Raw genomic sequence first — 57,671 nt, 5'->3', positions numbered from 1 at the left:
CGGTGAAAGCTGGTCTTGGCGTGACGGCGCGTCCGGTAGAAATGATGAGTCCGGATCTACGCGTGCTGGGGGCAGTTGACGGATTACCGCCGTTGCCGGACACCGAATACCTGCTGTGCCGTGACCCGGCCTCGAAGAACGATCTGGCGCAGGTTATCTATCAGGCGATGGATACCTGGCAGAATCCGTGGCAGTACAGCCCGATTACCCCTGAAGGGGGAGATGATTCCGTGCTGGTCCAGGGAGACTATGAGTAACGGGTCACAAAAAAAGCATTAAAAAGGGCAAGTGTAAAAAAGAGCCACTGGAGATTAAAAAACATCCAGTGGTTCTTTTTTTGTACTAATATCCTTAACGGGCAGGAGGAAAAAGGTAAAAATCCTCATAAATCAGCGAGTAGACGTTGCGATTAAAAAATGCGTAAAAAAGAAGCGAAATTCGCAGGTCAACCCTCTCATGTTAAAAAACGAGAGAAATTGTTGCTGTTTTTTGAGGTGGATTAACAAAAGCGTGTCACAGATCAAGAAAATACTCCCTTTTAGGGGAAGGCTTTTGGATCAATTCCTGTCAAAATAGGCGCGTTTTTTTCTACTTACTTCACAACGGACACGATTCAACAACACCCCCATTTAGCCTGTGAATCGATCGACACGGTGCTAAAGCGCATTAAATGTTAAGGGTGTTGTTGTCATGTAAATTAATGTGAGGAAACTTTTGTTAAAGTTGACAAAAGGTTATAGAAAGGAGTAAAAAACCCCATCAATTGGCTGTCTAAAACATTTTCTGCAGCGATTGTAAGGTTTTTTTTATTCCTCCCCATGAATCGATGTGGCGTTCATCTGCCGAAAAGAGCAGAGAATTTGGCGCTACTTTTGATGAGTAAGCAATGAGTATGTCAACATCCACTGAAGTCATCGCTCATCACTGGGCATTCGCTATCTTTCTTATTGTTGCCATTGGCCTGTGCTGCCTGATGCTTATCGGCGGTTGGTTTTTAGGCGGTCGCGCACGCGCGAGGTCAAAAAACACCCCGTTTGAATCAGGTATCGACTCGGTCGGCACCGCCCGCTTACGCCTGTCTGCCAAGTTTTATCTGGTAGCCATGTTCTTCGTTATCTTCGACGTTGAAGCGCTGTATCTGTTCGCATGGTCGACCTCTATCCGCGAAAGCGGTTGGGTAGGCTTTGTCGAAGCTGCAATTTTTATTTTTGTGTTACTGGCAGGTCTGGTTTATCTGGTGCGTATTGGCGCGCTGGACTGGACGCCCGCGCGTTCACGCCGCGAGCGTATGAACCCGGAAACGAACAGTATCGCTAATCGTCAACGCTAACCGCGAGGCATTAAGATGGATTATACGCTCACCCGCATAGATCCTAACGGTGAGAACGACCGTTACCCCCTGCAAAAACAGGAGATCGTAACCGACCCCCTGGAACAGGAAGTTAACAAGAACGTGTTCATGGGCAAACTCCATGACATGGTTAACTGGGGTCGCAAAAACTCAATCTGGCCTTATAACTTCGGCCTTTCCTGCTGCTACGTAGAGATGGTGACCTCGTTCACCGCCGTGCATGACGTGGCGCGCTTTGGCGCGGAAGTCCTGCGTGCTTCACCACGTCAGGCTGACTTGATGGTGGTAGCGGGGACCTGCTTTACCAAAATGGCGCCGGTCATTCAGCGTCTTTACGATCAGATGCTGGAGCCGAAATGGGTCATTTCCATGGGCGCATGTGCCAACTCCGGCGGTATGTACGATATTTATTCGGTCGTGCAGGGCGTTGATAAGTTTATCCCTGTGGATGTTTACATCCCGGGTTGCCCGCCGCGTCCGGAAGCGTACATGCAGGCGTTAATGCTGTTGCAGGATTCCATTGGCAAAGAACGTCGTCCGCTCTCCTGGGTGGTTGGCGATCAGGGCGTTTATCGCGCCAACATGCAGTCAGAGCGCGAGCGTAAACGCGGCGAACGCATTGCAGTAACGAATCTGCGTACACCAGACGAGATTTAATTTGCGCCTGTCGGCAGCAGCATTTTACTTCGCCTATCACTACATAAATCGCGCGAAGCTCTGTCGACAGTCACCACGGACCATTTGCAATGGTGAACAATATGACCGACTTAACCGCGCAAGAAGCCGCATGGCAGACCCGGGATCACCTTGATGACCCGGTCATCGGCGAACTGCGCAACCGTTTTGGGCCGGATGCCTTTACCGTTCAGGCGACTCGCACCGGGGTACCCGTTGTTTGGGTCAAGCGTGAACAATTACTGGAAGTGGGCGATTTCTTAAAGAGATTGCCGAAACCTTACGTCATGCTGTTTGACTTACACGGCATGGACGAACGTCTGCGCACACACCGCGAAGGGTTACCCGCCGCGGATTTTTCCGTTTTCTACCACCTGATTTCCATTGAACGCAATCGCGATATCATGCTCAAGGTGGCCTTGTCTGAAAACGACCTGCGTGTACCGACCTTCACCAAACTGTTCCCGAACGCTAACTGGTATGAGCGTGAAACCTGGGACATGTTTGGTATTGAATTTGACGGACACCCGCACCTGACGCGTCTGTTGATGCCGCCAACCTGGAAAGGCCATCCGCTGCGTAAAGACTACCCGGCGCGTGCTACCGAATTCGATCCGTTTGAGCTGACCAAAGCGAAGCAGGATCTGGAAATGGAAGCGCTGACCTTCAAACCGGAAGACTGGGGCATGCAGCGTGGTACCGAAAACGAGGACTTTATGTTCCTCAACCTCGGCCCGAACCACCCGTCTTCACACGGTGCATTCCGTATTGTTCTTCAGCTTGATGGCGAAGAGATTGTCGACTGTGTGCCTGACATCGGTTACCACCACCGTGGTGCTGAAAAGATGGGCGAACGTCAGTCCTGGCATAGCTACATTCCGTATACCGACCGTATCGAATACCTCGGCGGCTGCGTCAACGAGATGCCGTACGTGCTGGCAGTGGAAAAACTGGCGGGCATTACCGTACCGGATCGCGTTAACGTTATCCGCGTGATGCTCTCCGAGCTGTTCCGCATTAACAGCCATCTGCTGTATATCTCGACGTTTATCCAGGACGTCGGCGCCATGACGCCGGTCTTCTTTGCCTTTACCGACCGTCAGAAAATCTACGACATCGTAGAAGCGGTCACCGGCTACCGTATGCACCCGGCCTGGTTCCGTATTGGCGGCGTGGCGCATGACCTGCCGCGCGGCTGGGACAAACTGCTGCGTGAATTCCTCGACTGGATGCCGAAGCGTCTGGCGTCTTACGAGAAAGCCGCACTGCAAAACACCATTCTGAAAGGGCGTTCGCAGGGCGTTGCCGCTTACGGTAAGAAAGAAGCGCTGGACTGGGGCTGCACCGGTGCGGCGCTGCGTGCGACCGGTATTGATTTCGACGTGCGTAAAGCACGCCCTTACTCTGGCTACGAAAACTTTGACTTTGAAGTGCCGGTTGGCGGCGGGGTTTCCGACTGCTACACCCGCGTGATGCTGAAAGTGGAAGAGCTGCGCCAGAGTCTGCGCATCCTTGAGCAGTGCCTCAACAACATGCCGGAAGGCCCGTTCAAAGCGGATCACCCGTTGACGACGCCGCCGCCGAAAGAGCGCACGCTGCAACATATCGAAACCCTGATCACCCACTTCCTGCAAGTGTCGTGGGGCCCGGTTATGCCGGCGAATGAGTCCTTCCAGATGGTGGAAGCGACCAAGGGTATCAACAGTTACTACCTGACCAGCGATGGCAGCACCATGAGTTATCGTACCCGTATTCGTACCCCGAGCTACGCGCATTTGCAGCAGATCCCGGTGGCAGTACGTGGCAGCCTGGTGTCCGACCTGATCGTCCATCTGGGTAGTATCGATTTTGTTATGTCAGATGTGGACCGCTAATTATGCACGAGAATCAACAACCACAAACCGAGGCTTTTGAGCTGAGTGCGGCAGAGCGTGAAGCCATTGAGCACGAGAAGCACCACTACGAAGACCCGCGTGCGGCGTCCATTGAAGCGCTGAAAATCGTTCAGAAGCAGCGTGGCTGGGTGCCGGACGGTGCGATCCACGCGATCGCCGATGTGCTGGGGATCCCGGCAAGCGATGTCGAAGGTGTTGCGACGTTTTACAGTCAGATCTTCCGCCAGCCGGTGGGTCGCCACGTGATCCGCTATTGCGACAGCGTGGTGTGCCATATCAACGGTTACCAGGGGATTCAGGCTGCGCTGGAGAAAAAGCTCAACATCAAGCCGGGGCAGACGACCTTCGACGGTCGCTTTACGCTGCTGCCGACCTGTTGCCTTGGGAACTGCGACAAAGGGCCGAACATGATGATCGATGAGGATACTCACGCTCACCTGACCCCGGAAGGCATTCCTGAACTGCTGGAGCGGTATAAATGAAAGACATTATCCGTACTCCCGAAACGCATCCGCTGACCTGGCGTCTGCGTGATGATAAACAGCCCGTGTGGCTGGACGAATACCGTAGCAAGAACGGCTACGAAGGTGCGCGTAAGGCGCTGACTGGTCTGTCCCCGGACGAAATCGTCAATCAGGTCAAAGACGCTGGCCTGAAAGGGCGCGGCGGCGCAGGCTTTTCCACCGGTCTGAAGTGGAGCCTGATGCCAAAAGACGAATCCATGAACATCCGCTACCTGCTGTGTAACGCGGATGAAATGGAGCCGGGCACCTATAAAGACCGTTTGCTGATGGAACAGCTGCCGCATCTGCTGGTGGAAGGCATGCTGATCTCCGCGTTTGCGCTAAAAGCGTACCGGGGTTACATCTTCCTGCGCGGTGAATACATTGAAGCCGCCGTGCATCTGCGCCGTGCGATTGCGGAAGCGACCGAAGCCGGTCTGCTCGGCAAAAACATTATGGGCACCGGTTTTGATTTCGAACTGTTTGTTCACACCGGGGCAGGGCGCTACATCTGCGGTGAAGAAACGGCGCTGATCAACTCCCTTGAAGGCCGTCGCGCTAACCCGCGTTCGAAGCCGCCGTTCCCGGCGACCTCCGGCGCATGGGGTAAACCGACCTGCGTCAACAACGTGGAAACGCTGTGTAACGTTCCGGCGATCCTCGCCAACGGCGTGGAGTGGTACCAGAACATTTCGAAGAGCAAAGATGCTGGCACCAAGCTGATGGGCTTCTCGGGTCGCGTGAAGAATCCGGGACTGTGGGAACTGCCGTTCGGTACCACTGCACGTGAGATCCTCGAAGATTACGCGGGCGGCATGCGCGATGGACTGAAGTTCAAAGCCTGGCAGCCTGGCGGCGCGGGAACTGACTTCCTGACCGAAGCGCACCTCGATCTGCCAATGGAATTTGAGAGCATTGGTAAAGCAGGCAGCCGTCTGGGTACCGCACTGGCAATGGCGGTTGACCATGAGATAGGTATGGTGCCGCTGGTGCGTAACCTGGAAGAGTTCTTTGCTCGTGAATCCTGCGGATGGTGTACGCCATGTCGTGACGGCCTGCCGTGGAGCGTCAAAATTCTGCGTGCGCTGGAGCGTGGCGAAGGCCAGCCTGGGGATATCGAGACACTTGAGCAACTGTGTCGTTTCCTCGGCCCGGGTAAAACCTTCTGTGCACACGCACCGGGCGCGGTTGAGCCGCTACAGAGCGCCATTAAATATTTCCGCGAAGAATTCGAAGCTGGCATTAAGCAGTCGTTCAGCAATACCCACGCGATTGGTGGTATTCAGCCGAACCTGCTGAAAGAGCGCTGGTGATTACAGGCCTCTGAGCCTGTATCGCGATATGAATTTCGATTAACGCTTAGTCTCTGACTAAGCCAACTGGAAGCATGCTGACTATGGCTACGATTCATGTAGACGGCAAAGAATATGAGGTCAACGGAGCGGACAACCTGCTGGAAGCTTGTCTGTCTCTCGGCCTTGATATTCCGTACTTTTGCTGGCATCCGGCGCTGGGAAGCGTTGGTGCTTGCCGCCAGTGTGCGGTGAAGCAATACCAAAACGCGGAAGACACGCGTGGTCGCCTGGTGATGTCTTGTATGACACCGGCAACCGAAGGCACGTTTATTTCGATTGACGACGAAGAAGCGAAACAGTTCCGCGAAAGCGTGGTGGAGTGGTTGATGACCAACCACCCGCACGACTGTCCGGTCTGTGAAGAGGGCGGTAACTGCCACCTTCAGGATATGACCGTGATGACCGGCCACAGTTTCCGTCGCTATCGTTTCACCAAACGTACTCACCGCAACCAGGACCTGGGGCCGTTCATCTCTCATGAAATGAACCGCTGCATCGCCTGTTATCGCTGTGTGCGTTACTACAAAGATTATGCAGACGGTCAGGATCTGGGCGTGTATGGCGCGCACGATAACGTCTACTTCGGACGTCCGGAAGACGGTACCCTGGAGAGTGAATTCTCCGGTAACCTGGTGGAAATCTGCCCGACCGGCGTATTCACCGATAAAACGCATTCCGAACGCTATAACCGTAAATGGGACATGCAATTTGCGCCGAGCATCTGCCAACAATGTTCCATCGGCTGTAACATCAGCCCGGGTGAGCGTTACGGCGAACTGCGTCGTATCGAAAACCGTTATAACGGGACCGTTAACCACTACTTCCTCTGCGACCGCGGTCGTTTTGGCTATGGTTACGTGAACCTGAAAGACCGTCCGCGTCAGCCAGTACAGCGTCGTGGCGATGACCTGATCACCCTCAACGCCGAACAGGCAATGCAGGGCGCGGCAGATATTCTGCGTCAGTCGAAGAAAGTGATTGGCATCGGCTCACCGCGCGCCAGCGTTGAGAGCAACTTCGCGTTGCGTGAACTGGTCGGGGCGGAAAACTTCTATACCGGGATTGCACAATCCGAGCAGGAACGTCTGCAACTGGCACTGAAGGTGCTGCGTGAAGGCGGTGTGCATACCCCTGCGCTGCGTGATATTGAATCTTACGATGCGGTACTGGTGCTGGGCGAAGACATCACTCAGACCGGCGCTCGCGTTGCACTGGCCGTGCGTCAGGCGGTGAAAGGCAAGGCACGCGAAATGGCGGCAGCCCAGAAAGTGGCTGACTGGCAGATTGCGGCGATCCTCAACATCGGCCAACGCGCGAAGCACCCGCTGTTCGTGACCAATGTGGATAACACCCGTCTGGATGATATCGCGGCCTGGACCTACCGTGCGCCGGTTGAAGATCAGGCGCGTTTAGGCTTCGCGATTGCCCATGCGCTGGACAACAATGCGCCAGCCGTTGACGGCATCAGCAGCGACCTGCAAAACAAAATCGACGTGATCGTCCAGGCGCTGGCCGGGGCGAAAAAACCGCTGATCATTTCCGGTACTAACGCCGGTAGCGCAGAAGTGATTCAGGCGGCTGCCAACGTGGCGAAAGCGCTGAAAGGTCGCGGTGCGGACGTCGGCATCACGATGATTACCCGTTCGGTTAACAGTATGGGCCTGGGCATTATGGGCGGTGGTTCGCTCGACGATGCGCTGACCGAACTGGAAACCGGCCGTGCTGACGCGGTGGTCGTGCTGGAAAACGATCTGCATCGTCATGCGTCGGCAACGCGCGTGAATGCTGCGCTGGCAAAAGCGCCGCTGGTGATGGTGGTTGACCATCAGCGTACGGCGATCATGGAAAACGCCCATCTGGTGCTTTCCGCCGCCAGCTTTGCCGAAAGCGACGGCACGGTCATCAACAACGAAGGCCGTGCTCAGCGTTTCTTCCAGGTTTACGATCCGGCGTACTACGACAGCAATACCATCATGCTGGAAAGCTGGCGCTGGTTGCATTCACTGCACAGCACCGTACAGAACCGCGAAGTGGACTGGACGCAGCTTGACCACGTGATCGACGCGGTCGTCGCCGCGATGCCTGAACTGGCCGGTATTAAAGATGCTGCGCCGGATGCCACCTTCCGCATTCGTGGACAAAAACTGGCGCGTGAGCCGCACCGTTACAGTGGTCGTACGGCGATGCGCGCGAACATCAGCGTTCATGAACCGCGTCAGCCGCAGGACAAAGACACGATGTTTGCCTTCTCAATGGAAGGGAACAACCAGCCGTCTGCGCCGCGTTCACAGATTCCATTTGCCTGGGCGCCGGGCTGGAACTCTCCACAGGCGTGGAACAAGTTCCAGGATGAAGTGGGCGGGAAACTGCGCCATGGCGATCCGGGTGTGCGTCTGATTGAAGCCTCAGAGGGCAGTCTGGATTACTTCGCGACGGTTCCTGCAAGCTTCCAGGCCCAGGACGGTCAGTGGCGTATCGCGCCGTACTACCATTTGTTTGGTAGCGATGAACTGTCTCAGCGTGCGCCGGTCTTCCAGAGCCGCATGCCGCAACCGTACATCAAACTCAACCCGGCCGATGCCGCGAAGTTGGGCGTGAATGCCGGTACCCGCGTCTCCTTTAGCTACGATGGCAATACGGTCACGCTGCCGGTTGAAATCGCCGAAGGGCTGACGGCAGGGCAGGTTGGCTTGCCGATGGGCATGCCGGGCATTGCCCCTGTTCTGGCGGGTGCGCGTCTTGAGGATCTGCAGGAGGCACAACAATGAGTTGGATTACACCGGATCTGATCGAAATCCTGCTGACCATCCTCAAAGCGGTGGTGATTCTGCTGGTGGTGGTCACCTGCGGGGCATTCATGAGCTTTGGCGAACGTCGTCTGCTGGGTCTGTTCCAGAACCGTTACGGACCGAACCGTGTAGGCTGGGGCGGTTCGCTCCAGCTGGTTGCGGACATGATCAAGATGTTCTTTAAAGAAGACTGGATCCCGAAATTCTCGGATCGCGTCATCTTTACCCTTGCGCCAATGATCGCCTTTACCTCGCTGCTGCTGGCGTTTGCCATCGTGCCGGTGAGTCCGGGTTGGGTGGTCGCGGATCTGAACATCGGGATCTTGTTCTTCCTGATGATGGCGGGTCTGGCGGTGTATGCGGTGCTGTTCGCCGGTTGGTCGAGCAACAACAAATACTCGCTGTTGGGTGCGATGCGTGCGTCTGCGCAGACGCTCAGCTACGAAGTGTTCCTCGGGCTTTCCCTGATGGGCGTGGTGGCGCAGGCCGGTTCCTTTAACATGACCGACATCGTCAACAGCCAGGCTGATATCTGGAACGTTATTCCGCAGTTCTTTGGTTTTGTCACCTTCGCTATCGCGGGCGTGGCGGTGTGTCACCGTCATCCGTTTGACCAGCCGGAAGCCGAGCAGGAACTGGCCGATGGTTACCACATTGAATACTCCGGGATGAAATTCGGTCTGTTCTTTGTGGGCGAGTACATCGGTATCGTCACCATTTCTGCGCTGATGGTTACCCTGTTCTTTGGTGGCTGGCAGGGCCCGTTCTTACCGCCATTCATCTGGTTCGCGATTAAAACCGCGTTCTTCATGATGATGTTCATTTTGATTCGTGCGTCGTTACCGCGTCCTCGTTATGACCAGGTAATGTCCTTCGGCTGGAAAATCTGCCTGCCGCTGACGCTCATCAATTTGCTGGTAACGGCGGCTGTCATTCTCTGGCAGGCGCAATAAGGGGCACAAAGACCATGACCTTAAAAGAATTGTTAGTAGGCTTCGGCACCCAGGTACGCAGTATCTGGATGATCGGCCTGCATGCGTTCGCGAAACGCGAAACGCAGATGTACCCGGAAGAGCCGGTCTATCTACCGCCCCGTTTTCGTGGTCGCATTGTGCTGACGCGCGACCCGGACGGCGAGGAGCGCTGCGTTGCCTGTAACCTGTGTGCGGTAGCGTGTCCGGTAGGCTGTATCTCTCTGCAAAAAGCAGAGACCAAAGATGGTCGCTGGTATCCGGAGTTTTTCCGCATTAACTTCTCACGCTGCATTTTCTGCGGTCTGTGCGAAGAAGCCTGTCCAACAACCGCGATTCAGCTTACGCCAGATTTCGAACTGGGTGAGTACAAGCGCCAGGATCTGGTTTACGAGAAAGAGGATCTGCTGATCTCCGGTCCGGGCAAATACCCGGAATATAACTTCTACCGGATGGCAGGTATGGCAATCGACGGCAAAGATAAGGGCGAAGCAGAGAACGAAGCCAAGCCTATCGACGTCAAGAGCCTGTTACCGTAAGGAGAGGGGCAATGGAGTTCGCTTTTTATATCTGTGGCCTGGTCGCCATTCTCGCAACCTTGCGGGTGATCACCCATACCAATCCGGTGCACGCACTGCTGTACCTGATTATTTCGCTGCTGGCGATTTCCGGGGTGTTCTTCTCGCTGGGCGCTTACTTCGCGGGTGCGCTGGAAATCATCGTTTACGCGGGCGCCATTATGGTGCTGTTCGTGTTTGTGGTGATGATGCTCAACCTGGGCGGTTCTGAAATCGAACAGGAACGTCAGTGGCTGAAGCCGCAGGTGTGGATTGGCCCGGCAATTCTGTCGGCTATCATGCTGGTGGTGATTGTTTACGCCATTCTGGGGGTTAACGATCAGGGTATCGACGGTACACCAATCAGCGCGAAAGCGGTAGGTATTACCCTGTTCGGGCCTTACGTACTGGCGGTTGAACTGGCATCCATGCTGCTGCTGGCAGGTCTGGTTGTTGCCTTCCACGTTGGACGCGAAGAGCGTTCAGGTGAAGTGCTGAGCAACCGTAAAGACGACAGCGCGAAAAGAAAAACGGAGGAGCACGCATGATCCCCTTACAACATGGACTGATCCTCGCTGCGATTTTATTCGTTCTGGGTTTAACCGGTCTGGTTATCCGCCGCAATCTGCTGTTTATGCTGATTGGCCTGGAAATCATGATCAACGCTTCCGCGCTGGCCTTTGTGGTTGCCGGTAGCTACTGGGGCCAGACCGATGGTCAGGTGATGTATATTCTCGCCATCAGCCTTGCGGCTGCCGAAGCGAGTATAGGGCTTGCGCTGTTGCTGCAACTTCATCGCCGTCGCCAGAACCTGAACATCGATTCAGTAAGTGAGATGCGTGGATGAACATGCTTGCCTTAACCATCATTCTGCCATTGATTGGCTTTGTCCTGCTGGCGTTCTCTCGCGGACGCTGGTCAGAAAATCTCTCCGCAACAGTGGGCGTAGGCTCCATTGGTCTGGCGGCGCTGGTCACTGCCTTTGTCGGGATGGACTTCTTCGCCAACGGCAAGCAGGCGTTCAGCCAGCCGCTGTGGACGTGGATGTCTGTCGGTAACTTCAACATTGGTTTCAACCTGGTACTGGACGGCCTGTCGCTGACCATGCTGTCGGTTGTCACTGGTGTCGGTTTCCTGATCCACATGTTCGCCTCCTGGTACATGCGCGGTGAAGAGGGCTACTCCCGCTTCTTCGCTTACACGAACCTGTTTATCGCCAGCATGGTTGTTCTGGTGCTGTCCGATAACCTGCTGTTGATGTACCTCGGCTGGGAAGGCGTGGGCCTGTGCTCTTACCTGCTGATCGGTTTCTATTACACCGATCCAAAGAATGGCGCTGCGGCGATGAAAGCGTTCGTCGTGACCCGTGTGGGTGACGTGTTCCTCGCGTTCGCACTGTTCATTCTGTACAACGAGCTGGGTACCCTGAACTTCCGTGAAATGGTTGAACTGGCGCCAGCACACTTCGCCGCAGGCAACAATATGTTGACGTGGGCGACGCTAATGCTGCTGGGTGGTGCTGTGGGTAAATCGGCACAGTTGCCGTTGCAAACATGGCTGGCTGACGCGATGGCGGGCCCGACGCCTGTCTCCGCGCTGATCCACGCCGCAACGATGGTAACCGCTGGTGTTTACCTGATTGCCCGTACGCATGGCCTGTTCCTGATGACCCCGGAAGTTCTGCATCTGGTCGGTATCGTGGGTGCGGTGACGCTGGTGATGGCAGGTTTTGCCGCACTGGTGCAAACCGACATCAAGCGCGTACTCGCTTATTCCACCATGAGCCAGATCGGCTACATGTTCCTGGCGCTGGGCGTTCAGGCATGGGATGCGGCGATTTTCCACCTGATGACGCACGCCTTCTTTAAAGCGCTGCTGTTCCTGGCGTCCGGTTCCGTCATTCTGGCCTGCCATCACGAACAGAACATCTTCAAGATGGGTGGCCTGCGTAAGTCCATTCCGCTGGTTTATCTCTGCTTCCTGGTGGGCGGTGCGGCGCTGTCGGCGCTGCCGCTGATTACCGCAGGCTTCTTCAGTAAGGATGAGATTCTGGCAGGCGCGATGGCGAATGGTCATATCAATCTGATGGTGGCAGGACTGGTCGGTGCGTTCATGACCTCCCTGTATACCTTCCGTATGATTTTCATCGTGTTCCACGGTAAAGAACAAATTCATGCTCATGCAGGGAAGGGGATTACTCACCACCTGCCGTTGATTGTCCTGATGATCCTGTCCACCTTCGTAGGCGCGCTGATTGTGCCGCCGCTGCAGGGTGTACTGCCACAGACAACTGAACTTGAGCATGGCCGCGTGATGACCCTGGAAATGACTTCTGGCGTGGTAGCGATTGCGGGCATCCTGATTGCCGCATGGTTGTGGCTGGGTAAACGTACTCTGGTGACCTCGATTGCCAACAGTGCGCCGGGTCGTCTGCTGGGCACCTGGTGGTATAACGCCTGGGGCTTCGACTGGCTGTACGACAAAGTGTTCGTTAAGCCGTTCCTTGGCGTCGCCTGGCTGCTTAAACGCGATCCGCTCAATGCCCTGATGAACGTGCCAGCCATCCTTTCCCGCTTTGCAGGTAAAGGCCTGCTGTTCAGCGAGAACGGTTATCTGCGCTGGTATGTCGCATCAATGAGCATTGGCGCCGTAGTGGTGCTGGCACTGCTGATGGTACTGCGTTGAGTTTGCGGGCTGGATGAACGACTGCCGGATGGCGCTACGCTTATCCGGCCTACACGCTCAAAGAGAATTTTTAGAAAATTCGTTGAAAATCAGGTCCAACTGGACAGGCGTTATCGGCGAAGTCAGAGTGAGCACCGCCTGTGTACCGCAACCGGAGCGTACTGAGGTATGTGAGGATTGCGAGCACTGTCGGGGTTCGCTATGACGAGTGAGATAGCCTGAACCGGACTTAAACAAGGAACAAAGATCACCATGTTATTACCTTGGTTGATATTAATCCCCTTTATCGGTGGCTTCCTGTGCTGGCAGACCGAACGCTTTGGCGTGAAGGTGCCGCGCTGGATCGCGCTGATCACCATGGGACTGACGCTCGCGCTTGGCCTGCAACTGTGGCTACAGGGCGGTTATTCGCTGACGCAGTCTGCTGGCATTCCGCAGTGGCAGTCTGAATTTGTCCTGCCGTGGATCCCGCGCTTTGGCATCTCGATTCACCTGGCAATCGACGGTTTGTCGCTGCTGATGGTGGTGCTGACCGGTCTGCTTGGCGTTCTGGCGGTGTTGTGTTCCTGGCGAGAAATCGAAAAATACCAGGGCTTCTTCCACCTGAACCTGATGTGGATCCTGGGCGGCGTGATCGGTGTGTTCCTTGCCATCGACATGTTCCTGTTCTTCTTCTTCTGGGAAATGATGCTGGTGCCGATGTACTTCCTGATCGCGCTGTGGGGCCACAAGGCGTCCGACGGTAAAACGCGTATCACGGCGGCAACCAAGTTCTTCATTTACACCCAGGCGAGCGGTCTGGTGATGCTGATTGCCATCCTGGCGCTGGTGTTCGTTCACCATAATGCGACCGGCGTGTGGACCTTCAACTATGAAGACCTGCTGAAAACGCCGATGTCGCATGGCGTCGAATATCTGCTGATGCTGGGCTTCTTCATCGCGTTTGCGGTGAAAATGCCGGTGGTTCCACTGCACGGCTGGCTGCCAGATGCGCACTCCCAGGCACCGACCGCGGGTTCTGTTGACCTCGCCGGTATTTTGCTGAAAACCGCCGCTTACGGTCTGCTGCGTTTCTCTCTGCCGCTGTTCCCGAACGCGTCAGCGGAGTTCGCGCCTATCGCGATGTGGCTGGGCGTTATCGGTATCTTCTACGGTGCATGGATGGCGTTCACGCAGTACGACATTAAACGTCTGATCGCCTACACCTCGGTTTCACACATGGGTTTCGTGCTGATTGCCATCTACACCGGCAGCCAGCTGGCGTACCAGGGGGCGGTGATTCAGATGATTGCGCACGGCCTGTCCGCTGCGGGTCTGTTCATTCTGTGTGGTCAACTGTACGAACGTCTGCACACCCGCGACATGCGTATGATGGGCGGCCTGTGGGGCAAAATGAAATGGTTACCGGCGCTGTCGATGTTCTTCGCCGTGGCGACGCTGGGTATGCCTGGCACCGGTAACTTCGTTGGCGAATTCATGATCCTGTTTGGCAGCTACCAGGTGGTTCCGGTCATCACCGTGATTTCGACCTTTGGTCTGGTGTTTGCCTCTGTTTACTCGCTGGCGATGCTACATCGCGCTTACTTCGGTAAAGCGAAGAGCCAGATTGCGCAACAAGAGCTGCCAGGGATGTCGCTGCGTGAGCTGTTTATCATCCTGTTGCTGGTCGTGCTTCTGGTACTGCTTGGCTTCTATCCGCAGCCGATTCTGGATACCTCGCATTCTGCGATGAGCAACATCCAGCAGTGGTTTGTTAATTCCGTTACTACTACAAGGCCGTAAATCGCCATGACAATAACTCCACAACACCTGATTGCGCTGCTACCGCTGCTGATCGTCGGCTTGACGGTGGTGGTTGTGATGCTCTCCATTGCGTGGCGACGCAATCACTTCCTCAATGCCACGCTGTCGGTCATTGGGCTTAACGCCGCGCTGGTTTCGCTCTGGTTTGTTGGCCAGGCTGGCGCGATGGACGTGACCCCGCTGATGCGGGTTGACGGTTTCGCAATGCTCTACACCGGACTGGTTCTGCTGGCGAGTCTGGCGACCTGTACTTTTGCCTACCCGTGGCTGGAAGGCTATGACGATAACCGGGAAGAGTTCTACCTGCTGGTGTTGATTGCCGCGCTGGGTGGCATTCTGCTGGCGAACGCCAATCATCTGGCGGCGCTGTTCCTTGGTATCGAACTGATCTCCCTGCCGCTGTTTGGTCTGGTGGGCTATGCCTTCCGTCAGAAACGTTCGCTGGAAGCCAGTATCAAATACACCATCCTGTCTGCTGCCGCCTCGTCATTCCTGCTGTTTGGTATGGCGCTGGTGTACGCGCAGTCTGGCAACCTGTCGTTTGTTGCGCTCGGTAAGAGCCTCGGCGACGGTATGTTGAACGAGCCGCTGCTGCTGGCGGGCTTCGGGATGATGATTGTTGGTCTGGGCTTTAAACTCTCTCTGGTTCCGTTCCACCTGTGGACGCCAGACGTATACCAGGGCGCACCGGCTCCGGTTTCCACCTTCCTGGCGACGGCGAGCAAAATCGCTATCTTCGGCGTGGTGATGCGTCTGTTCCTGTACGCGCCGGTTGGCGACAGTGAAGCGGTTCGCGTGGTGCTTGGCGTGATCGCCTTTGCTTCCATCATCTTCGGTAACCTGATGGCGCTGAGCCAGACTAACATCAAGCGTCTGCTGGGTTATTCGTCTATCTCTCACCTCGGCTACCTGTTAGTGGCGCTGATTGCTCTGCAGAGCGGCGAGATGTCCATGGAAGCGGTCGGCGTTTACCTTGCCGGTTACCTGTTCAGCAGCCTCGGCGCGTTCGGCGTGGTCAGCCTGATGTCCAGTCCGTACCGTGGTCCGGATGCCGATTCTCTGTTCTCCTACCGTGGGCTGTTCTGGCATCGTCCGATCCTCGCGGCAGTGATGACGGTAATGATGCTGTCTCTGGCGGGTATCCCGATGACGCTGGGCTTTATCGGTAAATTCTACGTGCTGGCAGTCGGTGTGCAGGCGAACCTATGGTGGCTGGTTGCTGCTGTGGTGGTTGGTTCCGCGATTGGTTTGTATTACTACCTGCGTGTTGCCGTGAGTCTGTACCTGAGCGCGCCGCAGCAGCTTAACCGCGATGCGCCGTCTAACTGGCAGTACAGCGCAGGCGGTATTGTGGTACTGATCTCCGCACTGCTGGTGCTGGTGCTGGGTATCTACCCGCAGCCGCTGATCAGTATTGTGCAGTTAGCCGCACCGCTGATGTAAGCGACAAGCAAAAACGAAAAACCCGCCGAGGCGGGTTTTTTTATGGATGAAGAATCTTCAGGCAATCAACTGACGACTGACCAGCGGGCCGCTGATGTTTTGCGCCGCGCGGTCCATCACTTCCTGAATAACGGATGACAGTTCATTCACTTCAAACTTCGCCACGTAGCCATCGGCTTTCACTTTGCGGACGTGATCTTCATTGGCACTACCGGAAAGAGAAGAGTGGATCACCACCGGAATTTTCTTCAGCCGCTCGTCGGTTTTGATTTTTCGGGTCAGGGTGAAACCATCCATCTCCGGCATTTCCAGATCGGTTAACACCAGTGCGATCTTCTCGCTAATCGCTTTGCCTTCCGCTTCCGCTTCCTGCGCCAGTTGCTGAATTTTGTCCCAGGCATCTTTACCGGTGACGTGCATTTGATGGGGAATGTCCATGGCCGTCAGACCTTTCTCCAGCATCGCACGGGCCACGCGGGAGTCTTCCGCGACAATAGCCACGGCACCGGGGGTGATGTTGAACTTATTGGTTTTCAGTTCCGTTGCGCGCAGGTCGTGATTCGATGGCACGATGTCATACAGAATCTGTTCTACGTCGAGCACCAGCGCCAGGTTGTTGGTCTCTTTGTCTTCATCCAGACAGGCGATACTGGTGATGTAGCGGCCGTTCACCGCTTTCTCTGCGGTGTGTACCTGCTTCCAGTCCAGGCGCATGATGTTTTCGACCGACTCGACGGCGAAGGCCTGCACGCTACGGGCATATTCGGTGATTAACAGAATGTTGAGTCCATTCTCCGGCTTGCAGCCAGCTACGGCGGGGAGGTCAATAACCGGAATCACCTGATCGCGAATATTGACCATTCCCAGCAATGGCGCCTTCATCCCTGCCGGACGAGTAAAGGCAGGCATAGGTACAATTTCGCGCAACTTGAACACGTTAATGCCAAACAGCTCAGATTTCTGTTCGTGCAGGGAGTTTCCCAGACGAAACAGCAGCAGTTCAAAGCGGTTGGACAGGGTCAGATTCGCCCTGTCATCGATATCTTTCTGGAAATTGTCCATGCTGTCCTCAGTGTGAATACTGCGTTTTTACTGTTATCGGCACTGAGAGCAAAAAATGGAGCCCTAAACCGTGAAAATGGCGAAATCGTCGGCAAGTTCAGTGGAAGGGAAGATAGCCTGACACTCTGCCAGCAGTCGCTGGCAACCTGCGGCGTCATAGCGCGAACTGACGTGCGTTATGATGAGCTTTCCGACTGCAGCCTCCCGTGCCAGCAGTGCCGCCTGGCGGGTGGAACTGTGTCCACGGCTGTTGGCCTTTTCTTCCATTGACGTATCCAGCGTGGTTTCGTGAATCATCACGTCGACCCCTTTCGCCAGATCAAGCGCGGATGCGCAGGGCGCGGTATCGCCAAAAATCGCGACCGTTTTACCGGGCGTCGCTGGGGCAAGAAAATCGGCCCCGCGTATCACGCTGCCGTCTTCCAGGGTGACCGTTTTGCCTGCTTTCAGATCCTGAAACCAGGGACCGGCCTTCACCCCAGCGGCTTTCAGCGCTTTGGCGTTGAGCGCGCCGGGTTTATCATGCTCCTCAACGCGGTAACCGTAACATTCCAGCGGGTGTTCAAGCGGGTAAGCCGTTACTTTTCGCAGCCCGTCATCAAGAATTTCCCCGGCGGTGATTTCGACGATTTCCAGCGGATAGTCAGTCCATGAGCCGCTCAGACGCAGCGCGGTTTCAGTAAACTCACGCAGCCCCTTCGGCCCGTAAAGCGTTAGCGGCTGAGCATTGCCCGCCATCGAACGACTGCACAGTAAACCCGGCAAACCGAACAGATGATCGCCGTGCAGATGGCTGATGAAAATCCGTTCAATTTTGCCGGGATGATATGCCGTGCTCAACATCTGATGTTGCGTACCTTCACCACAGTCAAACAGCCATAGCGCGGGCTGCGTCGGGTGTTGATGATGTAGCAAAATGGCTGTCACGTTGCGCGTACGCGTGGGCACGCCAGCTGAGGTACCCAGAAAGAGAAATTCCATTATTTCATTACACTTTTGAAAAATAATCTGGCTAGTATAAATCGTTTACGGAAAAGGAGCGCACGATGATTACCTGGCAAGACCTGCATCATTCGGAATTAACCGTCCCACAGCTCTATGCGCTGTTAAAACTGCGCTGTGCGGTGTTTGTTGTGGAGCAGAACTGTCCCTATCTCGACGTAGACGGTGACGATCTGGTGGGTGAGAACCGCCATATCCTGGGCTGGCATGACGGCGAGCTGGTGGCGTATGCGAGGATTCTGAAAAGCACTGAAGATCTGGAGCCCGTCGTGATTGGACGGGTGATCGTCAGTGAAGCGTTACGCGGTGAAAAGCTGGGCCAAAATTTGATGGCGCAGACGCTGGCGTCTTGTCAGCGACACTGGCCGGAGAAGTCGCTGTATCTGGGCGCACAGGCGCATTTGCAGGCATTCTATGCACGATTTGGTTTTGCTCCGGTCACCGAAGTCTATGAGGAAGATGGCATCCCACATGTGGGGATGGCGCGCGAAGCGATTCGGGCGGGATCCTGAGTCGTTGTCTATAGTTAGGGGCAGGTTTACTAACATGGAGAACGAGAATGTCTTATCAATTTGGTGATTCGCGTATTGATGACGACCTGACGTTGCTGAGTGAAACGCTGGAAGAGGTGCTGCGTTCCTCAGGGGATCCCGCCGATCAGAAATACATTGAGCTGAAAGCGCGGGCTGAAAAGGCGCTGGATGAGGTCAAAAATCGCGTAAGTCAGGCTTCAGATAGCTATTATTATCGTGCCAGACAGGCCGTTTATCGTGCAGATGATTATGTGCACGAAAAACCCTGGCAGGGGATTGGCGTTGGCGCGGCGGTCGGACTGGTGCTCGGCTTACTGTTGGCACGACGCTAATCTGCAAGCGAGATCGCATTGACTCCCTAAACTGGGGTACTGCTTTTTTTGTGCAGTACCCCGTATAATGTGAGGTTTTTAACAGGGAGAGGTCCGCGTGCATTCACTCACTACTGCGCTGGAAGGTCTGACGCGTCTTTTGTCGCAGGCAATCCCGGCGGCACCAGGCATTCGGGTTCTCGATGTTCCTTTTCCCCTTAATGACGCTTTCGATGCGTTAAGCTGGCTGGCAAGTCAGTCCATTTATCCGCAATTTTACTGGCAGCAGCGCAACGGTGATGAAGAGGCCGCCGTGCTGGGCGTCGTTGCGCCATTTTCTTCTCTCGATGAGGCACAATGCTTTCTTCGCCAACATCCGCAGCAAACCGACCTGCGTATCTGGGGACTGAATGCGTTTGATCCAGAGCAGGGTAACCTGGTGTTACCGCGTCTTGAGTGGCGGCGCTGTGCGGGCGTGGCTGTGCTGCGTCTGCATTTGTGGAGTGATGTTTCTCTGCGCGAGGATGCTGACCGGGCGCTGACCTTTCTCGCCTCGCTGGCGAGTGTAAAACCGCTGCCGACATTACGTCTGAGCAAAACCGCTGAACAGCACTGGCCCGAAAAAGCAGGCTGGATCACCCTGATTGAGCAGGCCACGCAGACGATTGCCGAAGGTGAACTGGATAAAGTGGTGCTGGCGCGCGCCAGCGATCTGCACTTTTCTCGCCCGGTGAATGCCGCTGCTGTGATGGCTTCAAGTCGCCGTTTGAACCTGAACTGCTACCATTTTTATATGGCTTTTTCTGCGCAGAGTGCGTTCCTGGGTTCGTCTCCGGAACGTCTCTGGCGACGTCGCGATACCGCGCTCCGTACCGAGGCGCTCGCCGGGACGGTAGCGAATCACCCGGATGATTATAAGGCCTGGCAACTGGGCGAATGGCTGATGAAGGACGACAAAAATCAGCGCGAAAATATGCTGGTGGTCGAGGATATCTGTCAGCGCCTGCAGGACTACACGCATACACTGGACGTTTTGCCGCCGCAGGTGCTGCGGTTGCGAAAAGTGCAGCATTTGCGACGCTGCATCTGGACGGCGCTGAATCAGGCGGATGACACGCTCTGTTTACTGCAGTTGCAGCCCACGGCAGCCGTGGCCGGGATCCCACGCGAACGGGCACGGGCATTTATTCAGCAGCGTGAACCTTTTGCGCGGGAATGGTACGCCGGGTCGGCGGGCTATCTGTCATTACAGCAAAGCGAATTTTGTGTTTCGCTGCGGTCGGCGAAAATCAGCGGTAACGTGGTTCGGCTGTATGCCGGTGCGGGTATTGTTCGTGGGTCAGACCCTGAGCAGGAGTGGCAGGAAATCGATAATAAAGCCGCTGGTCTGCGATCTTTGTTACAGATGGATGGATAATGAGTTACATATTCCCGACTCATATCAATAATCCCTTTTTTCCGTTCTTTATACTGAGTCGCAATATTGATACCGGACAATCTCATGTCAGTAAGCGCATTTAACCGACGCTGGGCGGCGGTCATTCTGGAAGCATTAACTCGCCATGGCGTCAGGCATGTTTGCATTGCCCCTGGCTCTCGTTCCACGCCGCTCACTCTGGCGGCGGCGGAAAATTCGGCTTTTATTCACCACACGCATTTTGATGAGCGTGGTCTTGGTCATCTGGCGCTGGGACTGGCGAAGGTGAGTAAACAGCCTGTTGCCGTGATCGTGACCTCCGGTACGGCGGTCGCTAACCTCTATCCGGCGCTGATTGAAGCGGGGCTGACCGGTGAAAAACTGATCCTTCTGACGGCCGATCGTCCTCCTGAACTGATTGACTGCGGCGCGAATCAGGCGATTCGTCAGGCGGGCATGTTTGCGTCACACCCGTCACAAACGCTTTCGCTTCCGCGCCCGACGCAGGACATTCCGGCCCGTTGGCTGGTGTCGACTATCGATAATGCGCTGGCCTCGCTGCATGCCGGCGCGGTCCATATCAACTGTCCGTTTGCCGAGCCGTTATATGGCGAGATGGACGAAACCGGTCTGGCCTGGCAACAGCGTCTCGGTGACTGGTGGCAGGATGACAAACCCTGGCTGCGCGAAGCGCGTCGGCTGGAGAGCGACAAACAGCGCGACTGGTTCTTCTGGCGGCAAAAACGCGGCGTTGTTGTTGCCGGGCGAATGGGTGCAGAAGAGGGCAAGAAAGTTGCGCAATGGGCGCAGACGTTGGGCTGGCCGCTGATTGGCGATGTGCTGTCGCAAACCGGACAGCCGCTTCCCTGTGCCGACCTCTGGCTCGGCAATCCGAAGGCGGTGACGGAACTGCAGCAGGCACAGATTGTAGTGCAGCTGGGCAGCAGTCTGACCGGAAAACGTTTACTGCAATGGCAGGCAAACTGTGAGCCGGAGGAGTACTGGATTGTCGATAATATCGAAGGGCGGCTGGATCCGGCGCATCATCGCGGTCGTCGTCTGGTGGCAAAAATCGGCGACTGGCTGGAACTGCATCCTGCGGAAAAACGGCAACCGTGGTGTGTAGACATTCCGTGTCTGGCGGAGCAGGCCTGGCAGGCCGTGGCGGCGCGGCGTGATACTTTTGGCGAGGCGCAACTGGCGCATCGCATTCGCGACTATCTGCCCGAGCAGGGGCAGCTTTTTGTCGGCAACAGCCTGGTGGTGCGCCTGATTGACGCGCTGTCGCAGCTTCCGGCAGGTTACCCGGTATACAGCAATCGCGGCGCAAGTGGTATTGATGGTCTGTTATCGACCGCTGCGGGCGTGCAGCGCGCCAGCGCGAAATCGACGCTGGCGATCGTGGGCGATTTATCGGCGTTGTACGATCTCAATGCGTTAGCCCTGTTACGGCAGGTCTCCGCGCCGTTCGTACTGATAGTGGTGAACAATAACGGCGGGCAGATTTTCTCGCTGCTGCCCACGCCGCAGAGCGAACGTGAACGCTTTTACCTGATGCCGCAAAATGTTCATTTTGAACACGCGGCTGCAATGTTTAACCTCAAGTATCATCGTCCGGAAAGCTGGGATGAACTGGAGGCGGCGCTGGCTGGCGCGTGGCGTATGCCTGCGACCACGGTGATTGAACTGGTGGTCAACGACACCGACGGCGCGCAGACGCTACAACAGCTGCTGGCGCAGGTGAGCCAATTATGATCCTGCACGCGCAGGCAAAAGCCGCGCAGTCAGACTCACCCTGGCTGGTTTTCCTGCACGGTTTTTCCGGCGATAGCCAGGAATGGCAACCGATCGGCGAGCGGCTTTCCGGCTTTTCACGCTTGTACATCGATCTGCCTGGTCACGGTGGATCGGCGGAGATCCGCGTCAGCGGATTTACCGATGTGATCAGCTTGCTGCGTAATACTCTCCTTAGTTACAACATACTGAAATACTGGCTGGTGGGATATTCCCTCGGCGGCAGAGTGGCGATGATCGCGGCCTGTCAGGAAATGCCGGGGCTTTGCGGCCTGGTGGTTGAAGGCGGGCATCCGGGACTGCAAAGCGACGCCGAACGCGACACGCGCCGGGATTCTGACCATCACTGGGCGGAACGTTTTCGCCATGACGCGCTGACTGAGGTGTTTACTGACTGGTATCAGCAGCCGGTTTTTGCTTCGCTGAACGCGCGGCAACGAGAAGCGCTGGTCGCGCTGCGTAGTCAGAATAACGGCGAAACGCTGGCGGCAATGCTGGAAGCCACTTCGCTGGCGGTCCAGCCTGATTTACGCGCTGCGCTCACCGCGCGCGCCTTTCCGTTTTATTATTTATGTGGTGAACGTGACAGCAAATTCTGCGCCCTGGCGACGGAATTAGCGGCGACCCGCCATGTGATTCGTAACGCCGGACACAATGCGCACCGGGAAAATCCCGCAGGCGTGGTGGACTGTCTGGCTCAGATTCTGCGTCTCTGACTAAAGGACACACTATGATCTATCCTGATGAAACAATGCTTTACGCACCGGTAGAATGGCACGATTGCTCCGAAGGCTACACCGATATTCGCTATGAGAAATCGACCGACGGTATCGCAAAAATCACCATTAATCGTCCACAGGTGCGCAACGCATTCCGTCCTCTGACCGTCAAAGAGATGATTCAGGCGATGGCTGATGCCCGTTACGACGATAACGTGGGCGTGATTATTCTGACTGGCGCAGGCGATAAAGCCTTTTGTGCCGGCGGCGACCAGAAGGTTCGCGGCGACTACGGCGGCTATCAGGATGACTCCGGCGTGCATCACCTGAACGTGCTGGATTTCCAGCGCCAGATCCGTACCTGTCCGAAGCCGGTCGTGGCGATGGTGGCGGGTTATTCCATTGGCGGTGGTCACGTGCTGCATATGATGTGCGACCTGACGATTGCGGCGGAAAATGCCATCTTCGGGCAGACCGGCCCGAAAGTCGGCTCCTTTGACGGCGGCTGGGGGGCGTCTTACATGGCGCGGATCGTGGGGCAGAAGAAAGCGCGTGAAATCTGGTTCCTGTGCCGTCAGTACGATGCCAAACAGGCGCTGGATATGGGGCTGGTGAACACCGTTGTCCCATTGGCTGAACTCGAAAAAGAAACCGTGCGCTGGTGTCGTGAAATGCTGCAAAACAGCCCGATGGCGCTGCGTTGCCTGAAAGCGGCGCTGAACGCCGACTGTGATGGTCAGGCCGGTTTGCAGGAGCTGGCGGGTAACGCCACCATGCTGTTCTACATGACGGAAGAAGGTCAGGAAGGCCGTAACGCCTTCAACCAGAAACGTCAGCCTGATTTCAGCAAATTCAAACGGAATCCGTAATGCGTAGCGCGCAGGTATACCGCTGGCAGATCCCCATGGACGCGGGGGTGGTTCTGCGCGACAGGCGGTTAAAAACGCGTGACGGGCTGTATGTTCGCCTGCACGACGGCGAGCGTCAGGGATGGGGAGAGCTCTCCCCACTGCCGGGATTCAGTCAGGAAACCCAGGAAGAGGCGCAGGTTGCGCTGCTGGCCTGGGTTGACGGCTGGCTGCAGGGAGAAGATGCATTGCCTGACATGCCTTCTGTGGCCTTTGGCGTCAGTTGTGCGCTGGCGGAAATAGCCGGAACGCTGCCTGAAGCCGCAGACTATCGGGCGGCGCCGCTGTGTACCGGAGACCCGGACGATCTGGTGCTGCAACTGGCGGATATGCCCGGCGAAAAAGTCGCGAAGGTGAAGGTCGGACTGTACGAAGCGGTTCGCGACGGCATGGTGGTCAACCTGCTGCTGGAGGCGATCCCGGAATTGCGGCTGCGGCTGGATGCCAACCGCGCCTGGACGCCGTTGAAGGCGCAGCAGTTCGCGAAGTACGTGAACCCGGACTACCGTAACCGCATCGCCTTCCTCGAAGAACCGTGCAAAACGCGCGACGACTCGCGAGCCTTTGCCCGTGAAACCGGGATTGCTATCGCCTGGGACGAAAGCCTGCGTGAGGCGGATTTTGTCTTTGAAGCAGAAGAGGGCGTACGTGCAGTGGTGATCAAACCGACGCTGACCGGGTCGCTGGAAAAAGTGCGTGAGCAGGTACAGGCCGCGCATACACTGGGGCTGACGGCGGTGATCAGTTCATCCATCGAGTCGAGCCTGGGTCTGACCCAACTGGCGCGCATTGCCGCGTGGCTGACGCCAGACACCATTCCGGGACTGGATACGCTGAGCCTGATGCAGGCGCAGCAGATTCGTCGCTGGCCGGGAAGTCCATTACCACTGATTGACGAATCAGCCCTGGAACGCCTGCGATGACCTTTCCTGACTGGCCGTGGCGATACTGGCGGCAGGTTCAGGGAGACGCGCCAGCCATACGCCTGAATGATGAGGTGCTAAGCTGGCGCACGCTCTGTACGCGTATTGATGCCCTGGCGAGCGGTTTTGCCGCACAGGGGGTTACCGAAGGCTGCGGCGTTATGCTGCGCGCCTGGAATCATCCGCAGACACTGCTGGCATGGCTGGCGCTGTTGCAGTGCGGTGCACGGATCCTGCCGGTCAACCCGCAGCTTCCTCACGCCTTACTGGCAACATTGCTGCCCGATCTCACGCTGCAGTTTGCGCTGGACCTGGAGGGAGAAAACCGCTTTCCCTTTCTGATCCCGCTGAACTGCCTGAACGCGAACGGGCAGCATGCCGTCGACTGGCAGCCGCAGCGTCTGTGTTCCATGACGCTGACCTCCGGTTCGACCGGTCTACCGAAAGCGGCAGTTCATACCTGTCAGGCGCATATTGCCAGTGCTGACGGTGTGCTGTCGCTGATGCCGCTGGCAACAGAGGACGACTGGCTGCTCTCTCTGCCGTTGTTTCATGTCTCCGGACAGGGGATTCTGTGGCGCTGGTTAGTGGCCGGGGCGCGGATGACGGTACGGGAAAAACAGCCGCTGGAACAGATGCTGGCCGGATGCACCCATGCTTCGCTGGTGCCAACGCAACTCTGGCGACTGCTGGTGAACCAGACGCCGGTGGCGCTGAAAGCCGTTTTGCTGGGTGGCGCGGCGATTCCGGTGGCGTTAACCGAGCAGGCGCACGCGCAGGGCATTCGCTGCTGGTGCGGATACGGCCTGACGGAATTTGCCTCAACGGTATGTGCAAAAGAGGCGGACGGTCTGGCTGATGTCGGTATGCCTTTACCGGGACGAGAAGTCAGAATCGTAAATGATGAAGTCTGGCTGCGGGCGGCCAGTATGGCGGAAGGCTACTGGCGAGACGGTAAACTGGTTTCGCTGGTTAACGATGAAGGCTGGTTTGCCACACGCGATCGCGGCGTGCTGAATGACGGAAAACTGACCATCGCCGGACGTCTGGATAATCTCTTTTTTAGCGGCGGAGAGGGGATACAACCCGAAGAGGTGGAACGGGTCATTGTTACGCATCCTCACGTGCTGCAGGCGTTTATCGTGCCGATCGAGGACGCCGAATTTGGTCATCGACCGGTGGCGGTGGTGGAATGTGACGCAGACGTCGCAGAGACAGAACTTAACGAATGGGTGAAAGACAAACTGGCACGTTTCCAGCAGCCGGTACATTGGCTTTCTCTGCCTGCCGAACTGAAAAATGGGGGGATCAAGATATCCCGGCGTGCCGTCGTTGATTGGGTGAATGAAACATTAGGAAAACATTAATTTCACTTCGCAGTTTTACCAATTGATGCCCATTGCCACTTTGTTTATCTGCTACTGTGTAACGTAATGTAAAAGTTCCCGATACGTAAAGGTACGCAATGGAGTGGCAGGTGAAGAAGTCGTGCTATGACAAAAGGTCAGGGAAGCATGCATTAGTGTTAAGTGATGCCGGCGGTTCACTGAAAATGATCGCTGAAGTCCAGTCTGACATTGTGGTGAATGCCGGTGATATCCTTTCCCCGCAGAAGGATGCGCTGTATTCCGTCAACCGTGACAGCGGGCGGACGGTGAAGATTCTGGATGCCAGAAATTATACCTGCGACGAGTGGGAGCGCCTGAAGACGTTGTTGGGGAACAAATAAACGTCAGCGCGTTTTCCGCGGTGCGGGCAGAAAAATGAACATCAGTCCGGCCATGATACACAGTACACCCAGCAGTGCTTTCAGAGAAAACGTGCCCTGCCAGCCGGGTAAGATTATCGACGCCACCCACACCAGCACATAACTCAGGCTGAGCAGCGCGTAAGCCTTGCTCAGCGCGAGGTGATGCAGCGCGTTATGCCAGCAGAAAACCGACAGCAGATAGCCCACTAAACTGGTGAATAGCACGAGCGTACCGGTATGGAGGGAGAACAGCACCGGGATAAACGTCTGCCACTGTGTCATCGGCGGCAGGTTTGCCATCGCAAAGCTCAGGCCCAGTTGCGCGACGGATGTGATGATCACGCTGCACAGTCCCCAGAGTAATCCCATTACGCCGCACTCCCCAGAATAAAAATACCGCTGATGATCAAGACGATGCCCAGCCAGTGACGAAGCGCCACCGGTTCACGCCAGATTTTCCATGCCAGCAATGTGACCCAGACAAAGTTGAGACTGAGCATCGGGTAAGCGATACCCACGGGAATGTTCTGCAATACCAACAACCACAGGATCATCGCCAGGCCAAGGCAGGCGAGCGCCAGCCCCAGCCACAGGGCAACATGGCGTCTTCGCGCGCGGGTCGGCACGCGGAGCGTTGCCTGTTTCTGGCATAATTGCCCCGCAACGCTGAGCAGGCTGGCGAGTACTAATACCAGCCAGATCATTTGGGACGATACTGAATCAGCACCAGACGCCCCTGATTATCGATACTGTCAGCAGGGGGAATGGCAAGGCGGTTGATGTCTTCATCCTTCGCGATAGTGAGCACGAGCGTAATGATCCCCTCCTGGCGGTGCTGGCTGAGCCAGTCCGCAAAATCGCCGTAGCGAATGAACCGGCCTTTAGCATCGGGATAGTTAAGGCCATATTTCAACTCGCCGGTTTGCCCGTACATTAAAATGTCGTCGCGTTTCAGGCTCCAGGCCAGCCCGGCGGCGACGCCTACGCTGTCGGTAAGAATGTAGCGGCTTGGCGCCAGGTTTTCCCGGGTCATCTCGACAAAAAACTGTGGCTGTTTGGATTCCATGACCCGATCGGGCACGGAAAAACCAAACAACAGCGCCAGCGCCACGGGACACAGCGCGGCATAAATCCAGCTCTTTTCGGTGTTAGTCAGCGTATACCAGCCGAAAAAAGTCCACAGAGCAAACATCCCCAGCGTGCAGAAAACCTTATACACCTCAATGTGCATCCAGACCGGCGATTTCAGCGGTCCCCACGGCGAGACAACCAGCGTAGCGATAATCCCGATGACGCCGAACAGAATATTGATCCAGCCGTTGATGCGCAGCGCGGCAAAGCCCTTTTCCGCTGCGTTCAATCCGTATCTCGCCATCAGTATGGCGAGCGGGGCGAAACAGGACAGAATATAGGTCGGTAATTTGCCTTTCGCGATGCTGAAAAACACCAGCGGCATTACGATCCAACCGAGCAGATAGAATGCGCTGCGCGATTCATCTCGCGTCTGCCAGCCGGTCTTTAAGGCTCCGGGAAGCAGCGCAAGCCACGGCAGGCTTCCGGCGATCAGCACCGGCAGATAGTACCAAAACGGCGCTTTGTGCTGGGCGTCATCCATCGCGAAACGCTGGATGTGTTCGACCCAGAAAAAGTAGTGCCAGAAATCGGGTTCACGTTGGGCGATTGCCAGTCCCCACGGCAGAATGACGACGACACAACTGATGACCGCTAATCCGCCAAAGAGGAACAGATCTTTCCAGCGTTTCTGCGCGGCGACCCACGGCAGAACGCTGAGCACCGGTACCGCAAGCGCCAGAAAACCCTTGGTCATTACGCCCATCCCGCAGGTGACGCCCAGCAGCAGGAACCCTGCACTTTTCCCTTGCCAGGTGGTGGCCTGCATCGCCTGCCAGAAGCAGCACAGTCCCGCCATTAGCCAGAGCGCAATCAGCGGATCGAGCACTGCATAGGTGCCAATCCCGTAGACAATAAACAACGACAGGAAGATGATGGCCGACAGCAGGGCGGTACGCGTATCGCGCCATAGGCGCATGGCAAGCCATGCCACCAGCACGGCGGTGACCAGCGTCGCAAAAATGGCGCCCGCACGAACGCCGAAATTGTTCGTACCAAACAATCCCTGCCCGATGCTGTTGATCCAGTACCCGGCAATGGGTTTTTCAAAGTAACGGACGCCAAGAAAATGAGGAACAAGCCAGTCGCCGGAGGCCAGCATTTCACGACTGATCTCGGCATAGCGCGTTTCATCAGGTTGCCACAACAGACGCAGGTTGATGGGGATGATGTACCAGAACGCGATTAGCGCGGCCAGTATCTGATAATAACGGGTGTTTTTCATCGTATGACACTCATTGCTTGCTGGCAGCCTAACCATCCTTCTCTTCCCGCGATGTAACCGCGAATAATCTCTCCCGGCGGCAAGGTGTTGCGATCCTCAGGCAGGAGATCGCCAAGTGGGCAGAAGGTGATGCCCGCATCGGCCGCACGCTGGAGCAGTTCCTCAAACTGGCTGTGCCAGGCACCGCCTTCGACTTCGGCATGAATGGTATACACCGGCGTACCGGTATCCCGCTGTATTCGGGAGAGGATCCAGTCGTTGAAATCCTCTGCCTGAACCTCACGACCCACCGCTTCATCCCACGTGGGCAACGTGACCGGAATTTGTGGCGTAGCGAACGCATCAGCCCCGAGAACCGGACGGAACGGCGCCCAGCCGCGGCAGTCGCTGTTGTATCGCAGAGGAAATGCCTCTTTGGCGAGCACCACACGCTGGTCAGCGCGCCAGCCCGCGACGGCTGAACAGGTCACGGGCTGGCCGGTGATCGCCTCCAGGGCGGTGATTCCGTGTGAAATATCGGCGATCAGTTGCTGTTCGCTCCACTGAGGACTCCGGGACTGCCAGGCGTGGTGATCCCAGGCGTGCAGACCCGTTTCATGCTGGCGTGCCGCTTCACGGATAATCTCGGCGTTTGCGCGACCGATTTCTTTTCCCGGCCAGGCGGTACCGGCCAGCAAAATATCCCAGCCGTAAAGAGACGCGGCGTTTGAGCGCAGCATTTTCCACAGAAACTGCGGTTTAATCAGGCGCCAGAGATGGCGCCCCATGTTGTCAGGCCCAACGCTAAAGAAAAAACTTGCCCGAATGTGGTATCGGCTCAATGACGCTAACAGGCGCGGCACGCCTTCGCGGGTGCCGCGGAAGGTATCGACATCAATACGCAAGCCGACTTTTGTCATGATGAATGTTCCGTGAGATCTACACTGCGCAGGAAGAAATCCAGCGTCTCGTCAACCGTTTCGCGCATATCGATGGTAGGCTCCCAGTCCAGGCAACGTTTTGCATTACGGATGTTGGGCTTACGGTGCTCCACATCCTGATAGCCTTTGCCATAATAGCTGCTGCTTTCAACCACCCGTAACCCGGCAAACGGTGGAAAATGATGGCGCAGTGGATGTTTGTCGAAACTCTCCAGCAGCATTTCCGCCAGTTCCTTGATGCTGGCTTCGTTTTCTGGGTTGCCGATGTTGATGATTTCACCGTCGCAGCGACCCCCCGCATTTTCAATGATCCGGTACAGCGCTTCGATGCCGTCGCGGATATCCGTAAAGCAGCGTTTCTGTTTTCCGCCTTCGATAAGCTTAATCGGCGAGCCTTCCACCAGGTTAAGGATCAACTGTGTGATGGCGCGTGAGCTGCCAATTCGCGCAGAATTCAGGCTGTCGAGTCGCGGCCCCATCCAGTTGAAGGGGCGAAAGAGGGTAAAGCGGAGCCCGTCTTTTTCGCCATAGGCCCAAATGACACGGTCGAGAAGCTGTTTGGACACCGAGTAAATCCAGCGGGGTTTATTGACCGGCCCGACAATCAGATTCGAGCTGTCTTCATCAAACACTTTGTCGGTACACATCCCGTACACTTCAGAAGTCGAGGGGAAAATGATCCGCTTACGGTATTTCACGCAGTAGCGAATGATTTTCAGGTTTTCTTCAAAATCCAGTTCAAAGACGCGCAGTGGGTTGCGGGTATATTCAATTGGCGTGGCAATGGCCACCAGCGGCAGCACCACGTCGCATTTCTTAACGTGATATTCGATCCATTCAGAGTGAATGCTGATGTCGCCTTCCACAAAATGAAAACGCGGGTGGTTGAGGAAGCGGCCAATCGCATCGCTGCCGATATCCAGACCATAGATTTCGTAGTGGTCTTCGCGCAGCAGGCGTTCGGTAAGATGGTTGCCAATAAAACCATTCACGCCGAGGATCAGCACGCGGGTACGGCGCTTGCTGGCAGCCAGCGATGGGCTGTTTAGACGGGAGCCTGCAACCAGGCCGAGTACCTGCGCTAACTGTTCACCCTGCATGGTGATGCCGTTACCCGCCTGTCCGGTCATTACCTCCAGTGCGCCTTCGGAACAGGCGATCAGCAGGGGCGCGACGGAAATCACGGTACCCGGTTGCGCGGTCTGGGGCTGTGAGTGGATGCGGGATGACCAGATGGTGAATTTTTGCGTGCCGGAATAGCTGAACGCGCCCGGCCAGGGGGCCGCGACCGCCCGCACCATGTTATGCAGCGTCGTTGCCGGTCGGTTCCACGTCAGGAAACTGTCTTCAGGCGTGCGACGACCAAAGTACGTTGCGTCGCTCTCGTTTTGCAAAACGTCACGCGTCTCTCTGCGTTTGATAGCGGGTAGTGCCTGTTCCAGCACCTGTCGGGCGGTCTGGCAAAGCTTATGATGTAGCGTAAGGGCCGTATCGTCAGGCGAAATAGCGACACGCTGTTGCCCGATAATGGCGCCTGCATCGGCGCGGTTGACCATGCGATGCAGCGTCACGCCGGTTTCGCTTTCGCCATTCACCAACACCCAGTTCAACGGGGCGCGACCGCGATACTTTGGCAGGAGTGAACCGTGCAGGTTGAATGCACCAGCCGGAGCCTGTTCCAGAATTGCATCGCTGAGCAGATGACGGTAATAGAAAGAGAAAATAACGTCAGGAGCGAGTTGGCTGATACGCTCAGCCCAGATTGGATGGTTCACGTCATCCGGGGCGTAGACCGGGATCCCCGCCTCAGCGGCCAGGCGAGAAACGGAGCCAAAAAACGTGTTTTCTCCTGGATTATCCGCATGTGTAAAAATGGCGGCAATGTCATAGCCGGCGTCGAGCACGGCCTGAACGCCCAGACAGCCCATATCGTGATACGCGAAGACAACGGCTTTCATTATTGATTTTCCTTTGTAGAGAGCGGGCTTTCCGGACGAATAACTTGCTGGACGAAATAGCGGGGGCGGGCGCGAACATCGTTGTAAATTCGACCGATATATTCACCGAGTAATCCCATGCCGATGAACTGCGCGCCGATAAAGGTAAACAGAACGGCAAACAGCATGAATACCCCTTCAGCCGCCCATTGTGGCCCCAGCGTCAGGCGGAGAATGACGAGGAGTATCGACAGAGTAAATCCGGTAACGGCAATGACGCTGCCGAGCAGGCTCAACATGCGCAAAGGCGTCGTCGTCAGGCAGGTCACCAGGTCGTACATCAGGTTAATCAGCCGCATAAAGCTGTATTTGGAATCACCAAATTCACGTTCCGCGTGATGAACGGGGATCTCCGTGGCGCGCCGGGCAAAAATATTCGCCAGAATCGGGATAAATGTGCTGCGCTCATGACAATGCAACATGGCATCGATAATGTGCCGGCGATAGGCGCGAAGCATGCAGCCGTAGTCGCCCATGGCTTTGCCCGTGGTGCGCTGAATCAGATGGTTGATCATCTTCGAGGCGGTTTTACGGAACAGACTGTCCTGACGATTCTGGCGTACGGTGCCAACGACGTCATACCCTTCATCGGCTTTTGCCACCAGACGCGGGATCTCTTCCGGCGGGTTTTGCAGATCGGCATCGAGCGTAATGATCAGGTCGCCAGTAACGTGACTGAATCCCGCCATGATGGCGGAATGCTGCCCGTAGTTGCGATTGAGTAAAATCGAAACGATGTGGCTGCCTTCAGCTTCTGATGCGTCGATCAACAACCGGGCAGAATGGTCGCTGCTACCGTCATCAATCAACAGGATTTCATAGTCTTTTCCCAGACTCTCGCAGGCCGCAGTGGTTCGCCTGAACAGTTCCGGCAGGCTTTCCTGTTCGTTATAGACAGGGATCACCACCGACACTTTCGTAATCGGAAGAGCTTCAAACATGGTTATTTACCTGCAATCTGGCGAAGTGCGGTGATGACACGAGCGGTATCCGCCGGAGTCATATCAGGAAACAGCGGTAGCGAGCAGATACGTGCGCTGTTCCATTCGGTATGGGGGAGCGACAGGGTGTTAAAGCGCTCGCGGTAATATTTCTGCGTGTGCGCCGCGCGAAAATGCAAACCGGTCCCGATTCCCTGGGCTTTGAGCGCCTCCATCAGCGCGTCACGACTGATGCCACAGCGCTCTTCGTCGGTACGAATAATAAACAGATGCCATGCATGGACGTGGGGCCATGACGGCAGGCTCAGCGGTTGAAACGGCAGATCGGCCAGCGCTTGTTGGTACGCGTGGGCGATAGTTGCCCGGCGACGGTTTAGTGTCTCTAGTTTGTCTAACTGAACCAGCGCCATCGCTGCGTTAATATCGGTTAGATTGTATTTGTAACCTGGTGTCAGTACCTCGGCCTGAGGCGCGCGACCCCAGGTCTGGCGATCGTAGGCATCCACGCCGAGTCCGTGGAATTTCAGGGCGCGTAACTGCCGGGCGAGTGGCTCATCATCGGTGACGATCAGTCCTCCCTCTGCGCAGGTGACATTCTTGATGGCGTGAAAGGAGAAAATCGCGGTACCTCGTGCGCCGACGTGACGACCCTGATAATAAGTCCCGACCGCGTGGGCGGCATCTTCGATAACCGCAATGCCGTGACGTTCCGCAAGGGCGTAAATGGCATCCAGATCGGCCGGTGCGCCGGCGTAATGGACGGGAATAATGGCTTTCGTGCGCGGCGTTATGGCGGCTTCAATGTGCTCAGCGGTGACCATCAGCGTGTCGCGGTCGACATCCACCAACACTGGGGTGGCGCCCAATAGCACAATCATGTTCAGGGTGGAAACCCAGGTCATTGACGGGGTGATGACTTCATCACCGGCACCGATTCCCAGCGCCATGAGGGCGATATGCATACCTGCCGTGGCGGAGCTGACAGCAATAGCGTGGTGGTTTCCCGTCAGCTGGCAGAAGGCCTCTTCCAGTTGCTGATTTTTCGGGCCGGTCGTAATCCATCCGGAATCAAGAACCGCTTTGATTGCGGCAAGTTCTTCCGTACCTATCGCCGGGCGAGAGAAAGGCAGAAAATCAGACATTATATTTCCTTTAGCCATTTGGATACTGCGATCCTCTTATTTATTAAGTCATAAACAGGAGGCTAAATGAGGATTATCCAGTTAAAGCCAAATAATAGTGGCTGAATATTAATTTAACCTTAAGAACTTAACGTTAAGAAAATATATCCGTTTTTCTCTATATTGCATTTGCATTGGCCAGGGTTTTCAGGCATTTTGCCCACTTAAATGATCATGCCTTTGATTAAGCAGTACGCCGTAAAGTGATATTTCTGTTCGCCGGTAACGGGTGGAGTTTATTGTGTTTATCGTGTCCCAGTATTTCATTAAATCCAAAAAATATACGGTTATCCTGTTATCAGCGCTGGTGATAATGGTAGGGCTGGGCAGTCATTTCGCCTGGAGTAGTAACGGATTGCCGCGAATCGATTCCCGTACCCTGGCGGTACTGGCAAAACAGCATCCGGTGGTGGTGTTGTTTCGTCATGCCGAGCGCTGCGACAGATCAGACAATCTCTGCCTGTCGGATAAAACCGGCATTACCGAGCATGGCGCGAAGCAAGCCCGTGCGTTGGGCGCCGCGTTTGGTAAAGAGATAAAAGACTACGATTTGTATGCCAGCGATACGGTACGCACCATTCAGTCAGCGACCTGGTTTTCTGCGGATAAAAAACTGACGGTAGATAAAGGCATGCATGCCTGTGGGCGGGGGACTTATCAGGCCATTGAGCGTTTAGCCAATAAGTCGGAAAATAAAGATGTGGTAATTTTTACCCACAATCATTGTTTGACATATCTGGCAAAAAATATGCGGGGTGTAAAATTGACCCCGGATTATCTGGACGGCCTGGTGATGCATGTCGATAAGGGAAAATTATTCCTTGATGGCAAACTGGTATCACTCTAACCCCTATTATGAATAAAAAATGACAGCCGTAATGGCTGTCATCAAATATTACAATAACCCTTTCAGTGTTAAGGTTTTCACCGTCGCAACGTTCAGATCGTATTTCGCTAAATCTTCCGGCTTGACCCAGGCAAACGCCTGAAACTCGTCATTGATATGTACCTCACGATTGGCAGCGATGCAGTCGAAAATCAGGTAAATCATATAAATCTCTTCCTGACGGCCATCGGGGTAGGTTTTGGTACGGATATCATCGCTGAAGGTCCAGGGTTTGATATCAGTCAGAACCAACTCAGTACCCAGTTCTTCGTGAATCTCACGGCGCAGGGCCTCTTCAATGCGTTCCCCTGGTTCAACGCCACCACCAGACAGTGCCCATTGGCCCGGGAAAACGCCCCGGTCGTCGGCCATCTGGCACAGGAGATAACTTCCAGCATTCTGTATTAAGGGGCAAACAATAGTCCTTTGACGCACGGTAATGTTCCTTGAAGCAGAGGGAGTGTTAGCAGGGAAAAGTTTATCCCCTGGCAACAGGGGAGAAAATGTTTATTTTCTATTCATATGAGAAATGTACTTTGATGGATTGCTATGAATAAAAAATAGTATCCTGGCGCTTTTCCGGACGGTAAAGAGGGTTAACGGGACTCTTCTTGCCTCTGAACAGTATTATTTAGTTACAAAATGCTGCACGATCGCTTTTTTAGCTCATTGATTCCTTTAGCGCTGGCAGTACAATCCTGCGGCTTTGGGGAACTTTACGTATTTTCTTGCTGGAAAGGGTAAAAATGAAAAAAAGCGTATTATTTGGCATAGCGGGAATGCTGTTCGTTTCCGCCTCTGCGAGTGCAATGAGCATCAGCGGACAGGCGGGTAAGGAATATACCAACGTTGGCGTCGGCTTTGGCACCGAGTCCACGGGACTGGCGCTGAGCGGTAACTGGATGCATAGCGATGACGACGGTGACGTCGCGGGTCTGGGGCTGGGGCTAAATCTACCGCTCGGCCCGCTGATGGCGACGGTGGGCGGCAAAGGGGTCTATACCAACCCGAACGACAGTGATGAAGGCTATGCTGCTGCGGTTGGCGGTGGATTACAGTGGCCAATAGGCGACAGTTTCCGCCTGTTCGGCGAGTACTACTACTCACCGGACTCGTTATCCAGCGGCATCCAGAGCTATGAAGAGGCGAATGCCGGCGCGCGTCTGACGATCATGCGTCCGCTCAGCATCGAAGCGGGTTATCGCTACCTCAACCTGGCGGGTAAAGACGGCAATCGTGATAACGCCATTGCGGACGGCCCGTATGTTGGGGTCAATGCCAGCTTCTAATTTTGGTGGCGCGGTCTTCTGCCGCGCCACTTTTGTTACCTTCCTGATATTTCTCTACCACGCCACTTCCCCCTTTGCGTTATAGTGTTTTCATCATAAAAGCAGGAGAACACGATGTTAAACGTGGAGATGTTATCCACCGGGGATGAAGTGTTGCACGGGCAAATCGTCGACACGAATGCAGCCTGGCTGGCCGATTTTTTCTTTAATCAGGGATTGCCCTTAACCCGTCGTAATACGGTGGGCGATAACCTCGATTGCCTGGTCGCCATTCTGCGCGAGCGGAGTCAGCATGCTGACGTACTGATCGTCAACGGTGGACTGGGGCCGACCAGTGATGATCTCAGCGCGCTTGCTGCGGCGACGGCGAAAGGAGAAGGGCTGGTTCTGCACGAAGCCTGGCTTGCCGAGATGGAACGATTCTTCCGCGAGCGCGGCAGAGTGATGGCGCCCAGCAACCGCAAACAGGCGGAACTGCCCGCCAGCGCTGAATTCATCAATAATCCTGTCGGCACCGCCTGTGGTTTCGCGGTACAGCTTAATCGCTGTCTGATGTTCTTTACGCCGGGTGTACCGTCAGAATTTAAGGTGATGGTAGAACATGAGATCCTGCCGCGTCTGCGCGAGCGCTTCTCTCTCACTGAACCGCCGCTGTGTCTGCGTCTGACCACCTTTGGTCGTTCGGAAAGCGATCTGGCGCAAAGCCTCGACTCGCTTTCATTACCAGAAGGGGTGACGCTGGGTTACCGTTCTTCGATGCCGATTATCGAACTGAAATTAACCGGACCGTATGCCCAGCGCGAAGCGATGCGCAGTCTGTGGCATGAGGTCAAACGCGTTGCTGGCCAAAGCCTGATTTTTGAAGGTACCGAGGGACTTCCGTTGCAAATCGCCCGCGAGTTGCAGAAAAGGCAGCTCAGCCTGACGCTGAGCGAGCAGTTCACCGGCGGGTTGGTGGCACTGCAGCTCTCCCGCGTGGGCGCGCCGCTGCTGGCCAGTGAAGTGGTGCCTTCGCAGGAAGAGACGCTGGCGCAGACTGCGCACTGGACGACAGAACGGCGCGATAACCACTACGCCGGACTGGCGCTGGCGATCTCCGGGCTGGAAAACGATCACCTGAATTTTGCGCTGGCGACCCCCGACGGGACGTTTGCCCTGCGCGTGCATTTCAGCGTGACCCGTCACAGTCTGCTGGTCCGTCAGGAGGTCTGTGCGATGATGGCGCTAAACATGTTACGTCGCTGGTTCAACAAGCAGGATATTGCCAGCGAACACGGCTGGATTGAGGTGGTTGAATCCCTGACGCTGTAGTCTTTACCTCGCCCGAAGGCATTGCGCTTTTCGGGCTGATTCTTTTTTTGTCCAACCCATTGTACTCCCCACGAAAAAATCCGTGCGCCACCTCACATTCCTGCACGTAATTTCTCCATTCTGCTGGAAGAAAGGCGCGACATGACGCGCTTCACAAATTTACCTGGCGCGACCGATCACACTGATTCCAGTATCTCAGACTGGAGTCCAGTATGTTGGAATCAAGCAAAGTCCCGGCGCTCACCCGCGCCATCGATATTCTCAATCTGATTGCGCGGATTGGCCCCTGTAGCGCCGCCACGATTATCGAAACGCTGGGTATTCCCAAAAGCACGGCGTACCTGCTGTTGAGTGAACTGAAGCGTCAGCGGTTTATCAGTGTCGATCACCAGGAGAACTTTTGTCTGTGGACCAAACTGGTAGAACTCTCCGGCCATGCGCTCAGCAAAATGGATCTGCGTGAACTGGCGCGACCACGCCTGACGCAACTGATGGATGAAACGGGGCTGCTCTGCCATTTGGGGATCATTGACCATGAAAGCGCGTATTACATCCTGAAGGTGGAATCGTCTTCGACCATCAGCGTGCGCTCCCATGAAGGGAAAAGCCTTTCGTTGTATCGCTCTGGTATTGGTAAGTGCCTGTTGGCCTGGCAGCCCGCCGCCGTGCGTAACGCCATTATTGAACAGCTGGTGTGGGAGCAGGCGACCCCCACCACGATCACCCAACCTCAGCAACTTAGCGATGAACTGGAACGCATCCGTCAGCGCGGCTGGAGCTTCGACAACGGAGAGGATTATCCGGATGTACGCTGTGTTGCTGCCCCTGTATTTAATGCCAATAACGAACCCGCCGCCGCCATTTCGGTGGTTGGCACTCGCTTAGAAATTAACGAAGAGAATCGTGATTATCTTGCCGGCAAAGCCATTGCCTGCGCGAAGGATATTTCACGTCTGTTGGGATGGAAAAGTCCCTTCGATTCACTCGCATCATAATAATGGAGAACATCATGACCCTACCCAAAATTAAACATGTCCGCGCCTGGTTTACCGGTGGCGCTACCGCAGAAAAAGGCGCTGGCGGCGGTGATTATCATGACCAGGGGGCGAATCACTGGATTGACGATCATATCGCCACGCCGATGAGCAAATATTGTGAATACGAACAGTCACGCCAGTCCTTTGGGATTAACGTGCTGGGTACGTTGATTGTCGAAGTTGAAGCCGAAAACGGACAGACGGGATTTGCGGTCTCTACGGCAGGGGAGATGGGGTGCTTTATTGTTGAAAAACACCTCAATCGCTTTATCGAAGGAAAATGCGTCAGCGATATCAAACTCATTCACGATCAGATGCTCGGTGCGACCATGTATTACTCAGGCTCTGGCGGTCTGGTGATGAACACCATCTCCTGCGTTGATTTGGCGCTGTGGGATCTTTTTGGCAAGGTGGTCGGCCTGCCGGTCTACAAACTGCTGGGCGGCGCGGTGCGCGATGAAATTCAGTTTTACGCCACGGGTGCTCGTCCGGATCTGGCAAAAGAGATGGGCTTCATTGGCGGCAAAATGCCGACGCACTGGGGACCACACGACGGCGATGCGGGGATCCGCAAAGATGCCGCGATGGTGGCGGAGATGCGTGAGAAGTGCGGCCCGGATTTCTGGCTGATGCTGGACTGCTGGATGAGTCAGGACGTGAATTACGCCACGAAGCTGGCTCACGCCTGCGCGCCATCTAACCTGAAGTGGATCGAAGAGTGTTTACCGCCACAGCAGTATGAAGGCTATCGCGAACTGAAACGCAATGCGCCGGCAGGCATGATGGTCACCAGCGGTGAACACCACGGCACGCTGCAGTCCTTCCGTACGCTGGCGGAAACCGGCATCGATATCATGCAGCCGGATGTCGGCTGGTGCGGCGGCCTGACCACGCTGGTCGAGATTGCTGCGATTGCGAAATCGCGCGGACAACTGGTGGTGCCGCACGGCTCGTCGGTCTACTCACATCATGCGGTGATTACCTTCACCAACACGCCGTTCAGTGAGTTCCTGATGACCAGCCCGGACTGCTCAACCATGCGTCCGCAGTTTGACCCGATTCTGCTTGATGAACCGGTACCGGTACAGGGCCGCATTCAGAAGTCCGTGCTGGATAAACCAGGATTCGGCGTGGAGCTTAACCGCGACTGCAATCTGAAACGGCCTTATAGCCACTAATGACCTGTGCGTTGCCGCAGCGTCGGCAACGCCCTCATCTCTTTGAGGATCTTGCTATGAGTACCACTCTTCTTGACGGCGTGGTGAAGAAAAACCGCGCACGTTTAATCCCATTTATGCTGGCACTGTATGTACTGGCGTTTCTGGACCGTTCGAACATTGGCTTTGCCAAAGAGACCTATCAGATTGATACCGGGCTGAGCAACGAAGCCTATGCGCTTGGCGCGGGGATTTTCTTTGTGGTCTACGCCTTTCTTGGCGTGCCCGCTAACCTGTTGATGCGCAAGCTGGGGGCCCGAACCTGGATTGGCACCACCACGCTGTTGTGGGGATTCCTCTCCGCCGCGATGGCGTGGGCTGATACCGAGGCGAAATTCCTGATTATCCGTACCCTGCTGGGAGCGGCGGAAGCCGGTTTCTTCCCCGGCATGATCTATCTTACCTCGCAATGGTTCCCGCAGCGTAACCGCGCCAGCATTATGGGGCTGTTTTATATGGGGGCGCCGCTGGCGTTGACGCTGGGATCGCCGCTGTCCGGCGCGCTGCTGGAGATGCACGGTTTCATGGGGCATCCTGGCTGGTTCTGGATGTTCGTTATCGAAGGTTTGCTGGCAGTTGGTGCCGGGGTCTTCACCTTCTTCTGGCTGGATGATACCCCGCAGCAGGCCCGTTTCCTCAGCGCAGAAGAGAAAGCGGCGCTCATAAGCCAACTGGCGAGTGAAGAAGAGAAGAAGACCACGTCAAAACTGACGGATGCCCTGCGTAACGGACGCGTCTGGCAACTGGCGATTATCTATCTGACGATTCAGGTGGCGGTGTACGGACTGATTTTCTTCCTGCCGACTCAGGTTGCTGCACTGCTGGGCACCAAAGTCGGCTTCACGGCATCGGTGGTGACTGCCATTCCATGGGTTGCCGCACTGTTCGGGACCTGGCTGATCCCTCGCTACTCAGACCGTACGGGTGAACGTCGTAATGTCGCTGCGCTGACGCTGCTGGCGGCGGGGATTGGCATCGGCGTATCCGGGCTGGCGTCTCCGGTGGTGGCGATTCTGGCGCTTTGCGTAGCGGCTGTCGGTTTTATCGCCGTACAACCGGTGTTCTGGACCATGCCGACGCAATTACTTTCCGGCACCGCGCTGGCGGCGGGGATCGGCTTCGTGAACCTGTTTGGCGCGGTGGGCGGGTTTATTGCGCCAATCCTGCGCGTGAAGGCGGAAACGATGTTTGCCAGCGATGCCGCAGGACTGTTGACGCTGGCGGGCGTCGCCATCATCGGCTCATTGATTATTTTCACCCTGAGCGTAAATCGTCCCGCGTCGCAACCGGGTGCTGCGCATCAATAAGTTTATCCATGTTGTAAGGATCATTATGAACGCATTGTTAGCAAACCCTTTTAAGGACGCACTCCGCAAAGGGGAAGTACAAATCGGACTGTGGCTGAGTTCGACCACCTCTTATATGGCGGAAATTGCCGCGACGTCGGGTTATGACTGGCTGCTGATCGACGGCGAACACGCGCCGAACACGATGCAGGATCTCTATCATCAGTTGCAGGCGATAGCCCCTTACGCCAGCCAGCCGGTGATTCGTCCGGTAGAAGGCGCTAAGGCATTGATCAAGCAGGTACTGGATATCGGCGCGCAGACGCTGTTGATACCGATGGTCGATAGTGCAGAACAGGCGCGGCAGGTGGTTGCTGCAACCCGTTACCCGCCGGTGGGGGAGCGCGGCGTCGGCGCCAGCGTGGCGCGGGCAGCGCGCTGGGGACGCATTGAAAACTATATGGCGCAGGCCAATGAGTCACTCTGTCTGCTGGTGCAGGTTGAAAGTAAAGCCGCGCTGGATAATCTGGATGCGATCCTCGATGTAGACGGGATTGACGGCGTGTTTATTGGTCCCGCTGATCTTTCGGCTTCGTTGGGGTATCCGGACAACAGCGGGCACCCGGAGGTGCAGAGGATTATCAAAGAGAGCATCCAGCGCATTCTTGCGGCCGGAAAAGCGGCGGGTTTTCTCGCCGTCGATCCGCTCATGGCGCAGAAATGTCTGGAATGGGGGGCAAACTTTGTCGCCGTGGGCGTTGATACTATGTTGTATACCGACGCGCTGGATCAGCGGCTGGCAATGTTTAAGCCCGGTCAGACGATGCCGAAACTGAAAAGCAGTTACTAAATCCATAGCCCGGCGGCGCTGCACCGCCGGGCCATCTGTCAGACTTTACGGACTGTTTGCCATGATATCGTCGAGTGACAGTCCGGTTATCATCAACACCTTGTCGCGTTCGATCCCGCTCTTCAGCATCATCCGCGCGATACGTAATGCCTCCTTCCTGGTGCCTTTTTGTAATCCTTCCTGTCGTCCCTTCTGTAGCCCCGTGTCGTGGCCTTCCTGCCGAAGCCTTTCTGCAATCGTCATCAATTTCTCCTTGTGATGGGGAACTCGCTCAGCGACGTTACGGATAAAGTCACTGAAGCGGGACACATCGCCGTACTGCACCAGATAATTAAACAGTGTATGCAACTGGCTGTCATTAGCAGTACCTGTAATTAACAGCGTGACCAGTCGGTCAACCAGCCCCATCAAATCACGATCGCGGATATGTTTTTGCATCAGTTCCAGCAGAGCTATGCGCTTATGCTGCATGATTTCGTCGTCAGTAATCACCGTGATATCGACCAGTGGAAAGGCTTCTGTGTAGAGTTGCCGCGCCAGCTGTGGGTCGTTAAATTCGTCCAGCCAGTTCAGTGAGAAAGGGTATGGGCTTTGTTCGCCATGATAAAACAGCATCGGGATCACCAGCGGCAGGGTTTTATTTCCGTTATCAAGGTGGTGTTGCATCGCGGCAGTGGCATAGCGCATCAAACGAAAGGCCATGTGCGGCACGGCGGTACTCTGATGTTCGATAACGCAGTAAATGTAACCCTCACCCTCGTGTGTTTTCAGCGACCACAAAACATCGGAATAGTAGGTTCTCAGGTCGTCTTCAATGAAGGTGGTGGATTCCAGTTTGAGCGTGGTTAACTCGCAAAGTTTGCATAATGACTCAGGAAGATGAATCTTAAGAAAATCCTGCGCAATTTCAGGATGGGTCATCATCTTTTTAAACACGGCATCGTGCGGTGTTGACGTCGTTGATTTCGCCATGGTTGTCCGTCACCAAAGAATCCAGTGACGTGACGATACGAGGTTACATTAAGGGCTGCATGCCCGAAATTCAGTCTTTGCGAAGAGGGACGGGAGATAAATACGTACGACGGTAACGTATTCAATTTTGTGGAAGGCTAAACGCAAAAACGCCCGGGGCACCGTGCCGCCGGGCGAGTCATTTAGCCTAATGCTTTCGCCAACAGGGTGATCGGATGTTCGCAGCGTTTGCTGGTGGACATCTCGATTTGCCATTTGCAGGTCTCGCAGTCGGTCACCACAATATCCGCGCCGCTGTCTTCAATCTGTTTAAACAGCGGTGCGCCGATGGCTTGCGAGGTAGGATAGTTCTCTTTTTTAAAGCCGTAGGTACCAGCTATTCCGCAGCACTGAGAATCCAGCACCGTGAGTTCCAGCCCCGGAATGCGGCGTAACAGTTCAAGGGTGTACAGCGTCCAGCCCATTTTTTCCATATGGCACGGCGTGTGATACACCACTTTTAACGGTAACGGCTTCAGCGGCAGGGTTTTTCCTTCGTCCAGTTTTCGCCACAGCCAGCGGGTTGCCAGTTCGATATGTTCCCGCAGACCGCTGTTGTCGACGTCCAGCACTTCCGGGTACTCGTCACGCAGCGCAAAAGTACAGGTCGAGGAAGTGGCAATGACCGGAATCCCCTTCACGCCAATCGCTTCACGCAGTGATTCGACGTTAGTCACCGCCTGTTTACGCGCCTTGTCGGTGAACCCGTTGGCAATCAGCGGCACGCCGCAGCACTTCTCTTTACTCAATAACTGGACGCCGGTGCCCATCGCGTTCAGCACTTTGATCAAATCTTTGCCGAGCTGCGGATGGTTGTAATTCACAAAACAACCGTGGAAGAAGGCAACCTGATCGTTGTACTGTGCCTGCTGGGCCGCCACGCTGCGATACCAGCGGCGGAAGGTGCCGAAAGAGTATTTTGGCAACGTCCGGCGATGGTCGATTTTCAGCGCGTAATCGAGCAACTGGCGCACCGGTTTCAGTGACGTTGCCGTGTTGACCACCGGCGCGAACGGGGTGGAAACACTGCCCATCAGATCGGTGTGGCTTAAGATAAAGTTACGCAGCGACGGGGTGGAGGTGTCATATTTTGCCCGCGCGCGCTGAATGATATCGCCGATTTTGACGTCAGACGGGCAGGCCACTTCGCAGCGTTTGCAGTTAATGCAATATTTCAGCGCGTCGTCGTACAGCGCGCCATCTTTCAGACGCAGGCGCTCGCCGTCGGGACCGGCCTGTTTGGGGCCCGGGTAACCTGGATTCACACGGCTGACCGGACAGGCGGTAGTACAGACCGTGCATTTGATGCAACTTTCAAAACTCGTATCGCTCATTGCTCACCTCCTGCACGTGCTGCAATGTGATGGGCGGCATGTAACGCGGTGACTGCGCAGACGCCGCCTCCGCATCCCTGGGCAATGGGGTCGAATCCGCCGAGAACCGAGCCAATCGCATAGAGGTTGTCTACGGTTTGTCCGGCCAACGACGGGCGCAGCGCCTCATCAGTGCTGACGCCAAACTGTTGCCAGGGTTGCGCGTCAAAGAAATCGCGTTGATACCATTCGGCGCGGGTCGCCGTTTGCTGAACATCCAGTCCCAGAATCGGTTCGCGGATCCCTTCACGTTCGGCAAGCAGGCCGCTGCTAAAGAAACTCCCGCTGGCAAGCACCGCGAAACGCGGGCGTAGCGGAATGTCCGCGTGGTTGCGCGTCCAGATTTCGCTCACCACGCCATTTTTGCAGGTGACTTTCTTCACCTCATCGCCTGGCATCCAGATCCCGCCCTGACGGACGAACTGACGCTGCAACTGGTTATGCAGACGGATCCCCAGCACCGATGGCGGTAGCGTAGGCAGTAGCATGAGCGAGCATGGCAGACGCTCGTTGAGCCAGCGCCAGAGGCGGTCATCCACCAGACCAAAGCAGGCGGGCATGATGATCATTTCGCAGGTTTTTGCGATCGGCAACAGCGCGTCATACAACAAGGGCCATTTATCTTCGTTATACAGAAAACGCGCAATATTCACCGCCCGAAATTCGGTGGCGTTGTCACGCAACACGTCCAGTTCCGGCAGGTCGATTTCGGCGGTTTCAACCGTCAGATCCTGTTGACGTAAAGAGGCCGCCGCCAGGTGCGCCTGAAAATCGAGTAAGCCGCTAATGCCCACCACACAAAGGCGTTTTGCCGCCAGCGGCCAGACAGGGACTTCCGGTGAACTGAGCCAGGTCGAACGCAGTGTGCCGAGCGGGGTGACCCGCTGATGTGACTGCCGAACCTCGCCTTGCAAATGCGCGCCGGAGGCTTCCAGCAGCGCCTGTGTCTGTTCAGCGAGTGTCAGAACGCGTTGCGTACCCAGCGTGGCGTAGGGATGTGTTGGGGCCTGTTCGCGCAGGGCGTCCAGACCGGCAGTGATGTCATTCACTGGTTGCCCGTCCGGTAGCGCGCTGAGCAGATCCAGCGAGCCGGAAGAGAAGTGCAGCGCGCTCTGACCGCGAGTGACCACCGCACAGCGTAATCCGCTCTTTTGCAACTGCAGTCCGCACAGCAGTCCGGCGAGACCGCCGCCCATAATGACCGTATCAAATCTCATCGCGAGGCTCCTTTTCCAGACCACATAATCCCTGGTATACCCAGCGGGTAAATTCGCTTTCGCGCAGGGCATCACCCCAGGCGATCGGTTGTACGCCTTTCCAGCGTTCGTTGAGGAAGTCTGACAACTGGGTAATGGACTGCGCAGCGGTGGTGATGTTAAAGCGTTGCAGCAACCCGGCGGCACGGCAGGCGCAGAGCTCGCCCTGACAGGTGCCCATCCCCACGCGGGTGCGACGACGGAGATCAAGCAGGCTGTTGACGTTTAAATTTTCGACGGCGTACTGCACTTCACCCGCGGTGACGGCTTCACATTCACAGACCAGACTGCGGTGCTGACGACCATGACTCAGCCATGCTGGCGTACGGTCGCCGTGGCGATACACCGCGGAGCCTCGCAGTGGGGCTGGCAGAGAGATCACGCGCTTCAGCGTGCTTTCCGTGGGTTCCTGCGAGCCCGGTAGCGGCGTGTCTGCAGTGATGCAAGGACGCGTGTTACCCAGTTTCCGGCAGACCGCGTCGGTGGCCCATTCCGCCATTAGACGATAAGTCATCAGTTTGCCGCCGGTAATCGTGATAAACCCGTCCAGACCGTCGCGTTTCGCGTGGTCGAACAGCACAATGCCGCGACTGACGTTACGACCGCTGGGATCGTCATCGCTTGCCACCAGTGGACGCACCCCGGAGTAGGCGCGCAGAATGCGCGTTTTCGCCATGATCGGCGCCAGCTTTTCACCTTCGCGCAGCAGAATATCGACCTCATCGGCGGTGACGCGGTTGCTGTCGATATCATTGTAATCAATGTGGGTTGAGGTGGTGCCAATCAGCGAAATGGTATCGCCGGGTACCAGAATATCGGCGTCGGAAGGCTTGCGGCAGCGGTTAATGACGTGCTGGTTGATGCGGTGGTCCATAATGAGCAGCGACCCTTTCGCCGGGAACATGCGGATACTCAAATCGGCATATTCCGCGATCCGCTGTCCCCAGATCCCGGCGGCGTTCACCACCACCGGCGCATGCAGCGTTTGCGTTTCGCCATTGAGATGGTTGCGCACATGGACACCGCTAACGGTCGCGCCTTCACGGATCAACCCCGTCACTTCGTGGGCGGTCAGGATAATGGCACCGTGCTCTTTCGCATCAAGCATGTTGGCTGCAGTCAGGCGGAACGGATCGACCGTTCCGTCCGGCACTTTGACCGCGCCGATCAGCTGTGGATTCACCGACGGTTCGATAATCCGCGCCTGTTGCGGATCGATCGCTTCTGCCCGAATGCCCGCTTCTTCACAGGCACGGATAAAGGTGGCCTGAAAGGAAAGCTCATCTTCGGGCAGGGTAATAAACAGACCGTCTGTCGGCTCAACGCAGTGGCGGGCGATACGTTTCAGAATTTGGTTTTCGCTGATGCATTCGCGGGCAGATTCGGCGTCAGTCACCGCATAACGTGCGCCGCTGTGCAGCAGCCCGTGGTTACGACCTGTCGCTCCGGTCGCAATATCATGACGCTCGACTAAAATAACACGGAGTCCACGCAGCGCGCAGTCGCGGGCAATCCCTGCGCCAGTGGCACCACCCCCAATGATAATCACGTCACTGGTTTGCGAGTCGCGAGTTTTCATTGTTTTCCCTCACAGTTCGTTTTTTATCATTTAGCCACATAAAAAGCATGGTTTGTTTGATTTCGCGCATATTCGCTCATAATTCGAAAATGAAACGTGATTTCGTGCGCCTTTCTGAACATTCATCATAAATCTGTAACAATATGTGCTGTAATTCACATTCACGGCATGTATCTTTGCATAACATCGCGACCAACACTGGAAGCAGCGGGGGTTGCGTGTACCACCTGCGGTGTTTACTACTTATAAAAGACGGGCCACGGAGGCTACATTATGTTGAGTATTTTTAAACCAGCGGCGCATAAAGCTCGCTTGCCTGCAGCGGAGATCGATCCGACATACCGCCGGCTTCGCTGGCAAATATTCCTGGGGATATTCTTTGGCTAAGCCGCGTACTATCTGGTGCGCAAGAACTTTGCCCTTGCAATGCCTTACCTGGTCGAGCAGGGGTTTTCACGCGGTGATTTAGGTTTTGCCTTGTCGGGGATCTCTATTGCCTACGGATTTTCGAAATTCATCATGGGGTCGGTTTCGGATCGCTCGAATCCGCGCGTTTTCCTGCCAGCCGGTCTGATTCTGGCCGCGGCAGTGATGCTGTTCATGGGCTTTGTACCGTGGGCGACATCGAGCATTGCCATTATGTTCGTGCTGTTGTTCCTCTGCGGATGGTTCCAGGGAATGGGCTGGCCGCCGTGCGGACGTACCATGGTGCACTGGTGGTCGCAGAAGGAACGTGGCGGGATTGTCTCCGTCTGGAACTGTGCGCATAACGTCGGTGGCGGGATCCCTCCGCTGCTGTTCCTGCTCGGGATGGCCTGGTTTAACGACTGGAAAGCTGCCCTGTATATGCCAGCGTTCGGCGCCATTCTGGTGGCTATTTTCGCTTTCGCGCTGATGCGTGATACGCCGCAATCCTGTGGCCTGCCTCCCATCGAAGAGTACAAAAACGACTATCCGGACGACTACAACGAGAAAGCGGAAGAAGAGCTGACCGCGAAGCAGATCTTCATGCAGTACGTTCTGCCGAATAAACTGTTGTGGTACATCGCGATTGCGAACGTGTTCGTTTATCTGCTGCGTTACGGCATTCTCGACTGGTCTCCAACCTATCTGAAAGAAGTGAAGCACTTTGCGCTGGATAAATCCTCCTGGGCCTACTTCTTCTATGAATATGCAGGGATCCCTGGCACGCTGCTGTGCGGCTGGATGTCGGACAAAGTGTTCCGTGGTAACCGTGGCGCGACCGGTGTGTTCTTTATGACCCTGGTGACGATCGCTACCATCGTTTACTGGATGAACCCGGCAGGTAACCCGACCGTCGATATGGTTTGTATGATTGTGATCGGCTTCCTGATTTACGGTCCGGTGATGCTGATTGGTCTGCATGCGCTGGAACTGGCACCGAAAAAAGCCGCAGGGACGGCAGCGGGCTTTACCGGCCTGTTTGGTTATCTCGGCGGTTCCGTGGCGGCCAGCGCCATCGTCGGCTACACCGTGGACTTCTTCGGCTGGGACGGCGGTTTCATGGTGATGATCGGCGGCAGCATTCTGGCGGTGATTCTGTTGATTGTGGTGATGATCGGCGAAAAACGCCACCATGCTGAGATGCAACTGAAACGCAACGGGGGCTAAGTGAATGAAAAAAACACTGAAAAACCTGAGCCTGACGCTGATGATGGCGGGCGCGGTAATGGGAAGTCATGCCCTGGCCGCCAGCAACACGGATAAAGTTGTGATTGCCCACCGTGGCGCGAGCGGCTACCTACCGGAGCATACGCTGCCCGCGAAAGCGATGGCCTACGCGCAGGGGGCGGATTATCTGGAACAGGATCTGGTGATGACGAAAGACGACCAACTGGTCGTCCTGCATGACCACTATCTTGATCGCGTGACGGATGTCGCCGAGCGTTTTCCGGATCGTGCGCGCAAAGACGGTCGTTATTACGCCATCGACTTTACGCTGGACGAAATCAAATCTCTGAAATTTACCGAAGGGTTTGATCTGGAAAATGGCAAGAAGGTGCAAACCTATCCTGGCCGTTTCCCGATGGGTAAATCGGATTTCCGCGTGCATACCTTTGCTGAAGAGATCGAGTTTGTTCAGGGACTGAACCATTCTACCGGCAAGAACATCGGTATCTATCCGGAGATCAAAGCGCCGTGGTTCCATCATCAGGAAGGGAAGGACATTGCGACGAAGACCCTGGAAGTGCTGAAACAGTACGGTTACAGCGACAAGCAGGACAAAGTCTATCTGCAAAGTTTTGATGTAGCAGAACTCAAGCGCATCAAAAATGAGCTGGAACCTAAAATGGGGATGGATCTGAACCTGGTGCAGTTGATTGCCTATACCGACTGGAATGAAACCCAGGAGAAGCAGCCGGACGGCAGTTGGGTCAATTACAACTACGACTGGATGTTCAAACCCGGGGCGATGAAACAGGTGGCGGAATATGCGGACGGCATCGGTCCGGATTACCACATGCTGATTGACGAGAAGTCGACGAAAGGCAATATCGTCCTGACAGATATGGTGAAAGAGGCCCACCAGAATAAGATGACGGTTCACCCTTATACGGTGCGCGCCGATCAGTTGCCGGAGTACACGACGGATGTGAATCAGCTGTACGACATCCTCTACAACAAAGCGGGCGTGGACGGGCTGTTCACCGACTTCCCCGACAAAGCGGTGATGTTCTTACGTAAAGAGTAACAACCGCATTATCCCTCTCCACTGCACCCCAAAGGCGGGCAACCGCTGAGTAAGGTGCAGTTTTTTTTATCTCTTTTCCTGCCGGTTTAATGCAAAAAAGCACACGTCAGATCAAGAAGTCCGTAGCCGATCATGAATTTCTTAAGATTTCCTTAAGAAGAAGATTTATATTTGTTCGATAAATAATTTATGTCGTTACTGTAACGGATGGTCACAATGGCGCAGGCAGCAGTGCAGGATGAGTTTGAGAACTGGTGGGCAACGGAAGGCGATTGGGTCGAAGAACCGAATTATCGACGCAAAGGGATGAGCGGTGTGCAATGCATCGAACGTGACGGGAAGAAATTGTATGTGAAGCGGATGACACAACACCTGTTTCACTCGGTACGCTATCCTTTCGGACGTCCGACGATTGTGCGCGAAATTGAGGTGATCAACGAACTGGCCCGCGCGGGCGTTATCGTGCCGAAAATTGTCTATGGCAACGCGACAAAAGTTAACGGTGAGTGGCGTGCGCTGCTGATCACCGAAGATATGAAAGGTTTTGTGAGCATCGAGGAGTGGTATAAACAGCATGCAGTGACGCCGTATCCTGATGAGGTGCGTGATGCAATGCTAAACGCGGTCGCGCTGGCCTTTAAAAAGATGCACAGCGTCAATCGTCAGCACGGTTGCTGCTACGTAAGACATATCTATGTGAAAACGGAAGGGACGGTAGAAGCCGGGTTTTTAGATCTGGAAAAAAGCCGTCGTCGTTTGCGCCGCCATAAAGCGGCGCACCATGACTTCTCTCAGCTTGAGAAGTACCTGAGTCCCATCCCAAAAGCGGACTGGGAACAGGTGAAAGCGTATTACTACGCGCTGTAAGGCGCGCTACATCTCAATTTCGATGTCGCCTTTTGCCCTGCAACAGCAGGGCAAAATTTCGCCGGGCTGAATGAATGCTAACGGCTCGGCGATCCAGTCCACTTGACCTGCAACCAGACGGCAGCGGCAAGAGCCGCAATAGCCTTCGCGGCACTGATATTCCACTTCAACGTTGTGCGATTCAAGCGCGGCGAGCAGGGAAGGGTGTTCATCCTGGCACAGCAACTGTGTGCCAGTGATGCGCAGTGTGACGCGTCCCATCAGAGCTGGAAGTTACTCAGATCGTCGGTATCGACTTCAGAGTCGATCTGCCCGACCAGATAAGAACTCACTTCCACTTCCTGCGGGGCCACCTGAACGTTATCGGACACCAGCCAGGTGTTGATCCACGGGATCGGATTGGAACGGGTCTGGAACGGCAGATCCAGACCGACCGCCTGCATACGAATGTTGGTGATGTATTCGACGTACTGGCACAGAATGTCTTTGTTCAGGCCGATCATTGAACCGTCGCGAAACAGATAGTCTGCCCACTCTTTTTCCTGCAGGGCGGCCTGCACAAACAGGTCATAGCACTCCTGCTTACACTCTTCGGCAATTTCCGCCATTTCCGGATCGTCAACGCCGCTGCGCAACAGGTTCAGCATGTGCTGAGTGCCAGTCAAGTGCAGCGCTTCGTCACGGGCAATCAGGCGAATGATTTTAGCGTTGCCTTCCATCAGTTCACGCTCGGCGAAAGCGAATGAGCAGGCGAAGCTGACGTAGAAGCGGATTGCTTCCAGCGCGTTGACGCTCATCAGGCACAGATACAGTTTTTTCTTCAGCGCACGCAGGTTCACGGTGACGGTTTTGCCGTTCACGGTGTGCGTCCCTTCGCCCAGCAGGTGCCAGTAGCTGGTCATCTCAATCAGTTCATCGTAATAGCTGGAAATGCCTTCCGCACGTTTCTGGATCTGCTCGTTGGTGACGATGTCATCAAACACAATAGCCGGATCGTTAACGATATTACGAATGATATGGGTGTAAGAGCGCGAGTGAATGGTCTCGGAGAAGGCCCAGGTTTCGACCCAGGTTTCCAGTTCCGGAATGGAGATCAGCGGCAGCAGTGCCACGTTCGGGCTACGCCCCTGAATAGAATCCAGCAGCGTCTGGTACTTCAGATTGCTGATAAAAATGTGTTTTTCATGCTCTGGCAGCGCCTGGTAGTCGATGCGGTCGCGTGAAACGTCAACCTCTTCAGGACGCCAGAAGAAGGAGAGTTGTTTTTCGATCAGCTTTTCGAAGATGTCATATTTTTGCTGATCGTAGCGGGCCACGTTAACCGGCTGACCAAAAAACATCGGCTCCAGCAGTTGATCGTTTTTCGTCTGTGAAAATGTGGTGTATGCCATTGAAGTGAGTCCTGTCAGCTGTGTAATGCCGGATGGCGCTTCGCTTATCCGGCCTACAACATCCGATTGATTTTGTAGGCCGGATGAGGCTTTTCGCCGCCATCCGGCAACAGATTAAATCTTACATGCGCCGCTTTCGCAGCCATCGTCCTGAATGGATGGCACCAGATCGTCCTGGGCATCTTCCGCGCCGTCGCGGGTGTTCTGATAATACAGCGTTTTGACCCCGAACTTATAGGCGGTGAGCAGGTCTTTGAGCAACTGCTGCATCGGCACTTTTCCGGACGGGAAGCGCGACGGATCGTAATTGGTGTTGGCTGAAATCGACTGATCGATAAACTTCTGCATAATCCCGACCAGTTGCAGATAACCGTCATTCCCCGGCATTTCCCACAGCAGCTCATAGGCGTTGCCCAGGTGCTCGTAGTCCGGCACCACCTGACGCAGGATACCGTCTTTCGACGCTTTAATGCTGACGTAACCGCGCGGCGGCTCAATACCGTTAGTGGCGTTCGAGATCTGCGAAGAGGTCTCGGACGGCATCAGGGCAGAGAGCGTTGAGTTACGCAGACCGTGGGTCTTGATGGACTCACGAAGCGCTTCCCAGTCATGATGCAGCGGTTCACTGGTGATGGCATCCAGATCTTTCTTGTAAGTATCGATCGGCAGAATGCCCTGTGCGTAGGTGGTTTCGTTAAACCATGGGCAGGCGCCTTGTTCAATCGCCAGTTCGTTAGAGGCCTTCAGCAGATAGTACTGAATGGCTTCAAACGTTTTGTGCGTCAGGTTGTTGGCGCTACCGTCGGAGTAACGTACGCCGTGCTTCGCCAGATAGTAAGCGTAGTTAATCACGCCAATACCCAGCGTACGACGCCCCATCGCACCACGTTTGGCAGCCGGGATCGGGTAGTCCTGATAATCTAACAGCGCATCAAGGGCGCGAACGGCCAGTACCGCCAGCTCTTCCAGTTCCTCGAGGCTGTTGATTGCTCCCAGGTTGAACGCGGAGAGCGTACACAGGGCGATTTCACCGTTTTCGTCGTTCACATCCATCAGCGGTTTGGTTGGCAGCGCGATTTCCAGACACAGGTTGGACTGGCGCACCGGCGCGACCTGCGGATCGAACGGGCTATGGGTGTTGCAGTGGTCAACGTTCTGAATATAGATACGCCCCGTAGAGGCGCGTTCCTGCATCATCAGCGAGAACAGTTCAACGGCTTTGACACGCTGTTTGCGGATGCTGTCGTCTTTCTCATATTTCGTGTACAGACGCTCGAACTCGTCCTGATCGGCGAAGAACGCATCATACAGGCCAGGGACGTCGGACGGGCTGAACAGGGTAATGTCTTCCCCTTTCAGCAGACGGGTGTACATCAGTTTGTTGATTTGTACGCCGTAGTCCATGTGACGCACGCGGTTGCCTTCCACGCCACGGTTGTTTTTCAATACCAGCAGGCTTTCCACTTCCAGATGCCACATCGGGTAGAACAGCGTGGCCGCACCACCGCGTACACCGCCCTGAGAGCAGGATTTCACGGCGGTCTGGAAGTGCTTGTAGAACGGGATACAGCCGGTGTGGAACGCTTCGCCGCCGCGAATCGGGCTGCCCAGCGCACGGATACGACCGGCGTTGATACCGATACCAGCACGCTGGGAAACGTATTTCACAATCGCGCTGGAGGTGGCGTTGATCGAGTCCAGGCTGTCGCCGCACTCGATCAGCACGCAAGAGCTGAACTGACGCGTCGGGGTACGAACGCCGGACATGATCGGCGTCGGCAGAGAAATTTTGAACGTCGACACCGCGTCATAAAAACGTTTGACGTATTCCAGACGGGTTTCGCGCGGGTAATTCGAGAACAGGCAGGCTGCTACCAGAATATAGAGGAACTGGGCGCTTTCGTAGATCTCACCGGTGACACGGTTCTGTACCAGATATTTCCCTTCCAGCTGCTTAACGGCGGCGTAGGAGAAGGTCATATCACGGTCGTGTACGATGAACGAGTCCATCTGCTTGAACTCTTCTTCCGTGTAGTCTTCCAGCAGATGATTGTCGTATTTGCCCATTTCAACCATTTTCACCACATGGTCAAACAGTTTCGGCGGTTCAAATTCGCCGTAGGCTTTTTTACGCAGATGGAAAATCGCCAGACGCGCAGCCAGATACTGATAATCCGGCGCATCGCGGGAGATCAGGTCCGCCGCCGCTTTAATGATCGTTTCATGGATATCGGAGGTCTTGATACCGTCATAAAACTGGATGTGGGAGCGCAGTTCGACCTGAGAGATCGATACGTTATTCAGTCCTTCTGCCGCCCAATCCAGAACCCGATGGATTTTGTCGAGATTGATGCGCTCTGTACTACCATCACGCTTTGTCACCAGCAGACTCTGATTCATGTGGTTTTTTACCTGTCCGTGAAAGAAAAAATATCCCCTGCATTATCCACAATGCCACCTTGTGACTAACTCTGTGGATAAATACTATATGTAGGGGTTGAGTGTTAAAGTAAACGCTATATGGTGAGTATTCTAGTAGGGATTCTTTTCAGCACAAGAGTTGATTTTGAGGTTAAATTGAGGTTGCAAAAGGGTAAGAAAGGCTAAGTGCACGTCGCATAAGGCCTGGCGGGGATGTCAATAATTCATAAAAAAAATAGATAATTTGATCGAGTGCTGATTTCTTCAACGAAGGTGTAGAAAGTTCTCATGATCTGGCGCAATTTTTGTAAGCCGGATGGCGACAGTAATGTTGTATCCGGCCTACAGGCACATCTTTGTAGGCCTGATAAGCGAAGCGCCATCAGGCAGGGGGCTTATTCCGCTTTTGCGGTGGTATGCACCATATAGTTCACATCAACGCCAGGGCCAAGCTTGAAGGTGTTGGTGATGGGGTTGTAGTGCAACCCGGTCATATGGCGCTCCTGCAAGACCGTCTGATCCACCCAACCTAGCAGCTCCGCAGGTTTAATAAATTTCTTCACATCATGGGTCCCTTTCGGCACCATGCGTAAAATATATTCCGCACCGACAACCGCCATCAGCCAGGATTTGCCATTACGGTTGAGCGTTGAGAAGAACACCTCGCCGCCGGGTTTCACCAGTTGTGCGCAGGCGCGAACCACCGATTGCGGATCGGGCACATGTTCCAGCATCTCCATACAGGTTACCACGTCATACTGATGGGCATGTTTTGCCGCGTGCTCTTCCACGGTTTCCTGCACGTAATCCACCTGAATACCACTTTCCAGCGCATGCAGTTTTGCTACCTGCAAGGGCTCAAACCCCATGTCCAGACCGGTCACTGTGGCGCCTTCACGCGCCATGCTCTCTGCCAGAATGCCGCCGCCGCAGCCGACGTCGAGCACCTTTTTACCAAACAGGCCGCCTGAGCGTTCAGCAATATAACCCAGCCGCAGCGGGTTAATGCGATGCAACGGCTTAAATTCGCCTTCCAGATCCCACCAGCGCGACGCGACTGCTTCAAACTTGGCAATTTCTTCATGGTCAACGTTGTGGTTTACCGGTGGTTTTACGGCATTCATCGGGGCTTTTACTCCTTATAGGGCTAGTGACAGGAGTATATCAGTCCACGCGGGTGAATAAAGCTTATTGGTTTACCTCAATCTCTGCGGTTGTGTTATAATTTGCGACCTTTGAATCCGGGATACAGTAGAGGGATAGCGGTTAGATGAGCGACCTTGCGAGAGAAATTACACCGGTCAACATTGAGGAAGAGCTGAAGAACTCTTATCTGGATTATGCGATGTCGGTCATTGTTGGCCGTGCGCTGCCGGATGTCCGAGATGGCCTGAAGCCGGTACACCGTCGCGTACTTTACGCCATGAACGTATTGGGCAATGACTGGAACAAAGCCTATAAGAAATCAGCCCGTGTCGTTGGTGACGTAATCGGTAAATACCACCCGCATGGCGACTCTGCGGTATACGACACCATTGTCCGTATGGCTCAGCCGTTCTCGCTGCGATATATGCTGGTGGATGGCCAGGGGAACTTCGGTTCCATCGATGGCGATTCCGCGGCGGCGATGCGTTATACGGAAATCCGTCTGGCGAAGATTGCCCATGAGTTAATGGCCGATCTGGAAAAAGAGACGGTTGATTTTGTCGACAACTATGACGGCACGGAAAAAATCCCTGACGTTATGCCGACCAAAATCCCGAACCTGTTGGTAAACGGTTCGTCCGGTATCGCAGTAGGGATGGCGACCAACATCCCGCCACACAACCTGACGGAAGTGGTTAACGGCTGCCTTGCGTATATCGACAATGAAGACATCAGCATTGAAGGGCTGATGGAATACATCCCGGGTCCGGACTTCCCGACGGCGGCGATCATCAACGGTCGTCGCGGTATTGAAGAAGCCTATCGTACCGGTCGCGGTAAAGTGTACATCCGTGCCCGCGCGGAAGTGGAAGTAGACGCGAAAACCGGTCGTGAAACCATTATCGTGCATGAAATTCCGTATCAGGTGAACAAAGCGCGCCTGATCGAGAAAATCGCGGAACTGGTAAAAGACAAACGCGTTGAAGGCATCAGCGCGCTGCGTGACGAGTCTGACAAAGACGGTATGCGCATCGTGATTGAAGTTAAGCGCGACGCGGTCGGGGAAGTGGTACTGAACAACCTCTACTCCCAGACTCAACTGCAGGTCTCTTTCGGTATCAACATGGTGGCACTGCACCATGGTCAGCCGAAGATCATGAACCTGAAAGACATCATTTCAGCGTTTGTGCGCCACCGCCGTGAAGTGGTGACCCGCCGTACCATTTTCGAACTGCGTAAAGCCCGCGATCGTGCGCATATCCTTGAAGCACTGGCGATTGCGCTGGCGAACATCGACCCGATCATTGAGCTGATTCGTCGTGCGCCGACCCCGTCGGAAGCGAAAGCCGCATTGATCGCACGTCCGTGGGATCTGGGCAACGTGGCTGCGATGCTGGAACGTGCTGGTGACGACGCTGCGCGTCCGGAATGGCTGGAGCCAGAATTCGGCGTGCGTGACGGTCAGTACTACCTGACAGAACAGCAGGCCCAGGCGATTCTGGATCTGCGTTTGCAGAAACTGACCGGCCTTGAGCATGAAAAACTGCTCGATGAATACAAAGAGCTGCTGGAACAGATCGCGGAACTGCTGCACATTCTGGGCAGCGCCGATCGCCTGATGGAAGTGATTCGCGAAGAGCTGGAGCTGATCCGCGATCAGTTTGGCGATGAGCGTCGTACCGAAATCACCGCGAATAGCGCTGATATCAATATCGAAGATCTGATCAACCAGGAAGATGTAGTTGTGACCCTGTCTCACCAGGGCTACGTGAAGTATCAGCCGCTGACCGACTACGAAGCACAACGTCGTGGTGGGAAAGGCAAATCGGCTGCACGTATTAAAGAAGAAGACTTTATTGACCGTCTGCTGGTGGCCAACACCCATGACACGATCCTCTGCTTCTCCAGCCGGGGTCGTCTGTACTGGATGAAGGTTTATCAACTGCCAGAAGCGAGCCGTGGTGCGCGTGGCCGTCCGATCGTCAACCTGCTGCCGCTGGAAGCCGACGAACGTATTACCGCTATCCTGCCGGTTCGTGAGTACGAAGAGGGCGTGAACGTCTTTATGGCGACTGCCAGCGGTACGGTGAAGAAAACCGCGCTGACCGAATTCAGCCGCCCGCGTTCTGCCGGTATCATTGCGGTGAACCTGAACGATGGCGACGAACTGATTGGTGTGGATCTGACCTCCGGTTCT

51 protein-coding genes and 1 pseudogene (2 of these 52 only partly in view) are annotated in these 57,671 nt (G+C 55.3%); 34 read left to right on the top strand and 18 right to left on the bottom strand.

What is annotated here, in order from left to right:
• The 14 genes from lrhA to nuoN all read left to right on the top strand — a co-directional run.
• A protein-coding gene (lrhA, locus tag ACQ0PY_RS16105; protein WP_150546942.1) for a transcriptional regulator LrhA crosses the window boundary here: on the top strand, nucleotides 1-257 show its 3' portion. Its footprint begins 682 nt before the window's first position; only the last 257 of its 939 coding nucleotides appear in the window; its start codon lies beyond the left edge, outside the window; its stop codon occupies nucleotides 255-257.
• A gap of 629 nt (nucleotides 258-886) precedes the next feature.
• Nucleotides 887-1,330 (top strand): NADH-quinone oxidoreductase subunit NuoA, encoded by a 444-nt coding sequence (gene nuoA, locus ACQ0PY_RS16100; RefSeq protein ID WP_042317806.1) that lies wholly within the window; start codon nucleotides 887-889, stop codon nucleotides 1,328-1,330.
• Nucleotides 1,331-1,345: 15 nt separating this feature from the next.
• A complete protein-coding gene (nuoB, locus tag ACQ0PY_RS16095; RefSeq protein WP_003028075.1) occupies nucleotides 1,346-2,008 on the top strand; it encodes an NADH-quinone oxidoreductase subunit NuoB in 663 nt (220 codons plus the stop codon).
• Nucleotides 2,009-2,097: 89 nt separating this feature from the next.
• The gene (nuoC, locus tag ACQ0PY_RS16090; RefSeq protein ID WP_080343264.1) at nucleotides 2,098-3,900 is read left to right on the top strand and encodes an NADH-quinone oxidoreductase subunit C/D; all 1,803 of its coding nucleotides are present in this window, start codon (nucleotides 2,098-2,100) and stop codon (nucleotides 3,898-3,900) included.
• 2 nt (nucleotides 3,901-3,902) lie between these two features.
• On the top strand, nucleotides 3,903-4,403 hold the full coding sequence (gene nuoE, locus ACQ0PY_RS16085) for an NADH-quinone oxidoreductase subunit NuoE (protein WP_042317807.1): 501 nt from the start codon (nucleotides 3,903-3,905) through the stop codon (nucleotides 4,401-4,403).
• Nucleotides 4,400-5,737, top strand: a complete 1,338-nt coding sequence (gene nuoF, locus ACQ0PY_RS16080) for an NADH-quinone oxidoreductase subunit NuoF (protein WP_042317808.1) — start codon at nucleotides 4,400-4,402, stop codon at nucleotides 5,735-5,737. Before nuoE ends, nuoF begins: the two co-directional genes overlap by 4 nt.
• A gap of 83 nt (nucleotides 5,738-5,820) precedes the next feature.
• Nucleotides 5,821-8,547, top strand: coding sequence for an NADH-quinone oxidoreductase subunit NuoG (nuoG, locus tag ACQ0PY_RS16075; RefSeq protein ID WP_054176042.1), 2,727 nt, complete (start codon nucleotides 5,821-5,823; stop codon nucleotides 8,545-8,547).
• Nucleotides 8,544-9,521: an NADH-quinone oxidoreductase subunit NuoH gene (gene nuoH / locus ACQ0PY_RS16070; RefSeq protein ID WP_043000018.1), complete on the top strand. Its 978-nt coding sequence runs from the start codon at nucleotides 8,544-8,546 to the stop codon at nucleotides 9,519-9,521. The genes nuoG and nuoH overlap by 4 nt, the downstream gene beginning before the upstream one ends.
• 14 nt (nucleotides 9,522-9,535) lie before the next feature.
• On the top strand, nucleotides 9,536-10,078 hold the full coding sequence (nuoI, locus tag ACQ0PY_RS16065; RefSeq protein WP_005129470.1) for an NADH-quinone oxidoreductase subunit NuoI: 543 nt from the start codon (nucleotides 9,536-9,538) through the stop codon (nucleotides 10,076-10,078).
• A gap of 11 nt (nucleotides 10,079-10,089) precedes the next feature.
• Entirely contained in the window at nucleotides 10,090-10,644 is a 555-nt protein-coding gene (nuoJ, locus tag ACQ0PY_RS16060) for an NADH-quinone oxidoreductase subunit J (RefSeq protein WP_043000019.1), read from the top strand.
• Nucleotides 10,641-10,943, top strand: coding sequence for an NADH-quinone oxidoreductase subunit NuoK (gene nuoK, locus ACQ0PY_RS16055; protein ID WP_000612644.1), 303 nt, complete (start codon nucleotides 10,641-10,643; stop codon nucleotides 10,941-10,943). The genes nuoJ and nuoK overlap by 4 nt, the downstream gene beginning before the upstream one ends.
• Nucleotides 10,940-12,781 (top strand): NADH-quinone oxidoreductase subunit L, encoded by a 1,842-nt coding sequence (gene nuoL / locus ACQ0PY_RS16050; protein ID WP_043000020.1) that lies wholly within the window; start codon nucleotides 10,940-10,942, stop codon nucleotides 12,779-12,781. The genes nuoK and nuoL overlap by 4 nt, the downstream gene beginning before the upstream one ends.
• Before the next feature lie 252 nt (nucleotides 12,782-13,033).
• A complete protein-coding gene (gene nuoM / locus ACQ0PY_RS16045) occupies nucleotides 13,034-14,563 on the top strand; it encodes an NADH-quinone oxidoreductase subunit M (RefSeq protein ID WP_043000021.1) in 1,530 nt (509 codons plus the stop codon).
• 6 nt (nucleotides 14,564-14,569) lie between these two features.
• A complete protein-coding gene (gene nuoN, locus ACQ0PY_RS16040; protein WP_043000022.1) occupies nucleotides 14,570-16,027 on the top strand; it encodes an NADH-quinone oxidoreductase subunit NuoN in 1,458 nt (485 codons plus the stop codon).
• 57 nt (nucleotides 16,028-16,084) lie between these two features.
• On the opposite strand, the gene ACQ0PY_RS16035 is transcribed toward nuoN, so the two are convergent.
• Both ACQ0PY_RS16035 and rbn read right to left on the bottom strand, forming a co-directional pair.
• Entirely contained in the window at nucleotides 16,085-17,089 is a 1,005-nt protein-coding gene (locus tag ACQ0PY_RS16035; RefSeq protein ID WP_044258510.1) for a chemotaxis protein, read from the bottom strand.
• A 63-nt stretch (nucleotides 17,090-17,152) separates the two neighbouring features.
• Complete coding sequence (rbn, locus tag ACQ0PY_RS16030) at nucleotides 17,153-18,070, bottom strand: ribonuclease BN (RefSeq protein WP_043000024.1); 918 nt, start codon at nucleotides 18,068-18,070, stop codon at nucleotides 17,153-17,155.
• Nucleotides 18,071-18,135: 65 nt separating this feature from the next.
• Between rbn and ACQ0PY_RS16025 the strand changes: the two genes are divergently transcribed.
• From ACQ0PY_RS16025 to ACQ0PY_RS15985, 9 genes are all read left to right on the top strand, one after another.
• A complete protein-coding gene (locus tag ACQ0PY_RS16025) occupies nucleotides 18,136-18,603 on the top strand; it encodes a GNAT family N-acetyltransferase (RefSeq protein ID WP_109740427.1) in 468 nt (155 codons plus the stop codon).
• A 47-nt stretch (nucleotides 18,604-18,650) separates the two neighbouring features.
• Nucleotides 18,651-18,956 (top strand): stress response protein ElaB, encoded by a 306-nt coding sequence (gene elaB / locus ACQ0PY_RS16020; RefSeq protein WP_043000026.1) that lies wholly within the window; start codon nucleotides 18,651-18,653, stop codon nucleotides 18,954-18,956.
• 97 nt (nucleotides 18,957-19,053) lie between these two features.
• Nucleotides 19,054-20,352, top strand: coding sequence for an isochorismate synthase MenF (gene menF / locus ACQ0PY_RS16015; RefSeq protein ID WP_044258518.1), 1,299 nt, complete (start codon nucleotides 19,054-19,056; stop codon nucleotides 20,350-20,352).
• A gap of 84 nt (nucleotides 20,353-20,436) precedes the next feature.
• Entirely contained in the window at nucleotides 20,437-22,107 is a 1,671-nt protein-coding gene (gene menD / locus ACQ0PY_RS16010; RefSeq protein ID WP_109740426.1) for a 2-succinyl-5-enolpyruvyl-6-hydroxy-3-cyclohexene-1-carboxylic-acid synthase, read from the top strand.
• On the top strand, nucleotides 22,104-22,862 hold the full coding sequence (gene menH / locus ACQ0PY_RS16005; RefSeq protein ID WP_043000029.1) for a 2-succinyl-6-hydroxy-2,4-cyclohexadiene-1-carboxylate synthase: 759 nt from the start codon (nucleotides 22,104-22,106) through the stop codon (nucleotides 22,860-22,862). Before menD ends, menH begins: the two co-directional genes overlap by 4 nt.
• 14 nt (nucleotides 22,863-22,876) lie before the next feature.
• Complete coding sequence (gene menB, locus ACQ0PY_RS16000) at nucleotides 22,877-23,734, top strand: 1,4-dihydroxy-2-naphthoyl-CoA synthase (RefSeq protein ID WP_044258523.1); 858 nt, start codon at nucleotides 22,877-22,879, stop codon at nucleotides 23,732-23,734.
• Nucleotides 23,734-24,696, top strand: a complete 963-nt coding sequence (gene menC, locus ACQ0PY_RS15995) for an o-succinylbenzoate synthase (protein ID WP_446894155.1) — start codon at nucleotides 23,734-23,736, stop codon at nucleotides 24,694-24,696. Before menB ends, menC begins: the two co-directional genes overlap by 1 nt.
• Nucleotides 24,693-26,063 (top strand): o-succinylbenzoate--CoA ligase, encoded by a 1,371-nt coding sequence (gene menE / locus ACQ0PY_RS15990; RefSeq protein WP_109740424.1) that lies wholly within the window; start codon nucleotides 24,693-24,695, stop codon nucleotides 26,061-26,063. Before menC ends, menE begins: the two co-directional genes overlap by 4 nt.
• A gap of 155 nt (nucleotides 26,064-26,218) precedes the next feature.
• Nucleotides 26,219-26,425, top strand: coding sequence for a signal transduction protein PmrD (locus ACQ0PY_RS15985; protein WP_371811590.1), 207 nt, complete (start codon nucleotides 26,219-26,221; stop codon nucleotides 26,423-26,425).
• A gap of 3 nt (nucleotides 26,426-26,428) precedes the next feature.
• On the opposite strand, the gene arnF is transcribed toward ACQ0PY_RS15985, so the two are convergent.
• From arnF to arnB, 7 genes are read right to left on the bottom strand one after another with little or no spacing between them, the layout of a single operon-like run.
• A complete protein-coding gene (gene arnF / locus ACQ0PY_RS15980) occupies nucleotides 26,429-26,815 on the bottom strand; it encodes a 4-amino-4-deoxy-L-arabinose-phosphoundecaprenol flippase subunit ArnF (protein ID WP_043000034.1) in 387 nt (128 codons plus the stop codon).
• Nucleotides 26,815-27,150 (bottom strand): 4-amino-4-deoxy-L-arabinose-phosphoundecaprenol flippase subunit ArnE, encoded by a 336-nt coding sequence (gene arnE / locus ACQ0PY_RS15975; protein ID WP_109740423.1) that lies wholly within the window; start codon nucleotides 27,148-27,150, stop codon nucleotides 26,815-26,817. Before arnE ends, arnF begins: the two co-directional genes overlap by 1 nt.
• Entirely contained in the window at nucleotides 27,147-28,802 is a 1,656-nt protein-coding gene (arnT, locus tag ACQ0PY_RS15970; protein ID WP_104446750.1) for a lipid IV(A) 4-amino-4-deoxy-L-arabinosyltransferase, read from the bottom strand. The genes arnE and arnT overlap by 4 nt, the downstream gene beginning before the upstream one ends.
• Nucleotides 28,799-29,701: a 4-deoxy-4-formamido-L-arabinose-phosphoundecaprenol deformylase gene (gene arnD, locus ACQ0PY_RS15965; RefSeq protein ID WP_109740422.1), complete on the bottom strand. Its 903-nt coding sequence runs from the start codon at nucleotides 29,699-29,701 to the stop codon at nucleotides 28,799-28,801. Before arnD ends, arnT begins: the two co-directional genes overlap by 4 nt.
• Nucleotides 29,698-31,680 carry a bifunctional UDP-4-amino-4-deoxy-L-arabinose formyltransferase/UDP-glucuronic acid oxidase ArnA gene (gene arnA / locus ACQ0PY_RS15960; RefSeq protein WP_104446748.1) on the bottom strand — a complete coding sequence of 661 codons (1,983 nt, stop codon included), beginning with the start codon at nucleotides 31,678-31,680 and terminating at the stop codon, nucleotides 29,698-29,700. Before arnA ends, arnD begins: the two co-directional genes overlap by 4 nt.
• Nucleotides 31,680-32,660 carry an undecaprenyl-phosphate 4-deoxy-4-formamido-L-arabinose transferase gene (arnC, locus tag ACQ0PY_RS15955; protein WP_104446747.1) on the bottom strand — a complete coding sequence of 327 codons (981 nt, stop codon included), beginning with the start codon at nucleotides 32,658-32,660 and terminating at the stop codon, nucleotides 31,680-31,682. Before arnC ends, arnA begins: the two co-directional genes overlap by 1 nt.
• 2 nt (nucleotides 32,661-32,662) lie before the next feature.
• On the bottom strand, nucleotides 32,663-33,802 hold the full coding sequence (gene arnB / locus ACQ0PY_RS15950; RefSeq protein WP_043000040.1) for a UDP-4-amino-4-deoxy-L-arabinose aminotransferase: 1,140 nt from the start codon (nucleotides 33,800-33,802) through the stop codon (nucleotides 32,663-32,665).
• 280 nt (nucleotides 33,803-34,082) lie between these two features.
• Between arnB and ACQ0PY_RS15945 the strand changes: the two genes are divergently transcribed.
• Nucleotides 34,083-34,688, top strand: coding sequence for a histidine phosphatase family protein (locus tag ACQ0PY_RS15945; RefSeq protein ID WP_043000041.1), 606 nt, complete (start codon nucleotides 34,083-34,085; stop codon nucleotides 34,686-34,688).
• Nucleotides 34,689-34,736: 48 nt separating this feature from the next.
• On the opposite strand, the gene nudI is transcribed toward ACQ0PY_RS15945, so the two are convergent.
• Nucleotides 34,737-35,162, bottom strand: coding sequence for a nucleoside triphosphatase NudI (gene nudI / locus ACQ0PY_RS15940; protein ID WP_044258544.1), 426 nt, complete (start codon nucleotides 35,160-35,162; stop codon nucleotides 34,737-34,739).
• Between the two features lie 311 nt (nucleotides 35,163-35,473).
• On the opposite strand from nudI, the gene ACQ0PY_RS15935 reads away from it, so the two are divergent.
• The 6 genes from ACQ0PY_RS15935 (at nucleotide 35,474) to yfaU (ending at nucleotide 41,717) form a co-directional block, all read left to right on the top strand.
• Entirely contained in the window at nucleotides 35,474-36,016 is a 543-nt protein-coding gene (locus ACQ0PY_RS15935; protein WP_043000043.1) for a YfaZ family outer membrane protein, read from the top strand.
• 114 nt (nucleotides 36,017-36,130) lie between these two features.
• The gene (locus ACQ0PY_RS15930) at nucleotides 36,131-37,327 is read left to right on the top strand and encodes a nicotinamide mononucleotide deamidase-related protein YfaY (RefSeq protein WP_109740421.1); all 1,197 of its coding nucleotides are present in this window, start codon (nucleotides 36,131-36,133) and stop codon (nucleotides 37,325-37,327) included.
• A 212-nt stretch (nucleotides 37,328-37,539) separates the two neighbouring features.
• Nucleotides 37,540-38,322 carry an IclR family transcriptional regulator gene (locus tag ACQ0PY_RS15925; RefSeq protein WP_043000045.1) on the top strand — a complete coding sequence of 261 codons (783 nt, stop codon included), beginning with the start codon at nucleotides 37,540-37,542 and terminating at the stop codon, nucleotides 38,320-38,322.
• A 14-nt stretch (nucleotides 38,323-38,336) separates the two neighbouring features.
• Complete coding sequence (rhmD, locus tag ACQ0PY_RS15920) at nucleotides 38,337-39,542, top strand: L-rhamnonate dehydratase (RefSeq protein WP_109740644.1); 1,206 nt, start codon at nucleotides 38,337-38,339, stop codon at nucleotides 39,540-39,542.
• A 56-nt stretch (nucleotides 39,543-39,598) separates the two neighbouring features.
• The gene (locus ACQ0PY_RS15915) at nucleotides 39,599-40,888 is read left to right on the top strand and encodes an MFS transporter (protein WP_044258550.1); all 1,290 of its coding nucleotides are present in this window, start codon (nucleotides 39,599-39,601) and stop codon (nucleotides 40,886-40,888) included.
• 25 nt (nucleotides 40,889-40,913) lie between these two features.
• Entirely contained in the window at nucleotides 40,914-41,717 is an 804-nt protein-coding gene (yfaU, locus tag ACQ0PY_RS15910; protein ID WP_109740420.1) for a 2-keto-3-deoxy-L-rhamnonate aldolase, read from the top strand.
• Between the two features lie 45 nt (nucleotides 41,718-41,762).
• Here the strand turns inward: yfaU and ACQ0PY_RS15905 are convergent, their stop codons facing one another.
• The 4 genes from ACQ0PY_RS15905 to glpA form a co-directional block, all read right to left on the bottom strand.
• Nucleotides 41,763-42,689, bottom strand: coding sequence for an Rpn family recombination-promoting nuclease/putative transposase (locus ACQ0PY_RS15905; protein ID WP_109740419.1), 927 nt, complete (start codon nucleotides 42,687-42,689; stop codon nucleotides 41,763-41,765).
• A 182-nt stretch (nucleotides 42,690-42,871) separates the two neighbouring features.
• Nucleotides 42,872-44,062, bottom strand: coding sequence for an anaerobic glycerol-3-phosphate dehydrogenase subunit GlpC (gene glpC / locus ACQ0PY_RS15900; protein WP_043000049.1), 1,191 nt, complete (start codon nucleotides 44,060-44,062; stop codon nucleotides 42,872-42,874).
• A complete protein-coding gene (glpB, locus tag ACQ0PY_RS15895; RefSeq protein ID WP_109740418.1) occupies nucleotides 44,059-45,318 on the bottom strand; it encodes a glycerol-3-phosphate dehydrogenase subunit GlpB in 1,260 nt (419 codons plus the stop codon). The genes glpC and glpB overlap by 4 nt, the downstream gene beginning before the upstream one ends.
• A complete protein-coding gene (glpA, locus tag ACQ0PY_RS15890) occupies nucleotides 45,308-46,936 on the bottom strand; it encodes an anaerobic glycerol-3-phosphate dehydrogenase subunit A (RefSeq protein ID WP_043000051.1) in 1,629 nt (542 codons plus the stop codon). The genes glpB and glpA overlap by 11 nt, the downstream gene beginning before the upstream one ends.
• Nucleotides 46,937-47,209: 273 nt before the next feature.
• On the opposite strand from glpA, the pseudogene glpT reads away from it, so the two are divergent.
• The 3 genes and pseudogenes from glpT (at nucleotide 47,210) to inaA (ending at nucleotide 50,516) form a co-directional block, all read left to right on the top strand.
• A pseudogene (gene glpT / locus ACQ0PY_RS15885) lies at nucleotides 47,210-48,568 on the top strand (glycerol-3-phosphate transporter).
• A 4-nt stretch (nucleotides 48,569-48,572) separates the two neighbouring features.
• Entirely contained in the window at nucleotides 48,573-49,649 is a 1,077-nt protein-coding gene (glpQ, locus tag ACQ0PY_RS15880; protein WP_044266203.1) for a glycerophosphodiester phosphodiesterase, read from the top strand.
• 216 nt (nucleotides 49,650-49,865) lie between these two features.
• Nucleotides 49,866-50,516 carry a lipopolysaccharide kinase InaA gene (gene inaA, locus ACQ0PY_RS15875; RefSeq protein WP_109740417.1) on the top strand — a complete coding sequence of 217 codons (651 nt, stop codon included), beginning with the start codon at nucleotides 49,866-49,868 and terminating at the stop codon, nucleotides 50,514-50,516.
• Nucleotides 50,517-50,522: 6 nt separating this feature from the next.
• On the opposite strand, the gene yfaE is transcribed toward inaA, so the two are convergent.
• From yfaE to ubiG, 4 genes are all read right to left on the bottom strand, one after another.
• Complete coding sequence (gene yfaE, locus ACQ0PY_RS15870; protein ID WP_043000054.1) at nucleotides 50,523-50,777, bottom strand: ferredoxin-like diferric-tyrosyl radical cofactor maintenance protein YfaE; 255 nt, start codon at nucleotides 50,775-50,777, stop codon at nucleotides 50,523-50,525.
• Nucleotides 50,777-51,907, bottom strand: coding sequence for a class Ia ribonucleoside-diphosphate reductase subunit beta (nrdB, locus tag ACQ0PY_RS15865; RefSeq protein WP_042317865.1), 1,131 nt, complete (start codon nucleotides 51,905-51,907; stop codon nucleotides 50,777-50,779). Before nrdB ends, yfaE begins: the two co-directional genes overlap by 1 nt.
• 114 nt (nucleotides 51,908-52,021) lie before the next feature.
• The gene (nrdA, locus tag ACQ0PY_RS15860) at nucleotides 52,022-54,307 is read right to left on the bottom strand and encodes a class 1a ribonucleoside-diphosphate reductase subunit alpha (RefSeq protein ID WP_044258561.1); all 2,286 of its coding nucleotides are present in this window, start codon (nucleotides 54,305-54,307) and stop codon (nucleotides 52,022-52,024) included.
• 416 nt (nucleotides 54,308-54,723) lie between these two features.
• A complete protein-coding gene (ubiG, locus tag ACQ0PY_RS15855; RefSeq protein ID WP_044258562.1) occupies nucleotides 54,724-55,452 on the bottom strand; it encodes a bifunctional 2-polyprenyl-6-hydroxyphenol methylase/3-demethylubiquinol 3-O-methyltransferase UbiG in 729 nt (242 codons plus the stop codon).
• 146 nt (nucleotides 55,453-55,598) lie between these two features.
• Between ubiG and gyrA the strand changes: the two genes are divergently transcribed.
• A protein-coding gene (gene gyrA, locus ACQ0PY_RS15850) for a DNA topoisomerase (ATP-hydrolyzing) subunit A (RefSeq protein WP_044266198.1) crosses the window boundary here: on the top strand, nucleotides 55,599-57,671 show its 5' portion. Its footprint extends 564 nt past the window's final position; 2,073 of the gene's 2,637 nt are visible here — the first part of the coding sequence; its start codon is at nucleotides 55,599-55,601; its stop codon lies beyond the right edge, outside the window.

It is taken from the genome of Citrobacter sp. LST-B2 (assembly GCF_057983045.1).
The sequence above is the reverse complement of the archived record's forward strand: the minus strand, read 5'-3'. Positions and strand labels throughout refer to the sequence as shown.

Excerpts from the sequence above, each read along its gene's own strand:
- menD (WP_109740426.1), top strand. The coding sequence starts at position 20,437 with ATGTCAGTAAGCGCATTTAACCGACGCTGGGCGGCGGTCATTCTGGAA.
- glpB (WP_109740418.1), bottom strand. The coding sequence starts at position 45,318 with ATGAGATTTGATACGGTCATTATGGGCGGCGGTCTCGCCGGACTGCTG.
- arnF (WP_043000034.1), bottom strand. The coding sequence starts at position 26,815 with ATGGGATTACTCTGGGGACTGTGCAGCGTGATCATCACATCCGTCGCG.
- nuoK (WP_000612644.1), top strand. The coding sequence starts at position 10,641 with ATGATCCCCTTACAACATGGACTGATCCTCGCTGCGATTTTATTCGTT.
- menC (WP_446894155.1), top strand. The coding sequence starts at position 23,734 with ATGCGTAGCGCGCAGGTATACCGCTGGCAGATCCCCATGGACGCGGGG.
- nrdA (WP_044258561.1), bottom strand. The coding sequence starts at position 54,307 with ATGAATCAGAGTCTGCTGGTGACAAAGCGTGATGGTAGTACAGAGCGC.
- arnB (WP_043000040.1), bottom strand. The coding sequence starts at position 33,802 with ATGTCTGATTTTCTGCCTTTCTCTCGCCCGGCGATAGGTACGGAAGAA.
- nuoI (WP_005129470.1), top strand. The coding sequence starts at position 9,536 with ATGACCTTAAAAGAATTGTTAGTAGGCTTCGGCACCCAGGTACGCAGT.
- nuoF (WP_042317808.1), top strand. The coding sequence starts at position 4,400 with ATGAAAGACATTATCCGTACTCCCGAAACGCATCCGCTGACCTGGCGT.
- glpQ (WP_044266203.1), top strand. The coding sequence starts at position 48,573 with ATGAAAAAAACACTGAAAAACCTGAGCCTGACGCTGATGATGGCGGGC.
- ACQ0PY_RS15925 (WP_043000045.1), top strand. The coding sequence starts at position 37,540 with ATGTTGGAATCAAGCAAAGTCCCGGCGCTCACCCGCGCCATCGATATT.
- arnD (WP_109740422.1), bottom strand. The coding sequence starts at position 29,701 with ATGACAAAAGTCGGCTTGCGTATTGATGTCGATACCTTCCGCGGCACC.
- nuoA (WP_042317806.1), top strand. The coding sequence starts at position 887 with ATGAGTATGTCAACATCCACTGAAGTCATCGCTCATCACTGGGCATTC.
- inaA (WP_109740417.1), top strand. The coding sequence starts at position 49,866 with ATGGCGCAGGCAGCAGTGCAGGATGAGTTTGAGAACTGGTGGGCAACG.
- menE (WP_109740424.1), top strand. The coding sequence starts at position 24,693 with ATGACCTTTCCTGACTGGCCGTGGCGATACTGGCGGCAGGTTCAGGGA.
- nuoH (WP_043000018.1), top strand. The coding sequence starts at position 8,544 with ATGAGTTGGATTACACCGGATCTGATCGAAATCCTGCTGACCATCCTC.
- ACQ0PY_RS15905 (WP_109740419.1), bottom strand. The coding sequence starts at position 42,689 with ATGGCGAAATCAACGACGTCAACACCGCACGATGCCGTGTTTAAAAAG.
- ubiG (WP_044258562.1), bottom strand. The coding sequence starts at position 55,452 with ATGAATGCCGTAAAACCACCGGTAAACCACAACGTTGACCATGAAGAA.
- menH (WP_043000029.1), top strand. The coding sequence starts at position 22,104 with ATGATCCTGCACGCGCAGGCAAAAGCCGCGCAGTCAGACTCACCCTGG.
- rhmD (WP_109740644.1), top strand. The coding sequence starts at position 38,337 with ATGACCCTACCCAAAATTAAACATGTCCGCGCCTGGTTTACCGGTGGC.
- nuoB (WP_003028075.1), top strand. The coding sequence starts at position 1,346 with ATGGATTATACGCTCACCCGCATAGATCCTAACGGTGAGAACGACCGT.
- ACQ0PY_RS15935 (WP_043000043.1), top strand. The coding sequence starts at position 35,474 with ATGAAAAAAAGCGTATTATTTGGCATAGCGGGAATGCTGTTCGTTTCC.
- ACQ0PY_RS16025 (WP_109740427.1), top strand. The coding sequence starts at position 18,136 with ATGATTACCTGGCAAGACCTGCATCATTCGGAATTAACCGTCCCACAG.
- arnA (WP_104446748.1), bottom strand. The coding sequence starts at position 31,680 with ATGAAAGCCGTTGTCTTCGCGTATCACGATATGGGCTGTCTGGGCGTT.
- ACQ0PY_RS16035 (WP_044258510.1), bottom strand. The coding sequence starts at position 17,089 with ATGGACAATTTCCAGAAAGATATCGATGACAGGGCGAATCTGACCCTG.
- nuoM (WP_043000021.1), top strand. The coding sequence starts at position 13,034 with ATGTTATTACCTTGGTTGATATTAATCCCCTTTATCGGTGGCTTCCTG.
- arnT (WP_104446750.1), bottom strand. The coding sequence starts at position 28,802 with ATGAAAAACACCCGTTATTATCAGATACTGGCCGCGCTAATCGCGTTC.
- nuoC (WP_080343264.1), top strand. The coding sequence starts at position 2,098 with ATGGTGAACAATATGACCGACTTAACCGCGCAAGAAGCCGCATGGCAG.
- nuoG (WP_054176042.1), top strand. The coding sequence starts at position 5,821 with ATGGCTACGATTCATGTAGACGGCAAAGAATATGAGGTCAACGGAGCG.
- nuoL (WP_043000020.1), top strand. The coding sequence starts at position 10,940 with ATGAACATGCTTGCCTTAACCATCATTCTGCCATTGATTGGCTTTGTC.
- nuoE (WP_042317807.1), top strand. The coding sequence starts at position 3,903 with ATGCACGAGAATCAACAACCACAAACCGAGGCTTTTGAGCTGAGTGCG.
- yfaE (WP_043000054.1), bottom strand. The coding sequence starts at position 50,777 with ATGGGACGCGTCACACTGCGCATCACTGGCACACAGTTGCTGTGCCAG.
- nuoJ (WP_043000019.1), top strand. The coding sequence starts at position 10,090 with ATGGAGTTCGCTTTTTATATCTGTGGCCTGGTCGCCATTCTCGCAACC.
- yfaU (WP_109740420.1), top strand. The coding sequence starts at position 40,914 with ATGAACGCATTGTTAGCAAACCCTTTTAAGGACGCACTCCGCAAAGGG.
- nrdB (WP_042317865.1), bottom strand. The coding sequence starts at position 51,907 with ATGGCATACACCACATTTTCACAGACGAAAAACGATCAACTGCTGGAG.
- glpA (WP_043000051.1), bottom strand. The coding sequence starts at position 46,936 with ATGAAAACTCGCGACTCGCAAACCAGTGACGTGATTATCATTGGGGGT.
- rbn (WP_043000024.1), bottom strand. The coding sequence starts at position 18,070 with ATGGAATTTCTCTTTCTGGGTACCTCAGCTGGCGTGCCCACGCGTACG.
- ACQ0PY_RS15930 (WP_109740421.1), top strand. The coding sequence starts at position 36,131 with ATGTTAAACGTGGAGATGTTATCCACCGGGGATGAAGTGTTGCACGGG.
- arnC (WP_104446747.1), bottom strand. The coding sequence starts at position 32,660 with ATGTTTGAAGCTCTTCCGATTACGAAAGTGTCGGTGGTGATCCCTGTC.
- elaB (WP_043000026.1), top strand. The coding sequence starts at position 18,651 with ATGTCTTATCAATTTGGTGATTCGCGTATTGATGACGACCTGACGTTG.
- arnE (WP_109740423.1), bottom strand. The coding sequence starts at position 27,150 with ATGATCTGGCTGGTATTAGTACTCGCCAGCCTGCTCAGCGTTGCGGGG.
- nuoN (WP_043000022.1), top strand. The coding sequence starts at position 14,570 with ATGACAATAACTCCACAACACCTGATTGCGCTGCTACCGCTGCTGATC.
- ACQ0PY_RS15915 (WP_044258550.1), top strand. The coding sequence starts at position 39,599 with ATGAGTACCACTCTTCTTGACGGCGTGGTGAAGAAAAACCGCGCACGT.
- glpC (WP_043000049.1), bottom strand. The coding sequence starts at position 44,062 with ATGAGCGATACGAGTTTTGAAAGTTGCATCAAATGCACGGTCTGTACT.
- menB (WP_044258523.1), top strand. The coding sequence starts at position 22,877 with ATGATCTATCCTGATGAAACAATGCTTTACGCACCGGTAGAATGGCAC.